59 protein-coding genes, 1 pseudogene and 1 riboswitch (2 of these 61 only partly in view) are annotated in these 54,860 nt (G+C 70.3%); of the genes and pseudogenes, 22 read left to right on the top strand and 38 right to left on the bottom strand.

What is annotated here, in order from left to right:
- The 5 genes from hemC to ACRYCC_RS00540 form a co-directional block, all read right to left on the bottom strand.
- Positions 1-51: the start of a hydroxymethylbilane synthase gene (gene hemC / locus ACRYCC_RS00560; protein ID WP_433807495.1), read on the bottom strand. Its footprint begins 882 nt before the window's first position; 51 of the gene's 933 nt are visible here — the first part of the coding sequence; it begins with the start codon at positions 49-51; its stop codon lies off the left edge, out of view.
- A 31-nt stretch (positions 52-82) separates the two neighbouring features.
- Positions 83-1,435 carry a glutamyl-tRNA reductase gene (locus ACRYCC_RS00555; RefSeq protein ID WP_433807493.1) on the bottom strand — a complete coding sequence of 451 codons (1,353 nt, stop codon included), beginning with the start codon at positions 1,433-1,435 and terminating at the stop codon, positions 83-85.
- A gap of 19 nt (positions 1,436-1,454) precedes the next feature.
- Positions 1,455-2,156, bottom strand: a complete 702-nt coding sequence (locus ACRYCC_RS00550) for a redox-sensing transcriptional repressor Rex (protein WP_433807491.1) — start codon at positions 2,154-2,156, stop codon at positions 1,455-1,457.
- A gap of 274 nt (positions 2,157-2,430) precedes the next feature.
- Positions 2,431-2,664: a glutaredoxin family protein gene (locus tag ACRYCC_RS00545; protein ID WP_433807490.1), complete on the bottom strand. Its 234-nt coding sequence runs from the start codon at positions 2,662-2,664 to the stop codon at positions 2,431-2,433.
- A complete protein-coding gene (locus ACRYCC_RS00540; RefSeq protein WP_433807488.1) occupies positions 2,664-3,869 on the bottom strand; it encodes a putative quinol monooxygenase in 1,206 nt (401 codons plus the stop codon). The genes ACRYCC_RS00545 and ACRYCC_RS00540 overlap by 1 nt, the downstream gene beginning before the upstream one ends.
- Before the next feature lie 229 nt (positions 3,870-4,098).
- Here ACRYCC_RS00540 and ACRYCC_RS00535 point away from each other — a divergent pair, with 229 nt between their 5' ends.
- Both ACRYCC_RS00535 and ACRYCC_RS00530 read left to right on the top strand, forming a co-directional pair.
- A complete protein-coding gene (locus tag ACRYCC_RS00535; RefSeq protein ID WP_433807486.1) occupies positions 4,099-4,758 on the top strand; it encodes a sigma-70 family RNA polymerase sigma factor in 660 nt (219 codons plus the stop codon).
- Positions 4,759-5,122: 364 nt separating this feature from the next.
- On the top strand, positions 5,123-5,998 hold the full coding sequence (locus ACRYCC_RS00530) for an HAD family hydrolase (protein WP_433807484.1): 876 nt from the start codon (positions 5,123-5,125) through the stop codon (positions 5,996-5,998).
- A gap of 48 nt (positions 5,999-6,046) precedes the next feature.
- Here ACRYCC_RS00530 and ACRYCC_RS00525 read toward each other — a convergent pair whose 3' ends face one another.
- The 6 genes from ACRYCC_RS00525 to ACRYCC_RS00500 all read right to left on the bottom strand — a co-directional run bounded on the left by ACRYCC_RS00525 (position 6,047) and on the right by ACRYCC_RS00500 (position 10,730).
- Positions 6,047-6,976, bottom strand: coding sequence for a lysophospholipid acyltransferase family protein (locus ACRYCC_RS00525; RefSeq protein ID WP_433807482.1), 930 nt, complete (start codon positions 6,974-6,976; stop codon positions 6,047-6,049).
- The gene (locus ACRYCC_RS00520; protein WP_433807480.1) at positions 6,973-8,004 is read right to left on the bottom strand and encodes an NAD-dependent epimerase/dehydratase family protein; all 1,032 of its coding nucleotides are present in this window, start codon (positions 8,002-8,004) and stop codon (positions 6,973-6,975) included. The genes ACRYCC_RS00525 and ACRYCC_RS00520 overlap by 4 nt, the downstream gene beginning before the upstream one ends.
- Before the next feature lie 47 nt (positions 8,005-8,051).
- Positions 8,052-8,150 carry a 30S ribosomal protein bS22 gene (locus ACRYCC_RS00515; RefSeq protein ID WP_012854759.1) on the bottom strand — a complete coding sequence of 33 codons (99 nt, stop codon included), beginning with the start codon at positions 8,148-8,150 and terminating at the stop codon, positions 8,052-8,054.
- A 206-nt stretch (positions 8,151-8,356) separates the two neighbouring features.
- A complete protein-coding gene (locus tag ACRYCC_RS00510) occupies positions 8,357-8,560 on the bottom strand; it encodes a helix-turn-helix domain-containing protein (protein WP_433807477.1) in 204 nt (67 codons plus the stop codon).
- Positions 8,561-8,670: 110 nt separating this feature from the next.
- Positions 8,671-9,480, bottom strand: coding sequence for a phosphatase (locus ACRYCC_RS00505; protein WP_433807475.1), 810 nt, complete (start codon positions 9,478-9,480; stop codon positions 8,671-8,673).
- Positions 9,477-10,730 (bottom strand): acetoin utilization protein AcuC, encoded by a 1,254-nt coding sequence (locus tag ACRYCC_RS00500; RefSeq protein ID WP_433807473.1) that lies wholly within the window; start codon positions 10,728-10,730, stop codon positions 9,477-9,479. Before ACRYCC_RS00500 ends, ACRYCC_RS00505 begins: the two co-directional genes overlap by 4 nt.
- Before the next feature lie 166 nt (positions 10,731-10,896).
- Here ACRYCC_RS00500 and ACRYCC_RS00495 point away from each other — a divergent pair, with 166 nt between their 5' ends.
- Positions 10,897-11,985 (top strand): alpha/beta hydrolase, encoded by a 1,089-nt coding sequence (locus ACRYCC_RS00495; protein WP_433807471.1) that lies wholly within the window; start codon positions 10,897-10,899, stop codon positions 11,983-11,985.
- 168 nt (positions 11,986-12,153) lie between these two features.
- Here the strand turns inward: ACRYCC_RS00495 and ACRYCC_RS00490 are convergent, their stop codons facing one another.
- The 10 genes from ACRYCC_RS00490 to ACRYCC_RS00445 all read right to left on the bottom strand — a co-directional run bounded on the left by ACRYCC_RS00490 (position 12,154) and on the right by ACRYCC_RS00445 (position 21,213).
- Positions 12,154-13,341 (bottom strand): ABC transporter permease, encoded by a 1,188-nt coding sequence (locus ACRYCC_RS00490; protein ID WP_433807470.1) that lies wholly within the window; start codon positions 13,339-13,341, stop codon positions 12,154-12,156.
- Positions 13,338-14,039 (bottom strand): ABC transporter ATP-binding protein, encoded by a 702-nt coding sequence (locus tag ACRYCC_RS00485; protein WP_433807468.1) that lies wholly within the window; start codon positions 14,037-14,039, stop codon positions 13,338-13,340. Before ACRYCC_RS00485 ends, ACRYCC_RS00490 begins: the two co-directional genes overlap by 4 nt.
- Positions 14,040-14,100: 61 nt before the next feature.
- On the bottom strand, positions 14,101-15,444 hold the full coding sequence (locus ACRYCC_RS00480) for an efflux RND transporter periplasmic adaptor subunit (protein WP_433809881.1): 1,344 nt from the start codon (positions 15,442-15,444) through the stop codon (positions 14,101-14,103).
- 65 nt (positions 15,445-15,509) lie between these two features.
- Positions 15,510-15,941: a hypothetical protein gene (locus ACRYCC_RS00475; RefSeq protein ID WP_433807466.1), complete on the bottom strand. Its 432-nt coding sequence runs from the start codon at positions 15,939-15,941 to the stop codon at positions 15,510-15,512.
- An 82-nt stretch (positions 15,942-16,023) separates the two neighbouring features.
- On the bottom strand, positions 16,024-16,818 hold the full coding sequence (gene proC / locus ACRYCC_RS00470) for a pyrroline-5-carboxylate reductase (protein WP_433807464.1): 795 nt from the start codon (positions 16,816-16,818) through the stop codon (positions 16,024-16,026).
- Between the two features lie 97 nt (positions 16,819-16,915).
- Positions 16,916-17,836, bottom strand: a complete 921-nt coding sequence (locus ACRYCC_RS00465; RefSeq protein ID WP_433807462.1) for a proline dehydrogenase family protein — start codon at positions 17,834-17,836, stop codon at positions 16,916-16,918.
- A 221-nt stretch (positions 17,837-18,057) separates the two neighbouring features.
- Complete coding sequence (locus tag ACRYCC_RS00460) at positions 18,058-18,792, bottom strand: ABC transporter permease (protein ID WP_433807460.1); 735 nt, start codon at positions 18,790-18,792, stop codon at positions 18,058-18,060.
- Positions 18,789-19,517, bottom strand: a complete 729-nt coding sequence (locus ACRYCC_RS00455) for an ABC transporter ATP-binding protein (protein ID WP_433807458.1) — start codon at positions 19,515-19,517, stop codon at positions 18,789-18,791. Before ACRYCC_RS00455 ends, ACRYCC_RS00460 begins: the two co-directional genes overlap by 4 nt.
- A 191-nt stretch (positions 19,518-19,708) precedes the next feature.
- A complete protein-coding gene (locus ACRYCC_RS00450) occupies positions 19,709-20,299 on the bottom strand; it encodes a TetR/AcrR family transcriptional regulator (RefSeq protein WP_433807456.1) in 591 nt (196 codons plus the stop codon).
- Positions 20,299-21,213, bottom strand: coding sequence for a sugar phosphate isomerase/epimerase family protein (locus ACRYCC_RS00445; protein WP_433807454.1), 915 nt, complete (start codon positions 21,211-21,213; stop codon positions 20,299-20,301). Before ACRYCC_RS00445 ends, ACRYCC_RS00450 begins: the two co-directional genes overlap by 1 nt.
- A 171-nt stretch (positions 21,214-21,384) precedes the next feature.
- Between ACRYCC_RS00445 and ACRYCC_RS00440 the strand changes: the two genes are divergently transcribed.
- Both ACRYCC_RS00440 and ACRYCC_RS00435 read left to right on the top strand, forming a co-directional pair.
- Positions 21,385-22,083, top strand: coding sequence for a class I SAM-dependent methyltransferase (locus ACRYCC_RS00440; protein WP_433807452.1), 699 nt, complete (start codon positions 21,385-21,387; stop codon positions 22,081-22,083).
- Between the two features lie 200 nt (positions 22,084-22,283).
- Positions 22,284-23,324 (top strand): alpha/beta fold hydrolase, encoded by a 1,041-nt coding sequence (locus ACRYCC_RS00435; protein ID WP_433807450.1) that lies wholly within the window; start codon positions 22,284-22,286, stop codon positions 23,322-23,324.
- Between the two features lie 57 nt (positions 23,325-23,381).
- On the opposite strand, the gene ACRYCC_RS00430 is transcribed toward ACRYCC_RS00435, so the two are convergent.
- A complete protein-coding gene (locus ACRYCC_RS00430; RefSeq protein WP_433807448.1) occupies positions 23,382-24,695 on the bottom strand; it encodes an SGNH/GDSL hydrolase family protein in 1,314 nt (437 codons plus the stop codon).
- 195 nt (positions 24,696-24,890) lie between these two features.
- Between ACRYCC_RS00430 and radA the strand changes: the two genes are divergently transcribed.
- Positions 24,891-26,327: a DNA repair protein RadA gene (gene radA, locus ACRYCC_RS00425; RefSeq protein ID WP_433807446.1), complete on the top strand. Its 1,437-nt coding sequence runs from the start codon at positions 24,891-24,893 to the stop codon at positions 26,325-26,327.
- Positions 26,328-26,420: 93 nt separating this feature from the next.
- The gene (gene disA, locus ACRYCC_RS00420) at positions 26,421-27,503 is read left to right on the top strand and encodes a DNA integrity scanning diadenylate cyclase DisA (RefSeq protein WP_433807444.1); all 1,083 of its coding nucleotides are present in this window, start codon (positions 26,421-26,423) and stop codon (positions 27,501-27,503) included.
- 113 nt (positions 27,504-27,616) lie between these two features.
- On the opposite strand, the gene ACRYCC_RS00415 is transcribed toward disA, so the two are convergent.
- On the bottom strand, positions 27,617-28,300 hold the full coding sequence (locus ACRYCC_RS00415; protein WP_433807442.1) for a hypothetical protein: 684 nt from the start codon (positions 28,298-28,300) through the stop codon (positions 27,617-27,619).
- 66 nt (positions 28,301-28,366) lie between these two features.
- Between ACRYCC_RS00415 and ACRYCC_RS00410 the strand changes: the two genes are divergently transcribed.
- The 5 genes and pseudogenes from ACRYCC_RS00410 to ACRYCC_RS43980 all read left to right on the top strand — a co-directional run.
- Entirely contained in the window at positions 28,367-29,242 is an 876-nt protein-coding gene (locus ACRYCC_RS00410; RefSeq protein WP_433807440.1) for an HhH-GPD family protein, read from the top strand.
- A 124-nt stretch (positions 29,243-29,366) separates the two neighbouring features.
- Complete coding sequence (locus ACRYCC_RS00405) at positions 29,367-29,909, top strand: MOSC domain-containing protein (RefSeq protein WP_433807439.1); 543 nt, start codon at positions 29,367-29,369, stop codon at positions 29,907-29,909.
- 81 nt (positions 29,910-29,990) lie between these two features.
- The gene (locus ACRYCC_RS00400; RefSeq protein ID WP_433807437.1) at positions 29,991-30,851 is read left to right on the top strand and encodes an alpha/beta fold hydrolase; all 861 of its coding nucleotides are present in this window, start codon (positions 29,991-29,993) and stop codon (positions 30,849-30,851) included.
- A gap of 184 nt (positions 30,852-31,035) precedes the next feature.
- Positions 31,036-31,269, top strand: a complete 234-nt coding sequence (locus ACRYCC_RS00395) for an RNA polymerase subunit sigma-70 (protein ID WP_433807435.1) — start codon at positions 31,036-31,038, stop codon at positions 31,267-31,269.
- A gap of 3 nt (positions 31,270-31,272) precedes the next feature.
- Positions 31,273-31,800: pseudogene (locus ACRYCC_RS43980) on the top strand (Clp protease N-terminal domain-containing protein); the annotation flags it as partial.
- Between the two features lie 106 nt (positions 31,801-31,906).
- Here the strand turns inward: ACRYCC_RS43980 and ACRYCC_RS00380 are convergent.
- The 3 genes from ACRYCC_RS00380 to ACRYCC_RS00370 all read right to left on the bottom strand — a co-directional run bounded on the left by ACRYCC_RS00380 (position 31,907) and on the right by ACRYCC_RS00370 (position 35,607).
- Complete coding sequence (locus ACRYCC_RS00380; protein ID WP_433807433.1) at positions 31,907-32,932, bottom strand: NUDIX domain-containing protein; 1,026 nt, start codon at positions 32,930-32,932, stop codon at positions 31,907-31,909.
- Positions 32,933-33,386: 454 nt separating this feature from the next.
- Positions 33,387-35,183, bottom strand: coding sequence for a DUF222 domain-containing protein (locus ACRYCC_RS00375; RefSeq protein ID WP_433807431.1), 1,797 nt, complete (start codon positions 35,181-35,183; stop codon positions 33,387-33,389).
- 211 nt (positions 35,184-35,394) lie between these two features.
- On the bottom strand, positions 35,395-35,607 hold the full coding sequence (locus ACRYCC_RS00370) for a hypothetical protein (RefSeq protein ID WP_433807429.1): 213 nt from the start codon (positions 35,605-35,607) through the stop codon (positions 35,395-35,397).
- Positions 35,608-35,830: 223 nt separating this feature from the next.
- Between ACRYCC_RS00370 and ACRYCC_RS00365 the strand changes: the two genes are divergently transcribed.
- Complete coding sequence (locus tag ACRYCC_RS00365) at positions 35,831-36,232, top strand: NUDIX hydrolase (protein WP_433807427.1); 402 nt, start codon at positions 35,831-35,833, stop codon at positions 36,230-36,232.
- On the opposite strand, the gene ACRYCC_RS00360 is transcribed toward ACRYCC_RS00365, so the two are convergent.
- Positions 36,207-36,662 carry an ATP-binding protein gene (locus tag ACRYCC_RS00360; protein WP_433807425.1) on the bottom strand — a complete coding sequence of 152 codons (456 nt, stop codon included), beginning with the start codon at positions 36,660-36,662 and terminating at the stop codon, positions 36,207-36,209. The two genes, ACRYCC_RS00365 and ACRYCC_RS00360, sit on opposite strands and share 26 nt — an antisense overlap.
- A gap of 204 nt (positions 36,663-36,866) precedes the next feature.
- Here ACRYCC_RS00360 and ACRYCC_RS00355 point away from each other — a divergent pair, with 204 nt between their 5' ends.
- Positions 36,867-37,709, top strand: coding sequence for a helix-turn-helix domain-containing protein (locus ACRYCC_RS00355; RefSeq protein ID WP_433807423.1), 843 nt, complete (start codon positions 36,867-36,869; stop codon positions 37,707-37,709).
- The gene (locus ACRYCC_RS00350; protein ID WP_433807421.1) at positions 37,679-37,957 is read left to right on the top strand and encodes a DUF397 domain-containing protein; all 279 of its coding nucleotides are present in this window, start codon (positions 37,679-37,681) and stop codon (positions 37,955-37,957) included. The genes ACRYCC_RS00355 and ACRYCC_RS00350 overlap by 31 nt, the downstream gene beginning before the upstream one ends.
- Positions 37,958-38,035: 78 nt before the next feature.
- On the opposite strand, the gene ACRYCC_RS00345 is transcribed toward ACRYCC_RS00350, so the two are convergent.
- Both ACRYCC_RS00345 and ACRYCC_RS00340 read right to left on the bottom strand, forming a co-directional pair.
- Entirely contained in the window at positions 38,036-38,320 is a 285-nt protein-coding gene (locus tag ACRYCC_RS00345; RefSeq protein WP_433807419.1) for a hypothetical protein, read from the bottom strand.
- Between the two features lie 76 nt (positions 38,321-38,396).
- Positions 38,397-38,990: a TetR family transcriptional regulator gene (locus tag ACRYCC_RS00340; protein ID WP_433807417.1), complete on the bottom strand. Its 594-nt coding sequence runs from the start codon at positions 38,988-38,990 to the stop codon at positions 38,397-38,399.
- 121 nt (positions 38,991-39,111) lie between these two features.
- On the opposite strand from ACRYCC_RS00340, the gene ACRYCC_RS00335 reads away from it, so the two are divergent.
- The gene (locus ACRYCC_RS00335) at positions 39,112-40,263 is read left to right on the top strand and encodes an FAD-dependent oxidoreductase (RefSeq protein WP_433807415.1); all 1,152 of its coding nucleotides are present in this window, start codon (positions 39,112-39,114) and stop codon (positions 40,261-40,263) included.
- A gap of 55 nt (positions 40,264-40,318) precedes the next feature.
- Here the strand turns inward: ACRYCC_RS00335 and ACRYCC_RS00330 are convergent, their stop codons facing one another.
- Positions 40,319-40,780, bottom strand: coding sequence for an Lrp/AsnC family transcriptional regulator (locus tag ACRYCC_RS00330; RefSeq protein WP_433807413.1), 462 nt, complete (start codon positions 40,778-40,780; stop codon positions 40,319-40,321).
- 121 nt (positions 40,781-40,901) lie between these two features.
- Here ACRYCC_RS00330 and ACRYCC_RS00325 point away from each other — a divergent pair, with 121 nt between their 5' ends.
- Positions 40,902-41,549 (top strand): LysE family translocator, encoded by a 648-nt coding sequence (locus ACRYCC_RS00325; RefSeq protein WP_433807411.1) that lies wholly within the window; start codon positions 40,902-40,904, stop codon positions 41,547-41,549.
- A 171-nt stretch (positions 41,550-41,720) separates the two neighbouring features.
- The gene (locus tag ACRYCC_RS00320) at positions 41,721-42,221 is read left to right on the top strand and encodes a GNAT family N-acetyltransferase (protein WP_433807409.1); all 501 of its coding nucleotides are present in this window, start codon (positions 41,721-41,723) and stop codon (positions 42,219-42,221) included.
- Here the strand turns inward: ACRYCC_RS00320 and ACRYCC_RS00315 are convergent.
- From ACRYCC_RS00315 to ACRYCC_RS00290, 6 genes are all read right to left on the bottom strand, one after another.
- Entirely contained in the window at positions 42,211-43,092 is an 882-nt protein-coding gene (locus ACRYCC_RS00315) for an N-acetylmuramoyl-L-alanine amidase (protein ID WP_433807407.1), read from the bottom strand. The two genes, ACRYCC_RS00320 and ACRYCC_RS00315, sit on opposite strands and share 11 nt — an antisense overlap.
- Before the next feature lie 174 nt (positions 43,093-43,266).
- Positions 43,267-45,783, bottom strand: a complete 2,517-nt coding sequence (locus ACRYCC_RS00310) for an ATP-dependent Clp protease ATP-binding subunit (RefSeq protein WP_433807405.1) — start codon at positions 45,781-45,783, stop codon at positions 43,267-43,269.
- A 412-nt stretch (positions 45,784-46,195) separates the two neighbouring features.
- Positions 46,196-46,525 (bottom strand): histone-like nucleoid-structuring protein Lsr2, encoded by a 330-nt coding sequence (locus tag ACRYCC_RS00305; RefSeq protein WP_433807403.1) that lies wholly within the window; start codon positions 46,523-46,525, stop codon positions 46,196-46,198.
- A 497-nt stretch (positions 46,526-47,022) separates the two neighbouring features.
- On the bottom strand, positions 47,023-47,496 hold the full coding sequence (locus ACRYCC_RS00300) for an RDD family protein (protein ID WP_433807401.1): 474 nt from the start codon (positions 47,494-47,496) through the stop codon (positions 47,023-47,025).
- A gap of 6 nt (positions 47,497-47,502) precedes the next feature.
- Entirely contained in the window at positions 47,503-48,189 is a 687-nt protein-coding gene (locus ACRYCC_RS00295) for an RDD family protein (protein WP_433807399.1), read from the bottom strand.
- Positions 48,186-48,704: an amino-acid N-acetyltransferase gene (locus ACRYCC_RS00290; protein WP_433807397.1), complete on the bottom strand. Its 519-nt coding sequence runs from the start codon at positions 48,702-48,704 to the stop codon at positions 48,186-48,188. The genes ACRYCC_RS00295 and ACRYCC_RS00290 overlap by 4 nt, the downstream gene beginning before the upstream one ends.
- Positions 48,705-48,923: 219 nt before the next feature.
- Positions 48,924-49,103: riboswitch (cyclic di-AMP (ydaO/yuaA leader) on the top strand.
- A gap of 105 nt (positions 49,104-49,208) precedes the next feature.
- Between ACRYCC_RS00290 and ACRYCC_RS00285 the strand changes: the two genes are divergently transcribed.
- A complete protein-coding gene (locus tag ACRYCC_RS00285) occupies positions 49,209-50,123 on the top strand; it encodes an NlpC/P60 family protein (protein ID WP_433807395.1) in 915 nt (304 codons plus the stop codon).
- Positions 50,124-50,192: 69 nt separating this feature from the next.
- Here ACRYCC_RS00285 and ACRYCC_RS00280 read toward each other — a convergent pair whose 3' ends face one another.
- A complete protein-coding gene (locus ACRYCC_RS00280; RefSeq protein ID WP_433809880.1) occupies positions 50,193-50,405 on the bottom strand; it encodes a LuxR family transcriptional regulator in 213 nt (70 codons plus the stop codon).
- Positions 50,406-50,867: 462 nt separating this feature from the next.
- On the opposite strand from ACRYCC_RS00280, the gene ACRYCC_RS00275 reads away from it, so the two are divergent.
- Both ACRYCC_RS00275 and ACRYCC_RS00270 read left to right on the top strand, forming a co-directional pair.
- Complete coding sequence (locus tag ACRYCC_RS00275; protein ID WP_433807393.1) at positions 50,868-52,004, top strand: LacI family DNA-binding transcriptional regulator; 1,137 nt, start codon at positions 50,868-50,870, stop codon at positions 52,002-52,004.
- 136 nt (positions 52,005-52,140) lie between these two features.
- The gene (locus tag ACRYCC_RS00270; protein ID WP_433807391.1) at positions 52,141-53,334 is read left to right on the top strand and encodes a cytochrome P450; all 1,194 of its coding nucleotides are present in this window, start codon (positions 52,141-52,143) and stop codon (positions 53,332-53,334) included.
- 331 nt (positions 53,335-53,665) lie between these two features.
- On the opposite strand, the gene ACRYCC_RS00265 is transcribed toward ACRYCC_RS00270, so the two are convergent.
- Entirely contained in the window at positions 53,666-54,358 is a 693-nt protein-coding gene (locus tag ACRYCC_RS00265) for a TetR/AcrR family transcriptional regulator (RefSeq protein WP_433807389.1), read from the bottom strand.
- Positions 54,359-54,420: 62 nt separating this feature from the next.
- Here ACRYCC_RS00265 and ACRYCC_RS00260 point away from each other — a divergent pair, with 62 nt between their 5' ends.
- On the top strand, positions 54,421-54,860 hold the 5' portion of the coding sequence (locus ACRYCC_RS00260) for a class I SAM-dependent methyltransferase (RefSeq protein WP_433807387.1). 205 nt of this gene lie beyond the right edge of the window; the window shows 440 of its 645 coding nt (coding positions 1-440); the start codon lies at positions 54,421-54,423; its stop codon lies off the right edge, out of view.

The following is a 54,860-nucleotide window of genomic DNA, read 5'->3' as shown; positions in this document are numbered from 1 at the left end:
TTGGCTGGTCGCCATCAGGCTCTTACGGGTCCCGAGCCGCAGTGCGCTCATCGGTCACTCGCCTTCGGCTCGCCCAGTGGAATCACGATTCGGTTCCTTTGAGGTCGGCTTCGAGGTCGGCTTCGAGGTCGGCGCGGGCCACGGCCTCGGGCCCCTTCGGATCGAGGTCGAACAGTTCGCGCAGGGCGGTGGCGTAGGTGTCACCGCCCGGGGCGGCGGCCAGTTCCTTGACCCGCACGGTCGGCGCGTGCAGGAGCTTGTCCACGACCCGGCGTACGGTCTGGGCGACCTCCCCGCGGACCTTGTCCTCGAGTTCCTGATCGCCGAGCCCGGGCAGCCGGCCGGTCAGCCGGGCCAGCTCCGCCTCGACGACCTCGGCGGCCTTGCTGCGCAACGCCACCACGGTCGGCGCTACGGCGGCGGCACGGGCGGCACCCAGGAACCCGGCGACCTCCTCGGCCACGATCCGGCGGACCGCCTCGACCGCGTCGGTACCGACCGCCCGGGTGGCCTGCTGGGCGACACGAAGATCATCAAGCCCGGCCAGCGCCACTCCGGGCAGCACCCGGACGGCCCGGTCGACGTCGTGCGGCAGGGCGAGGTCCAGCAGGAAGACCGGGGCGTCGGCCGACGCCCGGTCGGCCAGCATGTCCGCGGTGATCACCACTCCGGCCGCGCCGATGCAGGAGATCACCAGGTCGGTCTCGCAGAGCGCGTCGCCGAGCTCGGCCAGGTCGATCGCGCGGGCCGGCATCTGGAGGCTCTTGGCCAGCCGGGACCCGCGGGCGAAGGTGCGGTTGGCGATGACGATCTCGGCCACGCCCGCCCGGTCGAGGGTGGCGGCGGCCAGCCCGCTCATGGAGCCCGCGCCGACCACCAGCGCGCGCTTGCCGGTCAGCGGCCCGAGATGCCCGGCGGCGATCTCGAGCCCGACGCTGACCAGCGAGGCACCGGCCTGGTCGATGCCGGTGTCGGTGTGCGCCCGCTTGCCCACCCGCAGGGCCCGCTGGACGACCTCGTTGACGTCACGCCCGACGCTGCCCTGCTCCTGGGCCAGCCGCAGCGCCTGCCGCACCTGCCCGAGGATCTGCCCCTCGCCGACGACCATCGACTCGAGCCCGCACGTGACGGCGAAGATGTGCTGGACCGCGCGGTCCTCGTAGTGGACGTACAGGTGCTCGCAGAGTTCGTCGAGGGGGACTCCGGAGTGGCGGGCCAGCAGCTCCGACACCGAGGAGACGCCGCCGTGGAACTTGTCGACCGCGGCGTAGATCTCGACCCGGTTGCAGGTCGACACGATCATCGCCTCCGCGATGTGCGCCGACTCGTGCACCTCGTGCAGCAGCTTGACCAGGTCGTCCCCGGCCACCACGGCGCGCTCCAGCATCGCGACCGGGGCACTCCGGTGACTCAGCCCCACGACCAGCAGGCTCATGTGGTGCCACCCCACTCGCTCACAGCTCGACCGCCTCGATGTAATCGCGTTCTGTGGGCCCCCCGGCCTTGCGCTGCTCATGGAACGCGAGGATCTGCAGCTCGATGGAGAGATCGACCTTACGCACGTCCACACCCTCTGGTACGGATAGTACGACCGGGGCGAAATTGAGCACACTCGTCACACCCGCCGCCACCACCCGGTCGCACAGCTCCTGAGCCGCCCCCGCCGGTGTCGCGATCACGGCGATGGAGACCCCGCGCTCCTCGATGATGGATTCCAGCTTGTCGACGTGCTCCACGAGCATGCCGCCCAGGTGCTGGCCGACCGTCGCCTCGTCCGCGTCCAGCAGCCCTGCCACCCGGAAGCCACGGGAGGCGAATCCCCCGTAGCCGGCCAGGGCGCGGCCCAGGTTGCCGACCCCGATGATGGCCACCACCCAGTCCTGGGTGAGGCCCAGCTCCCGGGAGATCTGGTAGAGGAGGTACTCCACCTCGTAGCCCACGCCGCGGGTGCCGTACGACCCGAGGTGGGACAGGTCCTTGCGCAGCTTGGCGGAGTTGACCCCGGCCGCGGCGGCGAGCTCCTCCGACGACACCGTGTCGATGCCCCGCTCCGCAAGGCTGTTGAGCGCCCGCAGGTAGACCGGCAGCCGGGCCACAGTGGCCTCGGGAATGCCGCGGTCGGCGCGGTCACGGGGGCGCATCTCTCGTCGGGTCACGGGCCTGCTCTTCGGGGGCTCTGGTGTGGGCCGAGGGCTGAACTTTCCATGCTGAACAACCAGGTTATGCCTTTGTGAATGTATGCACAAAGTGACCTCACGAGCACGGACCGGGGCCGTCAGGAGCCCTGCACCCGCGTATCCCCAGGTCAGAGGGGTTATAACGTCCTTAAGCGACACCAGGTGTCAGCGCAACCCGAACGACTGGGATGTGACTTAGGAGACATTCACCATTTTACCTGTGGTTCACGAAAGCCAGGTACGGGGGCCGCTCTCAGCGGGCCGCCAGCGCGGCCCGCAGCCGCTTCTCGTCCACCCGCCAGAAGTCGTGCTGCACCCCGTCGACGAGGGTCACCGGGATCTGCTCCCAGTAGAGCCGGGTGTCCTCCTCGGAACGGGTGATGTCGCGTTCTTCCCACGGCTCGCCCACCTCCGCCGCGACCCGTGCGATCACCTCCCGCGCGTCGTCGCACAGATGGCAGCCCGGCTTGCTCAGCAATGTGATCATCAGCGGCCCATCAGCGAGGGCAGCGGCAGCACCTTGGCGTCCTTGAGCTTGATCTCGATGACGTTGGTGGCCAGCACGTGGGCGCGGCTGTCGCCGAGGAAGCGCAGGACGTACGACTGCCGCTGGTGGTCCTGGAAGGCGGCCTGGTCGCGGAAGAGCTGATAGAAGATCCGTTGCGTCGAGCCGCCGACCACCTCGTGGCAGGTGTAGATGATCAGGTCGGGCTCGGTGTCCCGGGCCGCGCGCACGGCCTCGCGCGCCAGCCGGTCGAAGGCGCTCTCCCGCCCCTCCAGCAAGGTGAACACGGTGATCTGGCCGTACATCTCCGGCGCGGTGGACGCCGGGCCCGGCGGGGCCGGCATCGACATGGAGGCCGCCGGCGGGGCCGCGGGCGGCGCGGACAGCGGGACCGCGGCCGGGACGGGTGCCGGAGGATAGGCGGCGGGCGGCTGAGCCGGCCGGGGGCTCGGGCCGGGCTGCGCCGTGAGGCCCTGGTCGTAACCGGTGTGCGGCTCCTCGTAGAGATCGTCGTCCGCGGCGTCGGCGGCGTAGGGCGCGGTCCGGATGCCGCCGAAGGCGACCAGGCCCGCGGCGGCGCCCAGCACCAGGGGCGTCAGGGGCCCCGGCAGGTAGCCGCCGGCCCCGGTGACGATGAGCACCCCGGCCAGCGCGACCAGCGCGATCGGCATCAGGTTGTCGTAGGCCTCGCGTTGGTTGTTGCGGACCTGGAGCGCGCACACCGCGGCACAGACCACCAGCACGATCACCACGACCACATGGGCGGTGTTGAGCAGCGAGGAGGGCAGCACGTTGTAGTGGTCCTTGGCCTTCGGCAGGCTCTTGCCGAAGGTGCCCTTCACCGGATCCAGCAGCAGGACGACCACGGCGACGATCGAGTACGAGATCGCCCCCAGCCACGCCGCGAAGCGGACCTGGACGAACTGCGCGATCAGCACGATGACGCCGACGGCCAGCCAGACCGGCGCCAGCAGCGCTCCGCCGATCTCCACCGCCCGGAACAGCGTCGCCCCGAAGCCGGACACGAAACCGGCCGCCATGGCGGCCAGCGCGACGGTCAGCGCGAACGCGGTCACGGACCAGGCGACCAGATGCGGGCGCCGCTCGTTGTAGGTGCGCAGGGCCAGCAACCCGGTGGACACCAGTCCGCCCAGGGTCGCCAGCAGCGCTATCAGGAATCCGGCCATCGGCCACCATGGTGCCCGATGGACGGCGTACATGCGTAACCGGCCATCCCACACCCTCCCCCAGGCAATGCGCACCCCACCCCTTGTTCCCCAAATCAGGCATCGCCGGAAGTACCAGGGCAACACCATTGCCACCGTACTCACCGGTATCTACCATGGCCTTCCGAGTCGGAGGTCGCGCCCATCCCCCCTGTGGGCGCCCCCGAGGATGTCGCCCCGAGGAGACTGCATGCGCAGCGTGACCCTCGACACCCCCCGTCAACAGCCCGTCTCGCCCGAGACGGGCTCGTACGAGACGGGCTCGCTCAAGACGGGCTCGCTCGAGACGGGGCGCAGCGGCGACACGATCAAGAACCTGGTCCTGTGCGCGACGGCGGGCGACGCCGAGGCCTTCGGCCTGCTGTACGACCACTACGTCGAGCTGGTGTACCGGTACGTCTACTATCGGGTCGGCTCACATGCGCTGGCCGAGGATCTGGCCAGCGACACGTTCCTGCGCGCGCTGCGGCGCATCGGCGACTACAGCTGGCAGGGCAAGGACTTCGGCGCGTGGCTCATCACGATCGCCCGCAACCTGATCGCCGACCACTTCAAGTCCAGCCGCTACCGGTTGGAGATCTCCACTCCCGAGCTGCTCGACGGCGACCGGCAGCAGGAGAGCCCGGAGCGTACGGTGCTGGACTCGATGACCAATCGGATGCTGTTCACGGCGATCCGGAGGCTCGGCTCTGAACAGCAGGAATGTGTGGTTCTGCGCTTTCTGCACGGTCTTTCCGTCGCGGAAACGGCACTGGTGATGGGCAAGAAATCCGGCGCCATCAAGGCATTGCAGTATCGCGCCGTGCGGTCACTCGCGCGAATGCTGCCCAGTGACCTGGCCACCACCTGAGCCGTAACCACCTGCCACCTTCAATCGTTTTCAACTCGGGGTGGGATGGGCACATGAGAACAGGTCAGAGCAAGTCAGCGGCACGAGCCAGGCTGCTGGCGGCGCTACGCGCGGAGTCACGACGGCCACCGCGGCCCGACCCGGTCTTCCGCGCCGCGTTGCGGCAACGGCTCACCAGCACCGCAAGGTCCGCCCCATCGGCCCGATGATCTCGGAGCCCGGTGCCGCCTGCGCGCGGCACGGCGACCGTACGGTGCGACCGGACGACTCTGGTCAGGGCACATCAAGGTGAGTACGGTCGCAATTCGGGGCGTGTCCCCGAGGCAGGGACGGAGCGGGGACCTGAGATGAATAGGGTCGATGTATGCGGCGACTGTGGCAAAGGCGTGACGAGGGTGACCCGGTGAGCGCCGGAGAGGCCGCAGCGGCGGCGGCGGAGCGAGATTCGATACTTCCCACACCCGATCCGTCCGCGGCCGCGTTCTTCGATGTCGACAACACCATGATGCGCGGCGCATCGATCTATTACTTCGCCCGCGGACTGGCCTCCCGCAAGCTGTTCACCATGCGTGACCTGGCCATGTTCGCCTGGGGGCAGGCGGCCTTCCGCATCCGGGGCACCGAGAACGCCGACCACATCGGCACCGCCAAGGAGGCCGCGCTGGCCTTCGTGGCCGGCCAGAAGGTCACCGACCTCGTCAAGCTCTGCGAGGAGATCTACGACGACGTGCTGGCGGACCGGATCTGGACCGGCACCCGCGCGCTCGCCCTGCAGCACCTGGACGCCGGCCAGCAGGTCTGGCTGGTGACCGCGACCCCGGTGGAGCTGGCCAGGGTCATCGCCCACCGGCTGGGCCTCACCGGCGCGCTCGGCACGGTGGCCGAGACCGTCGACGGCGTCTACACCGGCCGGCTGGTCGGCAACCTGCTGCACGGCCCGGCGAAGTCCGAGGCCGTACGCGCGCTCGCGGCCCGGGAGGGGCTCGACCTGGCGCGCTGCTTCGCCTACAGCGACTCCTCCAACGACCTGCCGATGCTGACGACCGTGGGCAACCCGCACGCGGTCAACCCCGACGCCGATCTGCGCGACCACGCCAGGGAGCACGCCTGGCCCGTCCACGACTTCCGTACCGGCCGTAAGGTCACCATGATCGCGCTGCCCGCCGCGGCGGGCGCGGGTGCCCTGGCGGGCGGCGTCGCCGCCGGAGTGGCCCTGCGCAGGCACTACCGGAGCCAGTAGGGCATCCGTACGACCCGGTCGGGGTGCGGCCGGGGGTCGGCGGACCCGTCAGAAGAAGGCCGGGCCCCGCCGCAGCAGCGTGTCGTAGAGCATCTGCTGGATGGTCTCGCGCACCTGGTCGGTCAGGTTGAAGACCGTCATCGGATCGTCCGCGGCGCCCTCGTCGACGTCCGCCATCACGACCGGCTCACCGAACTGGATGATCCACTTCGACGGCAGCGGGATCAGCCCCAGCAGGCCGAACAGCGGGAACGTGGGCGTCACCGGGAAGTACGGGACCCCGAACAGCCGGGCCAGCGGAGCCAGATCGGCGATCTTGGGATAGATCTCCTCGGCCCCGACGATGGCGCACGGGATGATGGGCACGTCGGCCCGCAGCGCCGTGGCCACGAAACCGCCCCGGCCGAACCGCTGCAGCTTGTAGCGCTCGCTGAAGGGCTTGCCGACGCCCTTGAAGCCCTCGGGGAAGACCCCCACCAGCTCGCCCTTGCCCAGCAGCCGGGCCGCGTCGGCCTGGCAGGCCAGGGTGTGGCCGCTCTTGCGGGACAGATGGCCGAGCATCGGCACCTGGTAGACGAGATCGGCACCGAGCAGCCGCAGGTTGCGGTGGACGTGGTCGTGCACGCCGACCTGCAGCATCACGCCGTCGATCGGCACCGTCCCGGAGTGGTTGGCGACGATCAGGGCTCCGCCCTCGGCCGGGATGTGCTCCAGGCCCCGCACCTCCACCCGGAACCAGCGCTCGTAGACGGCCCGGGCCAGCGGCATGAGCAGGGTCTCGTTGAACTCGGGGTCGAAGCCGAACTCGTCGACCTCGTACTCGCCGGCCAGCCGGCGGCGCAGGAATCTCAGCCCGGACGCGATCTTGCGTTCGATCATCGGGCGCTCGGGCCGGGTGTCGTGCTGGCCCGCGTTCAGCGGGATGACCTGTGCGTCCTCGCCGTGAACGCCACTGTGCAGATCACGCACGTTGATCACCGGTGGCCTCCAGAGGGACCGCTCAAGGGTCCGGTCAGTCGATCGAACAGGTCCAGCGGCAGGTTGTGGCCCAGCCCCTGCGAGTGCAGGAAGTCGGTGAACGCCGCCTCCGAGGAGTACTTCGGCCGCCAGCTCAGCTCGGTCGCCAGCCGGGCCGGGTCGATGACCCGGCCATAGGTCAGCCAGCGCAGCAGCTCGGGCGAGAACCCCGAGAGCCCGACCACGCGCTTGCCGAAGTCGCCCAGCGCGCTCATGGCGGGCGCGGGCAGCGGGAGGCTGGGCCGGCCGGCCCGCCGGATGGCCTGGGACAGCAGCAGCACCCCGTCCCCGGCCACGTTGAACGTGCCGGGGTGGTCCTCGAGCGTCATCCGCCGGAGCACCTCGACGCCGTCGTCCTCGTGCACGAACTGCAACCGCGGATCGAAGCCCAGCACGGTCGGGATGACGAGCATGCGGAGATACCGGGTCAGCGGTGAGTCCACCCCCGGCCCGAGGAAGTTCGCGAACCGCAGCAACGACACCTGGAGATCCGACCGGCGCCGCCGCAGGCCCCGCACATAGCCCTCGACCTCGACCGCGTCCTTGGCGTACCCCGAGGACGGCGCCTCGACCGGCTCCTCGTCCTCGGTGAAGACCGCGGGATCGCGCGGCGAGGAGCCGTAGACGGCAGCCGACGACCGCACCACGAGCTTGCGCATGTCCGGCGACCGCTGGCACGCGGCCAGCAGTTGCATGGTGCCGATGACGTTGAGCTCCTTCATCGACGACCGCGGACCGGCCGGAGCCGTCACCAGGTTGAGGTGGACGACCGTGTCCACCCCGGCCGAGGCGATGACCTTGGCGATGCTCGGGGTGCGTATGTCGACCCGCACGAACTCCGTGCGGCCGAGTGACGTCGTAGGTGGGACCGTGTCCACGCCGATGACCCGCTCAATGCCCGGCTCGGCCTGGAGACTGTTGGCGACCCGCGCCCCCAGGAAGCGGGAGACTCCGGTGACCAGGACGACACGGGCCGCAGCGGAGGGCATAGAGGACACTGTGCGCCCCATCCCTTACGGCTAGTTGAGCTGGGCGTTTACTTCTTGTTACGACGCTGAACGCGCGTCTTCTTGAGCAGCTTGCGGTGCTTCTTCTTCGCCATCCGCTTACGGCGCTTCTTGATAACGGAGCCCACGAAGCCTCACTCGACCAATCGATTTGCGTGCAGGAGACGGGCATTCGTGCCTCACCAGGAGGGTGCGCGCACAGCCCGGAGCCCAAGACTACCGCTGGACCGGCGGCCCTCAGGCCGCCGGCCTGCCTCATCCCCGTGTTGCCACAGCGGAGTTCCCCGCACGACCGGGTCGGATCAGGGCTCGAAATCACGCACGAGCCCTGCCCTCACCCCGCTTCGATGTACGCGTCGCGCAGGTAGTCATGGACGGCCTGCTCCGGCACCCGGAACGAACGGCCGACCCGGATCGCCGGCAGTTCCCCGGAATGAACGAGGCGGTAGACCGTCATCTTGGACACCCGCATCACCGCCGCCACTTCGGACACTGTCAGGAATCTGACCTCGCTCAGAGGTCGCTCGCCTGAGCCCATCGGACGCCCTCTTCCACACGCGCATGTCACCAGACCTTTAGGTGACTTTGCTCACGCACGTGTACTTTCCCCCAGCGTAAATCGTGTATCCCTCGTCGCAAGAGGAGAGTTCAGGCAATCAGGCGCGCGCGTGACAACAGGTAGGCGGTCATCGGCGTGTAGTGGTGTGGCAGTACGTTGTCGTCCAGCGGCACAACGGCGGCGATTTTACCTTCGACTTCCCCTGCGAACAGGGCAGGGTCGTTGCAGTCCGCGAATCCGACAGTGGCGATTCCGGCCTCGCCGGCCGCTCCGGCCCACCCGTGGTCGGCTATGGCCAGATCCGGCCAATCACTCGATTCGGCTGCGAGATCGGCGAGCATCGCCTCCATCGGGGCCGGGTCGTGCGTGTGATGGAGCGAACCCCCATCGGCGAGCATGGCCACCCCGTCGACGTACCGGATGTGCCGCCTACGCGGGCCCTGTCCCGTCTCGATCTCGTACGACCAGCCCTCGGCCGGGGTCAGCACCCGGCAGCCGCGGGCGTGCAGTGCCCGCGCGATCGCCAGATGGACCGGGAGGAGCCCGGTCGGGTGCCCGGTGGCGATCACGACGCTCGCCCGGTCGTCGGCGGCCTCCGCCAGCCGCAGCGCCATCGCGTCGAGCGCGTCCAGGGTCAGGTCGGGGTCGATCGTGTCGTCGCCGTAGAAGTGCGCCGGGTCGGGATCGACCCCGCAGCGCTCGGCCATCGTGGCCAGGATCTCCTCGAACGTCCAGGAACGCTTCAGGTTCAGCCCGAAGAGGTAGTGCGGGTTCCCTGCGGCCATCCGCCGGTAGTGCAGCAGGTTGTTCTGCCGTGGAGTCGCCACCTCCCCCGCGATGAACGTGCGGACCAGATGCTCGCGCAGTTCCTCCCTGCTCGGTGGAGGGCCGAGGCTCACGGCTCCGTCAGCGGGTCCAGACCATGTTCCGGAAACACCGCGCGCCGCGTCGCCAGCACCGCCTGGTCCAGCGGATTCGCCGGGTCGTAGCCCGTCCCCCACGTCCGTACCTCCGTCGTGATGTCGGTCGTATCCCCGCCGCCCCGCCCCGGGACATCGGTCATCCGTCTCGGCGCGATCTCCCCGGTCCGCTCGCGCACGTACTCGCGCCAGCTCTCCGGGATCGCGGTGTCCACCGGGATCGCGTGGCCCGCCGCCTCGGCGATCAGGTGCGTCCAGGCCCGTGGCACCACCTGCACGAGCTCGTACCCGCCGCCCCCGGTCAGGAGCCAGCGGCCGCCGGCGGTCTCGTGCGCCAGCCGGTGCAGCGCCCGGTACGCCGCCCGCTGGCCGTCGACGGTCAGCGACAGGTGCGCCAACGGGTCGAGCGCGTGCGCGTCGCAGCCCTGCTGGGTCACCAGCATCTGGGGGCCGAAGGCCTGGAGCAGCGGCGGCACGACGGCGTCGAAGGCCCTTAGCCATGCCGCGTCACCGGTGCCGGGAGGCAGCGCCACGTTGACGGCCGTGCCCTCGGCGCCGGGACCGCCGCTCTCCTGCGGATAGCCGGTGCCTGGGAAGAGCGTGCGGGGGGTCTCGTGCAGGCTGATGGTGAGCACCCGCGGATCGTCGTAGAAGGCCGCCTGGACCCCGTCACCGTGGTGCACGTCGATGTCGACGTAGGCCACCCGCTCGGCGCCGTGGTCGAGCAGCCACGCGATCGCTATCGCCGGGTCGTTGTAGACGCAGAAGCCCGAGGCCGCGCCGGGCATGGCGTGGTGCAGCCCGCCGGCGACGTTGGCGGCGTGGTCGGCCGCGCCCTCCCAGACCGCCCGCGCGGCGGCGGCCGACGCTCCCGCGATCAGCGCGGAGGCCTGGTGCATACCGAGGAAGACGGGGTTGTCGGCCGTGCCCAGCCCTCGCTCCAGCGCGGGCAACCCGGTGTCACCGCACTGCTTGACCGCCTCGAGGTAGGCGAGCTCGTGGACCTTCAGCAGCAGGTCGTCGTCGGCCGGCTCGAAGCCCTCGACCTTCACGTTGGGGTGGGCGAGCACTCCGAAATCACGGGCCAGTTCCATGGTGAGCTCGACGCGCACGGGATTGAGCGGGTGACTGGGACCGAAATCGTACGAGATGAGCCTGTCGTCCCACAGGACCTTCAGCGAGCAGGCGCCGGAGGAACATTCCTCCTCGGATGACAACGAACGGCTCATGCAGGTCACGCTACCGCTCCCACCGCCGCAACCCTGAGTGGCCCAGCTCACAAGGCACCCGAATGACAACCAATACTTTAAAAACTCTACAAAATTGCCATGTGAACTACCGCACTCGCCGGGGCATCTTAGTAACACACAGGAAATAAATGTCAGGTGGGTGCACATGGCTGCAGACATCCCGTCGGAGCCCGCGGTAACGGCACTTCCGGTCGCGCCGCTCCCCGTGGCCGCCTACGAGCCCGACTCCGGCTGGATCCTGACGCCGTACGGACGGTCACCGAGCCGGCAGAGCCGCGCGCTGTCGCGCATGCTGCGGCTCGGCGTGCGCCCCCTGGTCAACCGGATGCGCGGCACCCCGGCCTCCATCCGGACGCTGCGGACCGCGATCGACGCCGCCGCCCGGCTCGTGCGGGTGGACCCCCGGGTGCGCGTCGAGACCCTGCTGGACCCGCAGGTGGAGGCGGCCGGACCGGCCCGCCCGATCTCCGGCGAATGGGTCTTCCCCACCGACCGTACGGCCAGCGGCCCGGCACCGGACGGCGCGATCCTCTACCTCCACGGCGGCGGCTACGTGCTCTGCTCGCCGCAGACGCACCGGCCGATCACGGCCCGGCTGGCGATCGACACCGGGCTGCCCGTGCTGGTCCCGCACTACCGGCTGGCCCCCGAGCATCCGTTCCCGGCCGCGCTCGAGGACGCCCTCGACGCGTACCGGTGGCTGCTGGCCCGGGGCATCCCCGCCTCCCGCATCGTGATCGCGGGCGACTCGGCCGGCGGCCACCTGTCGGCCTCCCTCGCCGGTGAGATCTGCCGTACGGGCCTGCCCTCCCCCGCGGGCGTGGTGCTGTACTCGCCCTGGGTGGACCTGACCTGCGAGCTGTCCATCGAGTGGGACGGGCGGGTGGCCGACCCGTACATCAGCCCGGCCGCGGCCCGCCACCTCGGCCGTCTCGTGGTGGGCACGGGCGACTTCGACGACCCCCGGCTGGCCCTGCTGACCTGCTCATGGGCCGACACCCCGCCGTTCCTCATCCAGGTCGGCGGCGCCGAGGTGCTGCGGCCCGAGGCCGAGCGGCTGGCCGAGATCCTGACCGAGGCGGGCGCCGCCTGCGAGCTCCAGGTCTGGCCCGGCCAGATGCACGTCTTCCAGATGCTCAACAGGTTCCTCCCGGAGTCCCGCGCCGCCATGCGGGAGACCGCCCGTTTCATCTCCTCCGTCATCACCACCACCCCCATGGAAGCCGTCGCCTGAGAAGTGTTCAATTGCCTCGCTGCGCTCGGCGGCTCGGGGCAACTCAACACCGCGAGGGGCGCGGCGGCGTCTGGACTGAGGAGCGCGCGCAGCGAGGAACGAGCGAGCACGCGACGAGGGAAGACGCCGCCTCGAAGCGCCCCGAGCCGCCGAGCGGAGCGAGGCCATTTACTCCGTACGGAGGGCTATGACGGGGTCGAGCTTGCCGGCGCGGCGGGCGGGGACGACCCCGAAGAAGACCCCCACAGCGACCGACACGGCGAACGCCAGCACGGGTGACCACCAGGTGATGGCGGCGGGGACCGGTGAGACCGAGGAGATGCCCAGCGCCGCCCCGATGCCGAGCGCGATGCCCAGCGTGCCGCCCAGCGTGGTGAGCAGGACGGCCTCCACCAGGAACTGCGACAGCACGTCGCGCTGCCGGGCGCCCAGGGCCTTGCGCAGGCCGATCTCCCGGGTTCGCTCCCGGACGCTCACCAGCATGATGTTGGAGACCCCCACCCCGCCGACCAGCAGGGAGATCGCCGCGATGGCGGCGAGCACCCCGGTCAGCGCTCCCAGCACCGTGCCGATGGTGCCCAGCAACTGGGTCTGAGTGATCGCGGAGAACTGCTCGCCCTGGTACTTGCGCTGGAGGGCGTCGACCAGCTGGGTCTGCAGGACGGGGATGGCCTCCGCCGTGGGCGCCTTCACGGCGATGAAGTCGATCCGGTCCACCCCGAACAGGCGCTGGGCCGTGGTCACCGGGATGTGCATCTCGGCGTCCCTGGCCTGCCCGAAGGTCTGGCCGACCTCGTCGAAGACCCCCACCACGCGGAACCGGGTGCCCGAGGCGATGGCCACCTGCCGTCCGATCGGGTCCACGTCGCCGAACAGCTTCCGGGCGACGTCGGAGCCCAGCACGACCACCCTTCGGCGGGTCTCGATGTCGATCCGGGTGAGGTAGCGGCCACGGCGCAGCGGCCGGTTGAAGACGTTGGGGAAGTTCTCGTTGGAGCCGACCACGGTGGTGAACGTCTGCACCCGCCCGGCCCGTACGCTCTCGCCCGAGTTGACCGCGACGGCGATGCCCCGCTCGTCCCCGATCACCCGGCCCAGGTAGCCTACGTCGGCGAGCTGCATCCGGCTGACCGAGGGCGCCGATCCCAGCGAGAACTGCCCCGGCGCCACGAAGATGATGTTGGAGCCCAGTCCCTCGATCTCGTCCTGCACCAGGTTCTTCGCACCGCTGCCGATGGCGACCAGCACCACGACCGCGGACACCCCCACCACCACGCCGAACATCGTCAGGGCGCTGCGCAGCCGGTTGACCCGCAGCGCCTCCAGTGCCACCCGGAACGACTCGGCCAGCTTCATTCGGGGGTCCCCGTGTCCTTCTCCACGAGGCCGTCCCGGATGTGGATCTGGCGGCGGGCGCGCTCGGCCACGTCGGGCTCGTGGGTGACGAGCACCACCGCGACGCCCTGCTCCTGGTTGAGCCGGGTGAGCAGGTCCATCACCTCGTGCCCGGTCTTGGTGTCGAGGTTGCCGGTGGGCTCGTCGGCCAGCACCACCTGGGGATCGCCCACCAGGGCACGGGCGATGGCGACCCGCTGCTGCTCGCCACCGGAGAGCTGGCTGGGCCGGTGGTCGAGCCGGTGCGCCAGCCCGACGGTCGCCAGCGCGGCGGTGGCCCGCCGGCGCCGCTCGGCCCGCGAGGTGCCGCGGTAGACCAGCGGCAGCCCGACGTTCTCCCGGGCGCTGGTGCGGGCCAGCAGGTGGAACGACTGGAACACAAAGCCGATCATGGTGTTGCGCAGCTCCGCCAGCTCGCCCTCGGTGAGCCGGGCCACCTCCCGGCCGCCGATGTTCAAAGTCCCCGCCGTGGGCCGGTCGAGGCATCCGAGCAGGTGCATGAGGGTCGACTTGCCCGAGCCGGACGGCCCCACGATCGCGACGAACTCGCCCTGGTCGATGCGGAGGCTGACCCCCCGCAGCGCCCGGACCTCGACGCCCTCCATCTGGTAGGTCCGCACGACGTCCCTGGCCTCGAACGCCGGAGTCACGTCGCCCACCACCCGTGATCATGCAATCGTTCGACGAACGATTGCATGATCACGGAAGGAGTGGGGGGTGTCATCGGGCGGGCAGCTCCTGGCCCGGCTTGACGCTGTCGGCGCCGCGGACCACGACCCGGTCCCCGTCCCTGAGACCGGACACGACCTGCACCATCGCGTCGCCCTGGGCGCCCAGCCGGACCACCCGGCGCTGGGCCTTCCCGCCGGCCAGCACCCAGACCGTGGAGTCCCGGCCGCTGGTGACGATGGCCGAGGACGGCACCGACAGCGCTCCGGGCACGTTGCGCACCCGCAGGTCGACCACCGCGCTCATGCCGGGCTTGGGCCACGGTGCCCGGCTCCCGTCCGCGTTGGTGCCGCGCTGCAGGGCGAGCGTCACCCGGTAGGTCACCCCGCCGCCGTTGGACTCCTTGGGCGTCACCCCGATGCCGGTGACCTCGGCGGTGTAGGCGCCGCCCGGAACCGCGTCGAACTCCACGGTGGCCTGCACCCCGCGCTTGATCTGGAGGACGTCGGTCTCGTCGACGTCCGCGGACAGCGTCAGCTTGGAGACGTCGGTGACGGTGACCACCGCGTCTCCGCCGGCCACCGGGGCGCCCTCGGCGACGGACGCGGCGTCCTTCGCGCCGCCTCCGCCGGACGATGATCCGCCGATGCCCGCCTGCGCGGCCTGGCCCTGCAGCTGAGGCGGCAGCTGACCGGCCAGCCCGGAGAGCCCCGGCAGGCCGCCGGAGGGGCCGCCCAGGCTCACCACGCCGGAGAAGGGCGCCTTGATGGTCAGGCCCCGTACGAGCCGCTCCGCGGAGCGTACGGCCGCGTGGGTCTGTACCCGCTGGGCACTGGCGATGGAGGCCATCGCGGTCGTCACGCTGCCCAGACCCGCGTTGAGCCGGGAGACGGCGCTCTGCGCGGCCGCGGCCGCCGCCGCGTACTCCGCCTGGGCCTTGGCGATCTCCGCCAGCACCGAGGCCCGCTGCTTGAGGTCGGGGATCTTGGCCGCGACCTTCTTCGCGGCGTCGAACCCGCTCTTGGCCGTCCGGTCCGACTGCTTCCGGAAGGCGGACAGGTTCACGCCCGCCGGGACCGCGCCGGTGCCGCCGCCGGTGTCGGCCTGGCGGGCCTGCTCGAGCTGCTCACGGGCGGAGGGCGAGTCGATGCGCGCGAGGACCTCGCCCGCGCGGACGGTGTCCCCGTCGGAGACGTACAGCGTCTCGATGGTGCCCTCGGCCGGCGACCGCAGGGTCGCCGTCGCCCGGGCGGCCACGGTCGCGGGGGCCTCGACCACCTCTGCGACGTCCGAGCGGCCGACCGCGCTCACCTGGATCTTGGTGGACGTGCCACCGCCACCCGAGCAGGCGCTCACCAAGGTGGGAATCAGCAGCAGGGGGAGAAATCGCCGCATTGCCACCGCGCCATAGTAGGCGCACACTTACTGCGCCGATAGGCGAATGGCACCGAAGCAGTTGTTCAGCCGGCCTGCCGGCCCGCCGGTTCGGGTACCCGTGCGGGCGCCGACGGCGATCCGACCAGCCATCCGAGCAGGGCGGCCACCGCGGCGACGGCCTCGCCGATGAGACTGATCACTTTTTCGGTGGTCCAGATCGGCTCGTACATTCCCGGCATGATCCCGAGGATCGCGCCGGGGTCCACGTACCGGTAGAACACCACGGCGGCGACTCCGGCCGCCGCCACCACGAACGCGACGAGGTAGCTGGCCCGGCCGGGGCGCACGAGCACCAGCAGCGCGGCGATCGCCGCGGCCGCGGCCTCCAGCCAGAACAGCTGCTCGCCGGTGACGAGACCGTCGTTGTTGTAATGGAAGTCCTTGGCCAGATGGACGTGAACGTAGACGTCGATGGCGAGACCCACGACGACGAGCAATCGGATCAGAACCCTCATACCTACTACTCGTCCTCACGACCGTTTTGGTTCAATTTTTAGTTAAAACGTAAATCACACGGGTGCCCGGCCCGCCGCCGGCTCAGCCGGAGGCGAGCTCCCGGCCCCGGTTGCGGGCGGCCTCGATCGCCTCGATGACCGCCGACCGCACCCCGTGCCGCTCCAGCTCACGGATGGCCGCGATGGTCGTGCCCCCCGGCGAGGTGACCGCCTCGCGCAGCAGCACCGGGTGCTCCCCGGAGTCGCGCAGCATGACGGCCGCGCCCACGGCCGACTGGACGACCATCTCCAGCGCGGCGGCGCGGGGCATGCCGAGCAGGATCCCGGCGTCGACCATGGCCTCGACCAGGTAGTAGAAGTAGGCCGGCCCGCTGCCGGACAGTGCGGTGGCGCCGTCCTGGAGCGACTCGGGAATGCGCAGCACCTTGCCGACCGGGGAGAGCAGCTCCTCGGTCAGCGCGAGATGCTCCTCCCCGGCGTGCGACCCGGCGGAGATGACGCTCATCGCCTCGTCGACGTGGACGGGGGTGTTGGACATGACCCGCACCACCGGGACGGAGCCCGACAGCCGGGCCTCGATGAAGCCGGTGGTGATGCCCGCCGCCATGGAGATCACCAGGGTGCCCGCCGGCACCAGCTGGCCGATCTCCTCCAGCAGCTTGGCCATGTCCTGCGGCTTGACCGCGAGCACCAGCGTGCCGGCCGACTTGGCCGCCTCGGCGTTGCTGCCGCTCTCGACGCCGTACCGCTCCCGGAGCAGCGCCGCGCGCTCCTCCCGCCGGGCGGTCACCATCAGCTCGGCCGGACGGCGGCCGGCCCGGAGCACGCCGGACAGCAGCGCCTCGCCCATCTTGCCGGCCCCGAGAATCGCGATCATTTGACGCACCCTGCAGTCGCTGGTCACTGGAGTGTGCCCAGCCTACCGACCCCGCGCGGCCCGGCGGTGAGTACGGACCCGGCGGCGGACCAGCCGCCTAGGACCTGCTCGCCAGCGAGCGCATGAAGAACATCAGGTTGGCGGGGCGCTCGGCCAGTCGCCGCATCATGTAGCCGTACCACTGCTCGCCGTACGGCACGTAGACGCGCACCTGCGAGCCCTGCTCGGCCAGCCTCCGCTGCTCCTGCGGCCGGATGCCGTACAGCATCTGGTACTCGAAGCCGTCCGCCGCGCGGTCGTTGATCAACGCCAGCGACGCGGCGATGTCGATGAGCCGGGGGTCGTGGGTGGCCAGCATCGGGTAGCCCCGGCCGGCCAGCAGGACCTTCATGCAGCGGACGTACGACCGGTCGATCTCGTCCCTGCCGCTGAAGGCCACCGACTCCGGCGCCGCGTACGCGCCCTTGCACAGCCGCACCCGGGAGCCCTCACCGGCGAGGTCGGCGCAGTACTCCTCGGCCCGCCGCAGGTAGGACTGGATCACCGCGCCGGTGTCCGGGTGGTCGGTGCGCAGCTCGCCGAGGATCCGCAGCGTCGAGGCGACCGTGGTGTGGTCCTCCATGTCGAGGGTGACCGTGGTGCCGGCCGCCTCCGCCGCCGCGCAGATGCGCCGGGCGTTGCCCAGGGCCAGGTCCTCGTCGAACGCCTGGCCGAGCGCGGTCAGCTTCACCGAGACCTCGGCCCGCGAGGCCAGCCCGGCCTCGGCCAGCCGCTCGAGCAGGGTCACGTAGGCCCGTACGGTCGCCGTCGCCTGCCCGGCGTCGAGGGTGTCCTCGCCGAGGTGGTCCAGGGTGACCGAGAGCCCCTGCCCGACCAGCCGCGCGGTGACCTCGAGCGCGTCACCGGTGGCCTCACCGGCGATGAACCGGCGCACCACGTCCCGGCTGTACGGCGCGGTCTCGACGAGCTTGCGCGTCCGCCCACTGCGGGAGGTCGCCAAGAGGACCTGACGGAGCACTGTTCCCCCTTTCCCTGCGGGACGACGTTGTCCCGCTTGCATAGGTTATGCCGGGGGACGCTCACCTCGATCCACACCGCCCACCTGCGCGATCATCCGCCTGTCCACCTGCCCGCCCACCCGCCCGGCGGGACGCCGGCGAGCGGTGGGGACGCCTGGCGACCGGCGGGACGGGGCCGGGCGGCCGGCGGGACGGGTGGTACGGGATCGGGCGGGCGTGGTCAGCCGGTGCGGCGCGGCAGGGTGGCGGCTCCCAGGACCAGGGCCAGCAGCGTGCAGGCCGCGATCACGGCGGTGTCCCGGACCAGGGTGCCGGTCAGATCGGTGTTGCGGCTGAGCTCCTGCATCGCCTCCACCGCGTACGAGAGCGGCAGCGCGTTCGAGATCCATTGCAGCACCGTGGTCATCTGGTCGCGGGCCACCAGCAGCCCGCACAGCAGCGCCTGGGGCAGCACGAACGCGGGCATGAACTGCACCGCCTGGAACTCGGTCCGGGCGAACGCGCTGGCGAACAGGCCCAGTGCCATGCCGAGCAGCGCGTCCAGCACCGACAGCAGCACCAGGGCCCACAGCGGGCCCCGCACGTTCAGCCCCAGCCAGGTCAGCGAGATGGTCAGCACCACTCCGATCTGGACCAGGGCGACCAGGCCGAAGGCGAGCGCGTACCCGAACAGCAGGTCGAGCTTGCCGAGCGGGGTGGTCATCAGCCGTTCGAGAGTGCCGGTGGTGCGCTCCCGCAGGGTGGCGACGGAGGTCACGATGAACATGACCACGAAGGGGAAGATGCACAGCAGCAGCGGCCCGATCCGGTCGAACGCGGCCGGCTGGTCGAAGACGTAGCGCAGCAGGATCATCAGCAGGGCCGGCACCCCGATGAGCAGGCCTACGGTGCGGTGGTCGTGCCTGAGCTGGGCCAGAATGCGCCGGGTCGTGGCGAGCGTGATCGCGAGATTCATGCCGAGGCCTCCTGCTTCTTCTCGCCGATGAGACGCAGGAACGCCGCGTCGAGGTCGTCGGTGGCGGTCCGGGCGCGCAGCCCGTCCGGGGTGTCGTCGGCCAGGAGGTGGCCGTCGCGCAGGAGCAGCAGCCGCTCGCAGCGGGCGGCCTCGTCCATGACGTGGCTGGAGACCAGCAGGGTGGCGTCGTTGCGGGCCAGTTCGTGGAACATCTCCCACAGCTCCTCGCGCAGCACCGGATCGAGCCCCACCGTGGGCTCGTCCAGCACCAGCAGCTCGGGGGCGCCCAGGAGCGCGACCGCCAGGCTGGCCCGGCTGCGCTGACCGCCCGACAGCGACCCGACCAGCTGGTCGCGGGACTCTCCCAGGCCGACCTCGTCGATGACCCGGTCGGCGTCGCCACGGGGGGCGCCCAGCACGGAGGCGAAGTAGCGCAGGTTCTCCAGCACGGTCAGATCGACGTAGACCGCGGGGTTCTGGGTGGCGTACCCGACCTTTCGCCGCAGCTCCTTGCTGCCCGCCGGATGGCCCAGCACGGTGACGTCGCCCGCCTGGACGATCTGTACGCCGACGAGGGCCCGCATGAGGGTGGTCTTGCCGCAGCCGCTCGGCCCGAGCAGGCCGACGACGGAGCCGCGTGGCACCTCGAAATCGAGGCCGTGCAACACTTCGCGGCCGCCTCGCTCCACGCGCAGGCCCGCGACGCTCACCGCTGAACTCATCATGCGGTGAATTTAAGCCGACAGGCCATCCCCGTCAAGGCATCCAGCACCCCCAACCCAACGTGATCATGCAATCGTTCGTCGATTGATCGCATGATCACGGCGTATGGGGGGTGGAACGGGGGTCGGGCGGTGAGGGAGTGGGAGATCAGGGGGCTTTAGGCGGGGGGTGAAGGGTCAAGCGGTGAAGGGGGTCAGGGGGTGAAGTAGCGCTGGAGGGTCGGGGCGAGGAGCTCGACGAGCTCCTCCTCGCCGGCCGAGGCCATCGGCTCGACGGCCAGTACGTAGCGCATGATCATCACGCCGATCATCTGGCCGGCCGCGGCGTTGATCTGCAGCCGGGGCACGCCCGCGCCCTCGGCGACCCTGCCGAGCAGCGCGGAGCTGGCGAACTCGCGCAGCATGGTGGCGCCCTGCTCGCTGGTGGCGGCGGACCGCAGGATGGCCAGTGCCCGGGCCCGCAGCTGCGGGTCCCCCCAGACGGTGAGGAAGACCCGGACGATCCGCTCGCCGATCTCCTCCCGGGGGCCGACCACGACCAGCGGCACCAACCGGGCGGGATCGAAGGGGAACTCCATCGCCGCGACGAAGAGCCCTTCCTTGCTGCCGAAGAAATGATGGATCAGAGCCGGGTCGACGCCGGCCGAACGGGCGATCGCGCGGGCGGAGGCGCCGTCGTACCCCTTCTCGGCGAACAGCTCACGAGCCGCCGCGAGGATGGCGTCGCGGGTCTCGGTCGGTCCGGGTCGGCGACCCGGCCGGCGTCCGGACGGTGCCGCCACCATCAGCGACCGCTCCGGGGAGACACCTCACCGGTCGCCGATACCTCCCACACCGGGCTGCCGTTGGCCCTCGCCCCCGCCGCGGGGTTGGCGGTCGCCAGGTGGAGCCGGGTGAAGGCGAGCGCCTCGGCCAGGTCCTCGGTGCGCTCGGCGCGGTTGGCGGCCCGGCGGGTGTTGACCTCCAGCACGATGTGACCGCGGTAGCCGTCGACCGCGAGGTTCTCCAGCATCTCCTCGCACGGCTGGCCGCCGCGGCCGGGCACCAGGTGCTCGTCGCGGTTGGAGATGCCCACCCCGTCGGCCAGGTGCACGTGCCGGAGCCGGTCACCGAGCTGCGCGGCCATGTCGAGCGGGTCCGACCCGGACAGGGCCGTGTGGGAGAGGTCGAGGGTGACGTACGGGAAGTCCTGGTCGATCGGGTTCCAGTCGGGCGCGTACATGCCCATCTCGGCGCCGCGCGCCCGTACCGGGAACATGTTCTCGACCGCGAAGAGGACGTCGGTCTCCTCCTGCATGCGCGCCAGGCCGGTCTCGAACTCCCGGGCGTACTCGCGCTGCCAGCGGAACGGCGGATGCACCACCACGACGGAGGCGCCGAGCTCCTCGGCCACCTCCTTGGAGCGCACCAGCTTGCCCCAGGGCTCGCGGCCCCAGACCCGCTGGGTCAGCAGCAGGCAGGGCGCGTGCACCGACATGATGGGGATCTCGTGGTAGTCCGACAGCCGTCGCAGCACGCTGAGGTCCTGCGACGAGGCGTCCAGGGAGACCATGACCTCGATGCCGTCATAGCCCAGCGTGGCGGCGATCTCGAACGCCACAGGCACTTTCTCCGGATAGACCGACGCCGTCGAGAGCGTGATCGGGGCATCCGGCACCCGGATCTCCCGTGCGATGGCGTCGTTGTAGTCCGGTGTCAAAGCTCCCTCGCCTGTTGCTCGCTCGGCAAGTGTCAACGTGTGCTCCGCGGGCCTCGGACCCGTGCTTCGCTACACGCAAGTAGAAAGCCTATGCGTTACCAGCAAGGAACCGATCCCCTCGGCCACGGTGTTTCGCGCGATCGGTCCCCGCCGCTGACTACGCTCGGTCAGGTGGTCGAGATAGCCCCCGGGGCCGTGCCCAGCCCCAATATCTGGAATTCCCCCCGGCTCTACGAGGTGGAGAACCGCGCCGTCGATCCCGACGGCCGCATCGAGGAGGCCATGCGCGCCCTGCGCTCCTGGGACGGCGCCACCGTGCTCGACGTCGGCTGCGGCACCGGTTTCCACCTGCCGCTCTTCGCCCGTACGGCGGCGCGCGTGATCGGCGTGGAGCCGCACGCCGGACTGGCCGCCGCGGCCCGCGAGCGGGTCCGGGCGCTGGGCAACGTGGCCGTCCGCACCGGCGCCGCCCAGGCGCTCCCGCTGCCGGCCGCCTCGGTGGACGTCGTTCACGCACGGTGGGCATATTTCTTCGGACCGGGCTGCGAACCGGGGCTGGCGGAGCTGCGCCGGGTGCTGCGCCGGGGCGGTGTGGCGTTCGTCATAGACAACGACGCGACCGCGTCCACCTTCGGCGGCTGGTTCCGGCGGTGGCTGCCTGCGTACGATCCCGGCGCGGTCGAGCGGTTCTGGGCCCGGCAGGGCTTCACCCGCCGGCCCCTCACGATCCGCTGGTCGTTCCAGAGCCGGGCCGATCTCGCGGCGGTGCTGCGGATCGAGTTCCCCGCCGAGCTCGCGGAGGCCTTCGAAGCCGAGCACGAGGGCACCGAGGTGGACTACGCGGTCAACCTCTGGTGGCGGCGGTACTGACCCGTACCGACTGACCCGTACCGACTGACCCGTACCGACTGACCCGTACCGACTGACCCGTACCGACTGGCCCGGCCCGGCGGATCGGCGCTGACTGGTCGGTCACACCCCCTGGCCGCTATTGGACGGTATGCAGAACAATGGCGGACACCGGCCCTGCCCTGCGCGGGCCGCCCCCCGGCCCCCCTGGAGGCACACAGATGAGACGACGCAGCACGATCGCCGCCGCCACCGCGCTCGCCGCGGGCGCCGTCCTCGCCGGCCGGACCGCCGGGCGCCGGGCGGTGCGCAGGCTCGAACTGCGTCCCGACCCGCATGTCACCGAGCCGTTCGGCTCGCTGCGCGGGACGGTCGTCCCGGTGCGGGCCGATGACGGCACCCGGCTCTACGCCGAGGTCGACGGTACGGACCGTACGGACCTCGCGATCGTCTTCTCGCACGGCTGGACGCTCACCCAGGACTCCTGGCACTTCCAGCGCAAGGCACTGCGGGGGCTCGGCCGGCTGGTCTTCTGGGACCAGCGCGGGCACGGCCGCTCGGGCGGCGCGGACCGGCCCACCTACGGCATCCCCCAGCTTGCCCACGACCTGGCCGCCGTCATCGAGCAGACCGTGCCCGAGGGCACGCCGGTCGTGCTGATCGGCCACTCCATGGGCGGCATGACGATCATGCGGTACGCCGACGAGCATCCCGGGGCGTTCGGCCACAAGGTCATGGCCGTGGGGCTGCTGAACACCTCCTCGGGAGGGCTCGGCCAGGTGTCCCTGGGCCTGCCGGCCACGCTGGCCCGGCTCACCCAGCGGGTGATCCCGCACGGCCTGCGCGCGGCGGGCCTGGGCGCACCGGTGATCGAGCGGCTGCGGCATCTCGGCCGGGACGGGGCCATGCTGATCGAGGACTACATCGCGTTCGGCCCGGACGCCAGCCCCGCCGCCGTCCGCTTCTGCGAGCAGATGATGGCCGACACCCGGCTGGAGGCGATGGTCGACTTCTTCGGCTCGATGATCTCCCACGAAACGATCGGCAGCTGTACGGCGCTCGCGCACACCGACACGCTGGTGATCGGCTCGGAGAACGACGTCCTCACCCCGCTGGGGCACAGCCTCGAGATAGTGACCAAGTGCCCGACGGCCCGGCTGGAGATCGTCCCGGTGGCCGGGCACATGGCCATGCTGGAGCGGCCGAGCACCGTCTCCGACCACCTCGGCGACCTGATCGGCCGGGCGCACAAGGCCATCTGAGGGCCGCCCGCACTCCTCACCTGCCCTGGAGGACCGAGGGCCGCCCGCACCGACCCCTCATCTGCCCGGCGTGGGGAGGACACGGACCTTGCCGGGGGGCGGCACGACGCGGACCTTGCCGGGGGGCGGCACGACGCGGACCTTGCCGGGGGCCTGTATGACGCGGACCCTCCCGGGAAGCGCGACCGCCGGACCCTTGCCGAGAGCCGCGGGCGCCGGGCCCTTGGCGGAGTGCGCGACCGCCGGGCCCCTGCCGCCGACGGGCTCCCTGACCAACGGCGGCGCCTTGACCGGAGCCGTCATCTGGACCGGAGCCGTCACCTTTGCCGCCGGCATGGGCCTGACCGGAGCCGGGAGGATGCGGATCTTCGGCTGCGCGGGGCGGCCGGGAACGCCGGTGCCGGTGGCCGGGAGGGGGCCCTTCCCCGCGACCGGCACGGCCTTGTTCGGCGCCTGGACCAACGGGGCGGGGGCCGGAGCGGAGAGCACGGGAGCGCTCAGCGGGACCTGCTGGGGGCGGGGCCGGCTGAGCACGGCCAGCACCCGGGCGGCGACGACCCGCATGCCCCGGGCGTTGGAGTGCAGCGGCGCGGCCGGAGACGTGGGCACGACGCCCTCGACCCAGCGCTGCCGGGAGTCCGCGCACATGTCGTGGCCGCCGCTCCCGGCATAGGCGTCGACGAACTCGGCGCCGCCGGCCAGCGCCCGCGCTCGCAGCATCGCGTTGAGGCTGCGCTCGACCCCGTCCAGGTAAATCGTGTCGGCCGGTCCGAGCGGGACGCTGGGCCAGCAGCCGGCCCCGGTGGGAAGCAGCCTCGGGTAGCCGACCACCAGCACCCGCGCCCTGGGCGCCCGCTGGTGGATCGCCTGCAGCACCGCGGTCACCCTGGGCCCGGTGGCGGCGATCCGCTGGTCGAGTTCACGGCTGTATCGCTTCGCGCACGGCGCGCCGGACGGGTTGAGCAGGCCCATCGTGCCGCAGCTGATCGCGATGTCGATGTAGCCGATGTCGTTGCCGCCGATGCCCAGCGTGACCAGGGCGGTGGCGGGGGTGAGCGCGTCGAGCTGCGGCGGGTTCCGCCAGCCGAACGGCACCCGCTGGGAGGCCGTCATGTCGGCGGTCTTGGCACCGCTGCAGCTCACGTCCACCAGCGCGACGGCCTTCAGCCCGTCGGCGACCAGCGAGGGATAGTTGTGGTCCGAGCGCAGGCAGCCGCGCGGATCGCCGTGCTGGTGAGGGATGAACGGTCCCGCCACGAAGGAGTCCCCGAGCGCCACGTAGCGACCGGCGACCTCGGCCCGCGCCGGGGTGGGGGTCGCTCCGGCCACCAGCGGAAGCAGCGCCGCCGCAATCGTCAAGGAAACTCGCATGCCCCTGTCCTCCCGGTGCACTCGGCTCAGCACGGGCGCCCCGATGACGCCGCGTCAACAGTGCCGTCCGGAGCGGATCGTCACCACCTCATCACCCGGCGTCACGAAAGACTTTGCGAGCTTCTGGGCTGAGAGCGGTCTCGCGCGCCGACGCCGGCACCGGAAACGTCGGCGCCGGGCCGTACGCTGCGCAGCATGGCGAAGACGACGAAGGCCGCGGCTTTCCGCTGCTCAGAGTGCGGCTGGCAGACCTCCAAGTGGGTGGGGCGCTGCGGCGAGTGCCAGACCTGGGGCACCGTCGGCGAGGCCGGCGCCCCGGCCGCTCCGCCCCGCGTGGTGAGCGCCACGGCCGTGGCCACCCCGGCACGGCCGATCGGTGAGGTGGACGTGCGGACCGCCCAGTCCCAGCCGACCGGGCTGGACGAGCTCGACCGGGTCCTCGGCGGCGGCGTGGTGCCCGGCGCGGTCATCCTGCTGGCCGGCGAGCCCGGCATCGGCAAGTCCACGCTGCTGCTCGAGGCCGCGGCGCTGTGCGCCGACACCGGGCCGGTGCTCTACATCACCGGTGAGGAGTCGGCCGAGCAGGTGCGGCTGCGCGCCGACCGGGTCGGGGCAGTGGCCCCGAAGCTCTACCTCGCCGCGGAGACCGAGCTGGGCGCCGTGCTGGGCCAGGTCGACGCGGTGGGGCCCAAGATGCTCATCGTCGACTCGATCCAGACGATCGGCGCGGCCGACGTCGACGGGGCACCGGGCGGGGTCACCCAGATCCGGGAGGTCACGGCCAACCTCATCCGCGTGTCCAAGGAGCGCGGCATCACCACCGTGCTGGTCGGCCACGTCACCAAGGACGGGGCGATCGCCGGGCCGCGGCTGCTGGAGCACCTGGTGGACGTCGTGCTGTACTTCGAGGGCGACCGGCACAGCCGGCTCCGCATGATCCGGGCGGTGAAGAACCGCTACGGCCCCACCGACGAGCTGGGCTGCTTCGACCTCTCGGAGATGGGCATCGTGGGGCTGCCCGACCCGAGCGGGCTGTTCCTGACCCGCCGGGAGGAGCCGGTGCCGGGCACCTGCGTCACCGTCACCCTGGAGGGGCGGCGGCCGCTGGTGACCGAGGTGCAGGCCCTGGTCGCCAAGTCGTTCCTGCCCCAGCCCCGGCGGGCCACCTCGGGCCTGGACTCCTCGCGGGTGCCCATGGTGCTGGCCGTGCTGGCCAGGCACTCCGGCTTCAAGGCCCATGAGCAGGACATCTACGTCTCCACGGTCGGCGGCGTACGCCTCAGCGAGACCTCGGTCGACCTCGCGATCGCGCTGGCCGTCGCGGGGTCCGCCACCGAGCAGACCCTCTCCAGCACCCTGATCGCGCTCGGCGAGGTGGGCCTGGCCGGGGAGGTCAGAGCCGTTCCCGGAGTACGCCGCCGGCTTGCCGAGGCAGGTAGGCTCGGCTTTAGGTCGGCTGTCGTGCCGCGCGGCGCGCTGGAGCTGGGCGAGGCGACGCCGCTCAAGAAGGCCCAGAAGTCGCAGGCGGTGAATCTCGGCGGGCTCGCCCCGGCGGTCAAGTACGAAGGCATGACCGTCATCGAGGTCGACAGCCTCTCCCAGGCACTTCAGGTGGCGTTCACCGCGCCCTGATCGCACCCACATGCAAATTGCGACTCTCGGAGGAGCCCTGCCGCGGGCCCTCCTCGGTAAACTAAGCGCCGTCCAGCGACCTCCGGGGGTCACGTGCCAGCACATGAAAAGGGTCAAGACGAGCGACGCCGCGCCACTCTCGCCGCGGTCGCTCCAGGCACAGCCATCCGTGATGGCCTGGAGCGGATCTTGCGAGGCCACACGGGTGGCCTGATCGTGCTCGGTTACGACAAGACCGTCGAGGAGCTCTGCACCGGCGGTTTCGAGCTCGACGTCGAGTTCTCCGCCACGCGGCTGCGGGAGCTGGCGAAGATGGACGGGGCCATCGTCCTCGACAGCGACCACTCGCACATCGTCCGGGCCGCCGTGCACCTGGTGCCCGACTCCACCATCCGCACCGAGGAGTCCGGCACCCGGCACCGCACAGCCGAGCGGGTCGCCAAGCAGACCGGCTGCCCCGTCATCTCGGTCAGCCAGTCCATGCGCATGATCGCGCTCTACCTCGACGGCACCCGTTACGTCCTCGAGGACTCCGCGACGATCCTGTCCAAGGCCAACCAGGCCCTGGCGACCCTCGAGCGTTACAAGCTCCGTCTCGACGAGGTCTCCGGCACGCTGTCCGCGCTGGAGATCGAGGATCTGGTGACGGTCCGCGACGTCACGGCGGTGGTGCAGCGGCTGGAGATGGTGCGCCGCATCGCCGACGAGATCGAGGGTTACGTCGTCGAGCTCGGCACCGACGGCCGGCTGCTGTCCCTGCAGCTCGACGAGCTGGTGTCCGGGGTCGACGCCGACCGTGAGCTGAGCGTCCGCGACTACCAGCCGGGGGACGTACGGATCCGCACCGTCGAGGCGGTGCTGGGCGCGCTCGACGCCCTCTCCGCGACCGAGCTGCTCGACCTCTCCACGGTCGCCGACGTGCTCGGCTTCCCCGGCAACGACGCCCTCGACCTGCCGGTCAGCCCCAAGGGCTTCCGGCTGCTGGCCAAGGTGCCCCGGTTGCCCGCCCTGGTCGTCGACCGGCTGGTGGAGCACTTCGGTGGCCTGCAGAAGCTCCTCGCCGCCAGCATCGACGACCTGCAGGCCGTCGGCGGTGTCGGTGAGTCCCGGGCCCGCAGCGTCCGTGAGGGCCTGTCCCGCCTCGCCGAGTCCTCGATCCTGGAGCGCTACGTCTGACCGGGTCTCGAGACCGCGTCCCCCAGACGGCCGGTCTCCAGACGGCCGCTCCCCAGACGGCCGGTCCCCAGAACGCCGGTCTCCAGACGGCCGCAGCGGGCGGGCGGGCGGGATCAGCGCAGGTGGAACACCTGGCGCTTGCTCTTGATCTTCCCTTCCCGGGCGACGACCCGGTAGGTGCCGGGCACGGCCTTGTCCCGGTGCCCGGTGCAGGCCCCCGCCGGGGAACGCGTCCGGTCCCACTCGACGTCGGTGACATACGGGATGCCCCGGGGCAGCAACTGGATCGAGGATCCCGAGCCGTCCGCGCAGCGCGCCGAGGACCACACCCGCCCCGCCGGGGAGCCGATCAGGATTTCCAGCTCCTTCGGGCCGACCCCGAGCGTGCAGGCCCGCTCGCCGGTGTTGACCACGCTCATCCTGAACTGCGGATGTTCCTTCCGGGCGTAGATGTCCTTGCTCTCCACCAGGTTCACCACCACGTCGCGGGGGTCGCAGGCGTCCCCGGCCTTCCTGGGCGCGGCGGGGACCACGGTGACCCTCGCCGTGACGGTGATCGTCGGCAGCGCCGCTCCCGGCGAGCCGTTCGCACCGGGCGTGCCGGCGACCGCTCCGCCGGCCGTGGCGCTGGGGCTGGTGATCGCGGCGGCGTTGCGGACCGGGTGGCTCTTCTTGCCATCAGAGCCCGAGCACGCCCAGGCCAGCAGGCCGACCGAGGCGAGCACGCCACCGAGCGCGATGGCGCGCCGGCGCCAGTACGCATCGACCTCGCCGCTACCTTCAGTGTCCGGTTCCATGCGGACAGTATGCTTTTTGGATCATGGCAGGCCTCGCCGACCCGCCGTGAAAGGATCGCACTCGTTATGCGTCCGTCCCTTTACACCGACCCGATCCTGGGCTGGTACGCCGAAAACGCCCGTGACCTGCCCTGGCGCCGGCCCGACGCGACCCCCTGGGGCGTCCTGGTCAGCGAGTTCATGCTCCAGCAGACCCCGGTCGGCCGGGTCCTCCCGATCTGGCAGGAATGGCTGGCGCGCTGGCCCGACCCGGCGGCGCTGGCCGCCGTCCCGTCCGGCGAGGCGGTACGGGCGTGGGGCCGCCTCGGGTATCCCCGCCGGGCCCTGCGGCTGCACGCCAGCGCCGTCGCCATCGTCGACCGGCATGACGGCCGGGTACCGGAGTCGTACGAATCGCTGCTCGCCCTTCCCGGTGTGGGCGCCTACACGGCGGCCGCGGTGGCCAGCTTCGCCTTCCGGCAGCGGCATGCGGTGCTCGACACCAACGTGCGCCGCGTGCTCGCCCGGATGATCGGCGGGGTGGAGTTCCCGCCCAACGCCCAGACGGCCGCCGAGCTGCGGGTGGCGGAGTCGCTGCTGCCGCTGGAGCCCTCGGTCGCGGCGCGCTGGGCGGTCGCGGTCATGGAGCTGGGCGCTCTGGTCTGCACGGCCCGGACACCGCGCTGCGCCGACTGCCCGGTGCTTGAGTCGTGCGCCTGGCGGCTCGCCGGCAAGCCCGGATACGACGGCCCGCCGCGCCGGGGCCAGACGTACGCGGGCACCGACCGGCAGTGCCGCGGCCGGCTGCTGGCGGTGCTGCGGCACGCCACCGGCCCGGTGGGCAAACCGGAGCTGGACATCGTCTGGGCCGATCCGATCCAGCGCGAGCGCGCCCTCGACGGCCTGGTCTCCGACGGCCTCGTCGAACCGCTCGACGACGGCCGTTACGCCCTGCCCGGCTGACCCCGGCCGTTCCCCCGTACCCGCTCTCCCGGCCCGGCCGATCCCCCGGGTCCCCGCGCGGGAGGGGCCGGAGCCGTACGGCAGAATTCGGGATGTCGTCGTGCGGGGGCGGAGGGGCCGGGCAGTGAGCGGATCAGTGATCGCGGTGAGCCGCAGCGGGACGCACACCTTCAGCAAGCCCAATGCGGAGGGCATCCGGCTGCTGGCCGGCCTTGGGGTGGAGGGCGACGCACACCTGGGCGAGACGGTGAAGCACCGGTCCCGGGTCGCCCGCGATCCCAGCCGGCCGAACCTGCGCCAGGTGCACCTGATCCACGCCGAACTGCACGACGAGCTGCGGGCTCAGGGCTTCACCGTGTCGCCCGGCGACATGGGAGAGAACCTCACCACCCGCGGAGTCGACCTGCTCGGCCTGCCCACCGGCACCCTGCTGCATCTCGGCGACACCGCGGTGGTCGAGGTGACCGGCCTGCGCAACCCGTGCCTCCAGCTCGACCGCTTTCAGCAAGGCCTCATGGCGGCGACCCTGGACCGCGACGAGAACGGCACCCTCGTCCGCAAGGCCGGGATCATGGCCATCGTGCTGACCGGCGGCGAGATCCGCCCCGAGGATCCCGTCCGGATCGAGCTGCCCCGGGGACCACACCGCCCGCTCGCACCCGTCTGAGACCACCACCCCCCGACGTCACCATTCCGGCGACGGCACCCGCTACTTTTATCCCGCTTCCGCCCATGGCACGCTGACGGGATGCGCGTGGCCGTCGGTGACATCCGCCTGTACTTCGACGTCGACGGCTGCGGGCTGGTCCCCGACGGCGCGGCGATGGCCGAACGGCCGACCATCATCGCGCTTCACGGCGGGCCGGGCGCCGACCATACGCTGTTCAAGCCGGCCCTCTCGCCTGCGGCCGAGTTCGCGCAGGTCGTCTATCTCGATCAGCGAGGAAGCGGCCGCTCGGACCGGAGCACCTCCGAGCTGTGGACCTGGGAACGCTGGGCCGACGACGTCGTCGACTTCTGCGACGCCCTCGACATCACCGACCCCGTCCTGGTCGGCACCTCCAGCGGCGGCTGGGTCGCCCTGATCACCGCCATCCGCCACCCGGACCGTCTCGGCGGGCTGGTGCTGGACAGCGTCATGCCCGGCGAGCCCGAGGAGAGACTGGCCATCTTCGAACGGCTCGGCGGAGTGCGCGCGCGCGAGATCGCCCGCCGCTACTGGAACGGCGAGGCCACCGAGGAGATCCGGCAGGACTGGGCCCGGGTCTGCCTCCCGTTGTACTCCCAGCGACCCGGGGGTGATCCGGAAGCCGAGCACAGAATGCGGCGCATCTCCTGGAATCCCGACGTCATCGAGCACTTCCGGCAGGTCATCGCCGCCCTGTTCGACCCCTGGGACCGGCTGGACCAGGTGATTTGCCCGACGCTCATCCTGGCCGGCGAACACGATCCCGTGGCCACCGCCGCGCAGGCCCGGCGCCTCGCGGGGGCGCTCACCAACGCCGACGTGCGGCTGCATGTCCTCCCCGAGACCGGCCACGGGGTCTTCCGCGAGACACCCGAGGGCTCCCTCGCGCTGCTCCGCGACTTCGTGACGCAAGCCTCCTGAGTTCCGCCGTCCTGAATTCCGCCGTCCTGAGTTCCGCGAGGACCAGGACCGCCCGCCCGTCTCCTACGGGCGCGCAGATGTGATTCACGAACGGAGCCCCTGGACCCACTGGTTCACGCACGCCGCGGGCGGGCGTCGTCAACCAGGGTTGACAAATATGCCCGAGTCAACCTACGTTGACGGCATGAGCGATGGAGTACAGCTCGCCCAGGAGGCGAGCAGCCGTGACCCGGCGGTGGGGCTGCGGGCCGTGCGCGCACTGCGCGAGCTGGCCGAGCGGCTCGAGACGCTGCAGGTCGGCAACGCGCGCGACGAAGGCTGGTCCTGGCAGGAGATCGCGATCTGCCTGGGGGTCAGCAAACAGGCGGTTCACAAGAAGTACGGCGGCGGCCGGCGGATTCTCGGAAGGGAGAAGTAAACGATGTTCGAACGGTTCACCCAGGAAGCGCGCCAGGCCGTGACCGGTGCCCAGGAGGAGGCCAGGCGACTGCACCACACCCATATCGGCACCGAGCACCTCCTGCTGTCGCTGCTGGCCACCGGTGACGGATCGGCCAACGAGGCGCTGCGTGCCTGCGGCCTGGAGCTCGCCGACCTGCGTGCCCGCGTCCTGCGCTACGTCGGCTCAGGCGAGGAGGGTCTCGATCCGGAGGCGCTCGCCGCCATCGGCATCGACCTGGACCAGGTCAGGCGGGCGACGGAGGCCAGCTTCGGGGAGGGCGCGCTCGCCCCCAAGTCGCGGCGCCGCCCGAGCGGTCACATTCCCTTCAGCCCCCGGGCCAAGAAGGTGCTCGAACTGTCACTGCGCGAGGCGGTCCGCCTCAAGCACAACCACATCGGCTCCGGGCACGTCCTGCTCGGGCTCATCCGCGAGGGAGAGGGCCTGGCCTGCAAGGTGCTCGTGGACGCCGGAGCGGATCTGGAGGCCCTGCGCACCGACGTCATCCGCCGCATCAGCGCCGAGGCCGCCTGAGGTCCAGGGCTCCCGTCCTGTGATCCTCCTTGATCATTCACCCGTACGCCGGGAGACGGCTGAAACTGGACCCGGCCCAGTTTCAGCCGGCGGCCTTGTATCGGTTCAGCAGGTCGATCACCTCGCGCTTGAGGTCACCGACGAACTCTTCGGCCGGGAGCTCCCCGAACTCCTCTTCGGTGACCCAGAGGAGGGCGGAGTGGTTGGCCGAAGTGGGTTTCGCGGATCCCACATTCCTGCAGAGGAAGCGGATTCCGGGAATGAGAGACTCCTCGGGCTCATTGATCGCGTAAAAGGAGTGCAGGTCCTCCAGCACCTCGACATCGAGCCCTAGTTCCTGGGTGAAATGCCGCCGGACACCACTTGCAAAGGTCTCGGATCTTCTTAGCTGACCGCCGCAGCCTTCGTACAGGTTCGGAAAGAGCTTGCGCTGCGCCGAGCGCCTGGCGATGAGAAGCCGGATCCGGCCCGCAGAGTCCTCTGCGAAGCACGTTCCGGCGACATGGACCTCCGGGGTCTCCCGCAGATGCTCTCGCGGAACGAACTGCGAAGCGATCTCCGGCGTGACCCAGACTCGGACCTCACCGACATTGCGCAGAATCCGCACTTGATTGATCAGGCGTGGCGCTTCTTTGGGCAGGTCGGGGAAGTCATCCCGATCGATGATGATGCCGTACGGCCTGGCCTCCGAACAGAGGCGTGCACTTTTGTTGATGTTGTGTCCGGCCAGGTCACCGTCGACGGGTATGGCCCGCCCCCGTACGACGCCCCACCCGAGATGCAGGTCGGCGGCGTGCCCCACACGGCGTCCGAATTCGGAGCAGTGCCGCGCGAAGTCACCCTCCACCTGCTGGATCGCCTTGAGCGTCCTGGCCAGCAGACGGGTGACGTCGCGCCGGGAGAGGTCAGCCTCCACGGATGCATAGATCAACGCACCGTCCCCGCGTGACCTGATCTCGAACTCAGGTGCCTTGAAGCGGGCACGAAGAATCTTCATGAAACCGTCGACGAAGTCGCGCAGGTTGACGAACACCTCGTTCGCCTCAGACCACTTGGTGAACCCGCGTACGTCGGTGAAGAGTACGAGCACGGTGACGTCCTCCGCCATCAGTCCTCCCTGACCCTGTTGTCGGTCGGATCTGTTCCCGGGCTTGGCCGGCTTCAATGATCCGAGGCACTTCACGGTCGCACGCATCGGCACGTCCCCGGCCAACTGGCACGATCCGGCCGCACCGCCGAGCCCATTGCCCAGCCGCAGGCGGCCCGGCAGAAGAGCACCCCGCGGCCGGTCCGTCAGGGGATCCACGGCTCTCGTCCGCGGCGGTACGGTACGCCGCCAAGGTGATCGGGCTCCTCGACTCCCAGCGGAGACGGTCCCGGCACCGATTCCTTAGTGCCTGCCTGGTGTTCGGTACCGGCTGTCGTAGCTCTGGCCATCCGGGTGGGAGGCCGGTACCGACGATCCCCGGTGTCACCGGACTCGCTCTGCTGACCGGACCCGCCCGTGGGCGGCAGGCGATCAGCGGATCATCCGGCGGCTCTGAACGGTGACAGTACGGCGGTCAGGATCCGGTGGCTTGGCGGTCACCGGTTGTGGGCTGTTGGTGGTCGCCGGTGGTGGGTTGTTGAGGGGGGCGTGGGGTGTGGTGGGTGTTGCGGGGGGTTTTCCATAGGGGTTGGATTTTGAGGATTGTGCGGCCGTGGGTGTCGGTGGTGTGGGTGATGTGGTCGGGGTGGTGGTCGATCCATCTGTTGTGCCAGCCGCAGGCGGGGGCGAGTTGGTCGATGTCGGTGGGGGTGCCGAGTTTCCAGCCGCCGCTCAGGTGGTGGATTTCGCAGAGGTGGGCGGGGATTTGGCAGCCGTGCACGATGCAGGTTTCGTAGAGGGCGAGTAGGACTTTGCGTTGTGCGGGGGTGGCGAAGCGGACGGTGCGGCCGAGGTAGAGCGGTGCTCCGGTGGGGCCGAGGATGAGGGTGCTGATGCCGGCGTTGAGTGCGATCCGGCGGGCGTCTTGTGGGGAGATCGGGGTGCCGTTGAGCAGCCGTGCGGGCACCCGCCTGGCCCGGTCGCCCGTTGCGGGGCTGCTTCGTTTCGGTGTCGGAGTTGGACTTGGCGGCACCTTCGGTGCGGTGTCGTACTGCCCGCCGCCGGGGTCGGGTCCGCTCTCTGCCTCGCGGAAGGCGCCTGCCTCAGGGTCTGCCTCAGGGGAGGTGTCCTGGGGCACGGCGTGGTCATGGCCGGTGTCCTGGGCTGTGGGCTCACAGCCGGCCTCTTGCGCCGTGCTGCGCTCAGCGCCGGTGTCCGCCGTGGTGCGTTCAGAGCCGGTCTGCTGGGCTGTGAAGTGCTCGGAATCGGCGTGCTCGGATTCCGGGTGCTCGGAGGCCGCGTGCTCGGAGGCCGCGTGCTCAGCGTCGGCGTCAGGCTTCGTGGGCGCTGTGGCGTGCCCTGGACCGGTGTCGGTCGTGTCCGCTGCGGCGTCGGGAGCCCCAGAGCCGGCGGCCCCAGCGGGGGGTGTGGAGTCGGCGGGTGGGTGGGGCCGGGGGACGGTGTCGCCGGTGGCCTGGAGGTAGGCGGCCAGGTCCACGATCAGGGTGAGACCGGCGCCCTTGTTGCCTTCGGAGATGACCGAGAACAAGGCATCGGCGGTGCGCTGGGCCAGGTCCCGGTCATCACCCTGAGCTCTGGGTTTGGCCAGCGGGCCGATGATCTGATCGAACATCGCGGTGTGCTCGGCATTGAGCCAGCCCTTGAACCACGTGCCCTCATCCAGCGACCGGGACCGCGCAAACCACGACCGGCAAAACCCACGCCGCGCCTCGGCCGGCTCGGCCTCGGTGCCCTGATGCTCGGCGATCAGATCGGTGATCCGGTCACCGGCCTTGATGACCTGCTGGACCGTCAGACCCTCCTCGGCCATGCCCAGCAGAATCTCCTCCGCCACCGGCGTCTGCTCCTGGTCCAGACGCGGCACCGCCTGGCAGATCGCCGCGGCATACCCCCACGACAACCCCCCACCGGCCAGCAGCTTGCCGACCCGGGGCAGCCGCGGTAACTGCCGGGCCACCGTGACGCGCTCGGCCGCCCGCCCATGACGCATCCCCAGCGCGCCCCGCAACCACGCCGCCGGAGAGGAGAACCCGCCCTCCCGGCAGACGCCCGTTTCATCCACCCGGGCCACCAGCACGGCCAGCGCCGCCTCCGCCACATCCAGACACCGGCCCAGCGATTCGGCCAGCTCCATCGCCGCAGCCCCCGACCGCGGAGCCGCACGCACCGCCAGCTCACCCACGATCGCCTCCACAGCACCGACCAGCTCCGCGCTGGAGGCACCCGCGAGCTCTGCAACGACCGACCGCATACAACCGAAACTACGCTCCGTACCCACTTGGTCACCATGACCGTGTAGTGACAACAATCGAACTGACGAACGAACGACTGTCACCCCCAACACCGACCCAGCCCTCACACGACCCCAGCAACCCGACCCACCCTCACACGACCCGGCAAGCACACGACGGCCGCGAAGCGGCGACGACCGACAATCCGCCGCGCGAGCGCAGTCCTCCCACTCACCGAGCCGTCAGGAAACCCCGGTCCCCGCCAGCCCGGCAGCCCAGGCCACCGCCACAGCCCGGCCACGGCCACCCCCACAGCCACAGCCACAGCCACAGCCACAGCCACAGCCACAGCCATGCCACCACCACCACCACCGCCACCACCACCGCCACCACCACCACCGCCACCACCACCACCGCCACCACCACCGCCACCGCCACAGCCACCGACAGCAACCGCCCCGCCGGGGCGACCGTGGTCCCGGATCGAGGAGACCGAAGACGCCACCGTTACCCGCATGGTCCGATGTACGCCCCGGCTCGGACCACGCACCAGGGACGGCGAGCTCAGGTCCAGCGTCAACGACCTGTCCCCGCCGCGATCATGACCGGATCACACCTCGTACCGGTAATGTCCGTCCAGGCCGGAGAGCGCGAGGGAGTGCAGGCGGTGGCGGTGTTGATCGACAAGGTGGCGTGGGTGCGGCTGGAGGACGGCCTGATCCTCAGTACGCGCTCGCGGGGCAAGGACGTCTACTACCTCCCGGGCGGTAAGCGGGAAGCCGGGGAGAGCGACGCTGAAACCCTGCTCCGCGAGATCGAGGAGGAGTTGACCGTGGCGGTCCTGCCCGAGACCGTCGCCCCGATGGGCATCTACGAGGCCCAGGCGCACGGCCATCCGGACGGGGTGGTGGTCCGTATGACCTGCTACACCGGCGACTACCGGGGCACGCTCGCTCCCAGCAGTGAGATCGAGGAGGTCGTCTGGCTTTCGTACGCCGACCGCGACCGGGTGGCCCCCGTAGACCAACTGATCTTCGACGACCTCAAGGCCGCCGGCCGCCTGACCTGAGCGGCCCCTCCGCCCGGTCACCGCGCCAGGCGACGAACTCGAACCACACGGCCTTGCCCGTCGGTCTCGGGTAGGCCCCGTGCGCGTCGGACAACGTGGTGACCAGGAGATAACCGCGCCCCGACTCGTCATCGGCACCGGCCTGTCGTAACCGGGGCAGCTCCCGGCCGGAGTCGTGCACCTCCACGCGGTACCTGTCGTCGAGCCGGACGATGATCAACCGCAGCGTACGGCCCGGCAGATCCGGAACGTGCACGACCGCGTTGGTGACGGTCTCGCTGGTGCACAGCTCGGCGTTCTCCACGATCCCCGCGGGAACGCCCCAGGCCCGGGCACTCAGGCTCACCTCGCGGCGGGCGATGGCGGCCGACTCGGGCTCGTTGCGCAGCCGTACCTCCTTGAGCAGCACCCCACGGGCACCACCGGTCATGCGCTCCCGGTACCGATCGGCAGACCCCTCTACAGGTCTCTCAGCAGGCACTGTCATGGGCCCTCCCGCCTGGGCTCTTGGATTTCCCGTTGCGGACCCAGCCTTCTCTCCCCAGCGTTACGGTGAGTATGCAAGTAACTGTCCGTACACGCGTGGTACGGATTCCGGCGTCCGCGTGAAACCCGTGACGAACGGGAGGCCCCCGTGCCCGCAGCCAAGAACCTCGACCCCAGCAGCCCCCTCGCCGTCTGGGGAGCCGAGCTGCGCTTCTACCGCGATCGGGCGAGCCTCAGCCAGGACCAGCTCGCCAGGCAGATCGGCTTCAGCCTGGCGCAGGTCAGCTCGCTGGAGACCGCCCGCCGCAGACCCACCCAGCAGGTCGCCACCCTCTGCGACAGTGTCCTGGACACCGGCGGCGCGTTACTACGGCTGCTGGACCACCTCAAGCGACTGCTCATCCGGGCCGGACATCCGACTTGGTTCGGCGAATGGCTGGAGATCGAACGCGCAGCGATGTTGCTCCGGGCGTTCGAGCCGTCGATGGTGCCCGGATTGCTCCAGACCCCGGCGTACGCACGGGCCGTCCTCCGCGCCGACCGACCTGCGGACAGTGAGGAGGACATCGAGGCGCTCGTCTCGGCCAGAACTGAGCGACAAGCCGTTCTTGACGCGGAAGATGCGCCCAGACTGGTCGTAATGCTGGACGAAATGGCTTTGCACCGGCCAGTAGGCGGCCCGATCGTGATGGCTGAACAACTCGACAAGCTAGCCGAGGCGACAGATCGCCGACTGATCACCGTGCAGGTCGTCCCACTCGATGTCGGAGCGCATCCTGGGTTGGGCGGAGCCTTCGTCATCGCTTCTCTTCCCGACGCGCCGGACATCGTTTACCGAGATAGCATCGGCGCAGGGGAGGTCATCGACAGCCCCGACTTCGTCACCACTCTCACTGGTTTGTGGGAGTCCATACGTGCCGACGCGCTTCCCCAGCGCACCTCCAGAGAGCTCGTGAGGTCATGGGCAGAGAAATGGAAGGCCAGCAACTGACCCCCTGGCGTAAGAGCATCCGCAGCGGCAACGGCGGCAACACCTGCGTCGAAGTCGCGCTGTGGCGAAAGGGCACCCGCAGTGCTAACGGCGGTGACACCTGTGTGGAAGTGGCCCCGATGGGCCGGGTGATCGCCGTACGCGACAGCAAGGATCCCGACGGGCCTCGGCTGCGCTTCTCCCCCGCCGTCTGGGGCACCTTCACCGACCGCGTCAAGCACGGCGGGCCGTCCACGCCCCGGAGCTGAGCTCACGGCGCGCGGCCTGGCTCCGCGCGGCCCGACTCCGGGCGGCCTGCCGGTACAGGTGAGGGAACCGCGTGCCGCTCAGGCCCGCCGGCCGAAGGCACCGATCGAGGCGTGGAAGAGGGCCATCAGCAGGACGCCGAGAGCACCGGAGGCCGCCACCGCGCCGGGGTCGCGGTCGGCGTGCGCCCAGTAGAGCAGCGACCCCGCCAGCAGGAACATCGCCCACCCCCCGATCACGTTCACGACGGGCGAGGGCCCGAACGGCGTCGGAAAGGGCTCCTTGGTGATGCCCTTCACGAAATGCGGAACGGCGTTCGCACCGAACACCCCGGCGAGGAAACCGAACATCACCGACTGCCACATGGCTGCTCCTAGGTCGTTCCCAGTACTTCCCGATCACCCCGGCGGCGGCACCGGTTCGAGCCCGTACCGGACCGGGTCACCCTCCGGCCGGGCTGTGCGCGGTCAGGCTGCGGACGGTCAGGTCCACCATCTGGCGCAGGCGGTGCCGCAGGACCTCCGGGGACTCCCCGGCCTGCGAGATCCCGGTGAGCGCGTCGACCAGCAGCAGCGCCGCGTCGCGGGCCGACAGCACCACGTCGAGGAGTTCGAGCTCCCCGGCGGCGGATTCGAGCAACGCCTCGACGAGGGCGAGGTGCCCCTCCTTGAAGGACTTCACCAGGTCGTCGGCGACGGCACCCGCCTCCGCGAGCAACTCGGCGCGGAACTCCGCGTCCACCGAGGCGACGAGGAAGTCCAGCTTGACCGCCAGCACGCCGTACAACCGATCCCGGACGGTCCCGTCGGCGTCCCGCGCGGTCTGGGCGGCGGCGAGCACCTCGTCCAGCAACCGCCTGCCCATGGCCCGGAAGACGTCTTCCTTCCCGTGGAAGTGCAGGTAGAGAGCCGGGCGGGAGACGCCGGCGGACTGGGCGAGCAACTCCATCGAGGTGCGCCGGTAGCCGTAGCGCCCGAAGACGCCGAGGGCCGCGTCGAGGATCTGATCCCGCTTGGCGGCCGCAGTATCTGACATGCTGACAATTTAGACATCATTTGTCAGACCGTCAATCCCTACGGGCATGTCGGAACTCTGCACGGAAACCGCGAAATTTCTCTACTTTACGTAGTACTACTTAACGTAGAGGGGTCTCCGGATGCGGGTTCTGATCGTCGGGGCGGGCGTCGGCGGGCTGGCCGCGGCCCAGGGGCTGGTGGCCGATGGACACGACGTCACGGTCTTCGAGCGGGCACCCGCCCTCCCGCGCGGCGGTGCGGCCGTCACCATCTGGCCGGGCGGCGGGACGGCGCTCGCCGGCCTCGGGCTGACGCTGGTGGGCGCGGGCCGCCGGATCCACACACTGGAGGTCCGCAGCAGCACCGGCCGTCCAGCGGCCACCGTCGGCCTGGCCGAGCTCACCGGGCGACCTGGCGCACCGGTGGTGGCCCTTCCCCTGCGGCTGCTGCTGGACCGGCTGAGCGCCGATCTGCCCGCTGAAGTCGTACGGTTCCGGACGCGCTTCGTCGGGCTCTCCGTGACCGGAGAACGGGTGGTGGCCCGGTTCGAGGACGGCAGCACGACCGAGGGGGACCTCCTGATCGGGGCCGACGGACGCCACTCGGCGGTCCGCGCGGCCCTCGGCGCGGGAGAACCGGCCGTTCCGACCGGCAGGGCGACCTGGCAGGGTCTGAGCCCGGTCCCCATCGATCTCACCGACGGGCGCCTCGCGGTCACCATCACCGGGCCGGAGGGCGACTGCGGGCTCATGCCCGCCGGGGAGGGCCTGCTGCACTGGTGGTTCGACGTGCCCTGGACGCCCGGCGAGGCACCGCCCGCCGCCCCCGTGGCCGAGCTGCGGCGGCGTTTCGGCGGCTGGGCGGATCCACTGCCGCAGGTGCTGGCCGCCCTGCGCGACGAGGACGCCGAACTCTTCCCGCACCACCCGCACCGGGCACCGGGCGGCCGGGCACAGGACGTTCAGGGACAGCCCGGACAGAGACTCTGCACCCTCGTGGGTGATTCCGTAGCCACCACGCCTCCGGTGCCGGCGCAGGGCGCGAGCGAGGCCCTGGAGGACGCATGGCAGCTCGTACGCTCGCTCCGTACCGCTCCCGCCGACGTACCGCGGGCGTTGCGAGGCTACGAACAGGCCCGCCGATCCCGGCCGGCGCGCATCTCCTGGCCGCCCACCCGGGCGACGGCCCGGCGAGAGGACTCATTGAAGATCTTCGGCCGGATCCCCGAGTCGTTCGCCGCCTGGGGACATGGTGCCTTCTTCAAGGCCGTCGGCGACCACCCGGCCACCTGACGGCCGTGAGCCCGCCGACCTACCAGGTGGGGCCGGAGGTAGGGCGATGGCCGGTTCACCGGCCGGGGTCGGGCAGGGCACGGTGGTCGACGATCTGTTTCATGACGAGAGTGGACGTCAGCCGCTGGATGCCGGGAAGAGCGGCGAGGTGGTCGTCCTCGAGGCGCTGGTAGGCGCCCAGGTCCGCGGTGACGACGCGCAGAAGGTAGTCGGGGTCGCCGAACAGGCGTTGCGCCTGGACGACCTGGGGGATCGCGGCGACGGCCTTCTCGAACCCCAGGAGGGTGTCGCGGTCCTCCTGCCGCATGGTCACGAAGACGAGCGCCTGGAAGGTCAGTCCCACGGCCTCGGCGTCGATGATCGCCCGGTAGCCGCGGATCGTCCTGGTGCGCTCCAGTTCGCGGAGCCTGCGGTGGCAGGGCGACACGCTCAGCCCGACGCGGGCGGCGAGTTCGGTGATGGTGAGACGGCCGTCCTCCTGGAGCACAGCAAGAATCTTCCGGTCGATGGCGTCCATGAGGTGGATCCTTCTCTTCCAGTGCCCGTACGAGCAAGAAGTCGGAACCATCTCCCGGCCGTTCGCAGGTAGTTTCCCGCACAGAGCCCGATTCTCTGAGGAGATCCGAGAGGAGACGCCGATGCCCGCCGGTTCCCTCGTCGCCTTCTGGGGTGTCGCCCTGCTCCTCATCGTCGTACCGGGCGCGGACTGGGCGTTCACCCTCAGCGCGGGACTGGGCGGCCGGTCCGTGGTCCCCGCCGTGGCCGGGCTCGTGCTCGGCTACGCGGGCATGACCGTCGTCGTCGCGGCCGGCGTCGGCGCCATGGTCGCGGAGAACCCCCAGGCGCTCACGACGCTCACGGTCCTCGGCGGCGGATACCTGATGTGGCACGGCGCACGGACCCTCGTCACACCTGCCATCCCGGCCAGCGCCGCGATCATGGAGGGCTCAGCCGGGGCGGCGCCCAGGACGGGCTGGGCGACGCTCGCGCGAGGTGTCGGGGTCAGCGGACTCAACCCCAAGGGCCTGCTGATCTTCCTCGCCCTGCTGCCGCAGTTCACCAGCCCCGGCCGTACCTGGCCGCTCGCCGTCCAGATGAGCGCACTCGGCCTGGTCTTCGTGTCCACCTGCGCCGTGTTCTACCTCGCCCTCGGCTCGGTGGCGCGATCCATCCTGCACTCCCGGCCGGCCGCCGCACGCGCCGTCAGCCGCCTGTCCGGCGCCGGAATGATCATCGTCGGCGCCTTCTTGATCATCGACTGGTCGGCGCTGCCGAGCACTATCTAGAGTTCTGGGCATGTCCGCCGTACGACCTGCCACCACCGACGACATTCCCGAGCTCGTACGCCATCGCGCGCTGCTGTTCTCGGCCCTGGGGCGGGAGGCGGCCGGGCCGGCCGAGTGGCGAGAGGCGGCCGCTCGCACCCTCGAGGAACTGATCGGCGGCGACTCCATGGCGTGTTCGTCGTGGACGGCCACATCTGCGGTGACGGCCAGGTCGGGGACGGCCAGGTCGGGGACGGCCACATCTGCGGTGACGGCCAGGTCGGGGATGACCAGGTCGGGGACGGCCAAGTCGGGGACGGCCGGGCGGGCCTGGCCGCCTCCGGCGTCGGAGTGATCGACCAGCGGCTTCCCGGACCGCGTACGCCCAACGGCCGGTGGGGCCACATCTCCGGCATGGTCACCGATCCGGGGCATCGGCGCCAGGGCCACGCGCGGGCGATCATGACCGAGCTGCTCGCCTGGTTCCACGCTCACGAGGTCCGCCGGATCGACCTGCACGCCAGCCCGGACGGCGAGGCGCTCTACCGCGCGCTGGGCTTCACCGAGCACCACGGCACCGCGCTCACCTGGACGGCGTCGCAGGTCCCGGTCGGCGAGCCCGTCCTGGCGAATGAGCCGGTGCCGCCCGGCGAGTCGATGCCGGTCAGCGAATCGGTCCGGGTCAGCGAGTGAGGTAGGCGGTCAGCCCGGCGGCCAGGGCCTGGGCCGCCCGCTGCCGCCAGGCGGGGTCCGACAGCCGGGCGGCGTCCGCGCGGTTGTGCATGTTGCCGCACTCGATGAACACCGCGGGCACCCTGGCCAGGTTGAGACCGCCGAGGTCGTCGCGGACGTCGAGGCCCCGGCGGCCGACATAGTTCGAGTACGGCTGGCCGGTGCCGGAGTGGAAGGCGTCCCGGACGGCGTCGCCGAGCCGCCGCGACGGCCCGACGATCGGCCCGGTGTAGCCCGGGATCGGGGCCGGCACGATGACGTGGAAGCCATGATCGCGCGCGGGCGCGCCGTCCGCGTGGATGGACAGCGCCGCGTCGGAGTGCGCCTTGTTGGCGATGGCCGCGCGCTGGTCGACGCAGGGGCCCACACCATGGTCGTTCGGGCGGGTCAGCACCACGGTGGCCCCCCGCGCCCGGAGGATCGCGGCCAGCCGGGTGCCCACATCGAAGGTGTAGGCGTGCTCGGAGTAGCCCGCGTCGGTGGCGGTCCCGGTGGTGTTGCACGGCTTCCGGGAGGGGCCGGCCGGCACGAGCCGGTTGATGATCTCCGGGTGGGCGCCGTTGGCGCCGTTGTGCCCGGGATCCACCGTGATCACCTTGCCGGCGAGAGGGCCGGTGCGGGGCTTGCCTCGAGGCGGCGTGGCGCCGGGGCTCGCCCCGTCCGCCGGGGCGGAGGCGGTGCCCGCCGGGGCGGCGCTCCCCGTGGAAGAGGCGACCGGCGGCGGCACGGCGGTGGACCGCCCCGCGCTCGGAGCGGCTCCCGCCTGCCCGCACGCGACGAGCAGCGCCGCCCACGGCAGCAGCGCCGCGGCCGTACGGAGCCTGCGTCGCACGTCCTCGCACCTTCCCTCAGCCGACCGGCTCACCACCCTTCCACGCCCCGCCTCCGGGCCGAGCCGCGCCCCCAGGACACGACCGTGCCCCCGGACCCGGAAAGGGCGGGGAACACGCGAGGGGCCCGCACCGGATGGTGCGGGCCCCTCGTCACGTTGAACCGCCGGGACCGGTCAGTCCTTCTTGAAGTTGACCGGCTCGCCCTCGACCGGCAGCGGGGTGTCCGGCACGGTCGACGGCTTCGGCACACCCTGGAAGGTGAACTTGGCCGTCTCGCCCTGACCCTCGACGCCGACGATGATGATCTGACCCGACTTGAGCTCGCCGTACAGGATCTTCTCGGACAGGCTGTCCTCGATCTCCCGCTGGATCGTGCGGCGCAGCGGCCGGGCGCCCAGCACCGGGTCGTAGCCGCGCTCGGCCAGCAGGTCCTTGGCCTCCTGACGCAGCTCCAGGCCCATGTCCCGGTCCTTCAGCCGCTCGTCCAGCTTGGCGATCATCAGATCCACGATCTGGATGATCTCCTTCGGGGTGAGCTGGTGGAAGACCACGGTGTCGTCGACACGGTTGAGGAACTCCGGCCGGAAGTGCTGCTTGAGCTCCTCCTTGACCTTCGCCTTCATCCGGTCGTAGTCGCCCTGCTCGTTGTTCTGGGCGGCGAAACCGATCGACAGGCCCTTGGAGATGTCCCTGGTGCCGAGGTTCGTCGTCATGATGATGACGGTGTTCTTGAAGTCCACGACCCGGCCCTGGGCGTCGGTCAGCCGACCGTCCTCCAGGATCTGCAGCAGCGAGTTGAAGATATCCGGGTGTGCCTTCTCGATCTCGTCGAACAGCACGACGGAGAACGGCTTACGGCGCACCTTCTCGGTGAGCTGGCCGCCTTCCTCGTAACCGACGTAGCCGGGGGGAGAACCGAACAGCCGGCTGACGGTGTGCTTCTCCATGTACTCGCTCATGTCGAGCTGGATCAGCGCGTCCTCGTCGCCGAACAGGAATTCGGCGAGCGTCTTGGACAGCTCGGTCTTTCCGACGCCGGACGGGCCGGCGAAGATGAACGAACCACCGGGCCGCTTGGGGTCCTTCAGACCGGCGCGGGTACGCCGGATGGACTGGGAGAGCGCCTTGATGGCGTCCTCCTGCCCGATGACCCGCCGGTGCAGCTCGCCCTCCATGCGGAGCAGCCGGGTGGTCTCCTCCTCGGTGAGCTTGAAGACCGGAATGCCGGTGGCGGTGGCGAGGACTTCGGCGATCAGTTCCTCGGTCACCTCGGCGACGACGTCCATGTCGCCGGCCTTCCATTCCTTCTCGCGCTGTGCCTTCTGGCCGAGAAGCTGCTTTTCCTTGTCCCGCAGCGCCGCGGCCTTCTCGAAGTCCTGCGCGTCGATCGCGGATTCCTTCTCCCGACGCACATCGGCGATCTTCTCGTCGAACTCGCGGAGGTCCGGCGGCGCCGTCATGCGGCGGATGCGCATGCGCGAACCGGCCTCGTCGATGAGGTCGATGGCCTTGTCGGGCAGGAACCGGTCGCTGATGTAGCGGTCCGCCAGCTGGGCGGCCGCGACCAGGGCGCCATCGGTGATGGAGACCCGGTGGTGCGCCTCGTAGCGGTCGCGGAGACCCTTGAGGATCTCGATGGTGTGGCTGAGCGACGGCTCGGCGACCTGGATCGGCTGGAACCGGCGCTCGAGCGCGGCGTCCTTCTCCAGGTGCTTGCGGTACTCGTCGAGAGTGGTGGCACCGATGGTCTGCAGCTCACCGCGGGCCAGCATGGGCTTGAGGATCGATGCGGCGTCGATGGCGCCCTCGGCGGCGCCCGCCCCGACCAGGGTGTGCAGCTCGTCGATGAACAGGATGATGTCGCCGCGGGTGCGGATCTCCTTGAGGACCTTCTTCAGCCGTTCCTCGAAGTCACCGCGGTAGCGGCTGCCCGCCACCAGGGCGCCCAGGTCCAGGGTGTAGAGCTGCTTGTCCTTGAGCGTCTCGGGCACCTCGCCCTTGACGATCTTCTGGGCAAGGCCCTCGACCACGGCCGTCTTACCGACGCCGGGCTCACCGACCAGGACGGGGTTGTTCTTGGTGCGCCGGGACAGCACCTGCATTACCCGCTCGATCTCCTTGTCCCGGCCGATCACCGGGTCGAGCTTGCCCTCGCGGGCGGCCTGGGTCAGGTTGCGGCCGAACTGGTCGAGCACGAGCGACGTGGAGGGAGCGGACTCCGACGTCCCGCCGGAGGCGGCCGGCTCCTTGCCCTGGTAGCCGTGCAGCAACTGGATGACCTGCTGGCGCACTCTGTTGAGATCAGCACCCAGCTTGACCAGCACCTGGGCGGCCACGCCCTCACCCTCGCGGATAAGACCCAGAAGGATGTGCTCGGTGCCGATGTAGTTGTGGCCGAGCTGCAGAGCCTCCCGAAGTGAAAGCTCAAGTACCTTCTTGGCCCGCGGAGTGAACGGGATATGACCGGACGGCGCCTGCTGCCCCTGACCAATGATCTCTTCGACCTGCTGGCGTACGGCCTCGAGGCTGATGCCCAGACTCTCCAGAGCCTTGGCCGCAACACCTTCACCCTCGTGTATCAAGCCCAGGAGGATGTGCTCGGTGCCGATGTAGTTGTGGTTGAGCATCCGGGCCTCTTCTTGAGCCAGGACGACAACCCGCCGCGCGCGGTCGGTAAACCTCTCGAACATCTCGTCGCTCCTCACAGAGCGGTCGGTCAAGATCCGGGATGTCCGGCCCTGTCCTTCCGCATGCTAGCCCGCCACGAGGAGGCCGCCCCGGTGCACTCCCACCGAGAGACGTTCCCCGCCTAGGGCTGTTCATCCTCATCCAACTACCGCATCGGGCCGTAGTGTTCCCGCTACGCCCCAAGCGAACGGCGCTTTTACCGTACGCCCCGGTGACGGGAACTCACTCGAGCACACCAACGAGCGAGGTGAGGCCTTGCCATGGGGGCGAAACCCCGTCCCTGGAAACGACCGGCCGGGCGCTCTACGCCACAAGCGAACGGCCCGCCACCCTTTCCCGGACGACGGGCCGATCATCAACTCTCAACGACGAGTCAAACGGGAAGACCACTCCCTGAACCTCGCACTCCGCCAGTTAGTGCGCAGCCTCATACTGCTCGACCACGGAGGCGGGGATGCGGCCGCGCTCGTTGACCTTGATGCCGCGCTGCTTGGCCCAGGCGCGGATGTCCGCGCTGCGCTCCCGGCTGGACGCGCCGCGGGTGCGGGTCGCGCCACGGCGCCGGCCGGCGCTCGCCTTCTGCGCGTGGTCTACGAACGGCTGCAGTGAATCGCGCAGCTTCTTTGCGTTGGCGCTGCTGAGATCGATCTCATAGGTGGCGCCATCGAGGGAGAACGACACGGTCTCGTCCGCCTCGCCACCGTCGAGGTCGTCGACGAGAAGCACTTGAACCTTGCGTGCCATGGGGACAGACCTTTCGCCGGAGCAAACTACATTCGGTTGACAAAGATATACCCCGTCTCTTGCTGATGACAATTCAACACCCACCAAGAGTTACTCCCGAAGTACCCGTTACGCAGCGTAATCACCGGTCGAAGGGCGCTCTGCAAGTGCAATCCGGCCTGTGTTGGAGCGCGGGTCCAACAGTCCCCTATTCGGCACCACCCCTCAGGAGGCGCTCCACGTACCGGATTCACGGCATCGGACGTCGAAATACCGGGCCCGCCCGGGCGGCTTAGGGGCGGCCAACGGTCACCACCCGATCCCCGATTAACCCTGACGTAACGGCGCTAAGCGGTTACCTGCCACGGAATGCGTATGGGGCGAAGAGCCATGTGGCTCATGGACGGATGGCATGTCAAGGGTTGACGTCTTGGTCTGCGGCAACGAAATCCGTTGCCCCCGCTAGGCAAAAAAGGCCCAAAAGTTCCACCAAGGGGAACCCATACCGTCCGGGATGGTCAATTGCGGATGGACACCACGGCGGTACCGGCGATCCGGTCGTGCAAGGCCTGCCGGCGCGGCCGTTCCAGAAGCAGGCCGGCATTCGTCACCCAGAAGATGCCGGCGATCGCGCCCAGGACGGGCACGGACCGCGCGGCGATCGGCACGGCGTACACCGCGGCGCGCAGCAGCGCCTGGGCCGGGCGCGGGCGGCCGGGCGCACCGCCGGTCCCCTCCGCCGGCACCGAGACCACCCGGATCCCGGTGAGCCGCTTGCCCACGGTCTGCCCCCAGCGGGCGTGCTGGACTGAGTCGTAGACGACCAGCAGGAACGCCAGCCCGACCGAGGCCACGATCTCCGCGGTCACGCGGGGCAGCGTGGCCCGCGTGACCAGCACCACCGGCAGGGCGACCAGCAGGGTGTCGATGATCCGCGCGACCAGCCGTTGCGCGGGCTCCGCCGGTGCCCCGTCCCGCGGGCCGGCGGCCATCGCCGCCTACTCCTCTTCGTACTCGACCCGGTCGTCGATGACGACCGTGCCGGCGAACCTGTCGTGCAGCGCCTGGTGCAGCGGCTGGTCCCAGATCGCCCAGAGGTAGGACACCAGCACGCCGATGGCGGCGAAGAAGATGCCCAGCAGGGCGTAGACGAAGGGCGTGGCCACACCGATCAGCAGGAAGAAGAAAATGCCGAGCTGATAAACGACATTGTTGATCGCGGATCGCCAGACGGCCTTGGTCATGCCGATCGGCTCACCCGCCGGATCGACGTCCACCACGCTCAGTCCGAGCAGCCGCTTGCCGAGCGTCTGCCCGGACATGGTCAGCAGGACCGCTTCATAGATGAACGGAAGAACGGACATGACGATGAAGGTCGTCACCAGAATCGGGGTCGACCAGGGATCGCCCTCCTTCTGAACCCCGATGGCGCCGAGCGTGATGGGAAACACGACTGCGAAACCGGCGGCCCAGGTCAGTCCGGCATCGGCGAGCCGGGCCCCGGCACGGCGCCAGATCGACGCCAGCGGGAGATCTGCCGCCTCCGAAGGCACGTGTACATAGCCGCCGTCGTAGGAGTCGTACGAGGGCTGCCCGTAGGGCTGATTTCCATAGGGCTGCTGCCCATAAGAAGACGGACCCGACCGCTCTGGGGGGTACGGCCCGCCATAGGGGGTTTGGCTCACAGTTGTGTCTCCTCCAGACGGAGCAGCATTCGGGTGTTGCCAAGCGTGTTCGGCTTGACCCGGTCGAGGTCCAGAAACTCCGCGACGCCTTCGTCATAAGAGCGGAGAAGCTCTTCATACACCTCGGGGGAAACCGGAGTCCCCAAGATCGGCTGGAAGCCGTGCCGCGCGAAGAACTCCACCTCGAAGGTCAGACAGAACACGCGGCGCACACCCAGTTCTCGTGCGGTCTCCAGAAGCCGGCCGACGATATGGTGCCCCACCCCGTGTCCCCTGGAGGCGGGATCGACCGTGACGGTACGGACTTCCGCCAAATCCTCCCACATGATGTGCAAGGCCCCACAGCCCACGAGGCGGTCTTCGGCGTCCACCGCCACCCAGAACTCCTGGACGTCCTCGTACAGCGTCACCGTGCTCTTGGCGAGCAGCCGGCGGCCCTGTCCGGACTGCATACCGACCAGCCGCCGTATCGAGCGAACATCTGCGGTCCGGGCCCGCCTGATGGTGAAGTCCACAATCACCCGAGGGTATTGGGTCCGGTGACCGGCCTTCGCCCCGGAGCCCGGATGAGCCCGGATGAGCCCGAGGGGGCGGCCGATCCCATCACAGGACGGTTTCGTTATCAGCACCCCTTGATCACTGAACTGCTTCCACCTGCGAGTTCGCATGTTCCGGTTGGCATCCACGCCAGACTCCGTTAATGTCCGACGCTGATGTCCGCAGTCGCTCTCGAGATTGCGGACCCGCCGAGTCCAGGGGGCGCACCCAGCGTCCTGGGAGCCGGGGACCCACCTTCCCTGGGGTGAATCCGTGACAGCGCCTCCGGTGTTCCCCGCACCGGTCGCGTCCAGCGGTAGGGCTAACTCCGGCCCGAACCCGACAGCTAACCCGGTAGGCGGACGAGGAGAGGAGCTTTTGTGGAGCCTGCACGCCCAGCTACGGAATCGGGTGGCCATCACCGGCCCCCGCGTTTCCGCACCCGGGTCGGTGCCGTCGTCGGTGCCTTCTGTGCGATCTCGTTGGTCCTTCCCGTCACGGCCGGCCACGCCAAGCCGAAGCCGCCACCGGAGAGCATCAAGGACCTGAAGGGTCAGGCTTCCAAGCTGCACGACCAGATGGAGCAGCTCACCGAGCAGTACAACGGCCTCAAGGTGCGCTACCAGCAGGCCACCCGGGCCGCCAAAGTCGCCCAGGACAACGCCAAGCGGCAGGACGCCGCGCTGCAGACCGTGCAGCAGCGGGTCGGCCAGCTCGCCGCCACGAGCTACATGAACGGCGGGGTGGACCCCTCGGTGGCGTTCGCCACCGCCAAGGACCCGCAGGCGATGCTCGACCAGGCCTCCACGCTGAACTACTTCGCCGCCCAGGACGGGACCAAGGTCCAGACGCTCGCCCAGGCGATGCAGGGCGCCGTCCGGGCGCACAAGGCCGCACAGGACCGTGCCAACCAGGTCAAGACCCTGCAGAGCCAGCTGGACCAGCGCAAGAAGAAGCTCTCGGACCTGTACGGCGGCATCCGCGACAAGATCGCGAAGAAGGACCCGACCCAGCTCGCCGACCTGCCGCCGATCGTCGGTGGATCGAGCAAGGCCCAGCGGGCCCTGGCGCTGGCCCTCGCGCAGCGGGGCAAGCCCTACGTCTGGGGGGCCGCGGGGCCGAGCACCTTCGACTGCTCCGGGCTGACCATGTGGGCCTACGGGAAGGTGGGCATCAACCTGCCGCACTACACCGGCAGCCAGTGGAACTCGGGGACGCACATCTCGTCGATCTCGCAGTTGCAGCCCGGGGACCTGGTGTTCTTCTACGCCGACCTGCACCACATGGGGATGTACGTCGGTAACGGCATGATGGTGCACGCACCGCACACGGGAGACGTCGTCAGGATGGCCCCGCTGGCCGGCCGGCCGTTCGCCGGTGGGGTACGGGTCGCCTGAGCCCGCTCCGCACGAGCGTCACCGCCGAGGCCGTCTCCCCGCCGGATGGGAGACGAGCCTGTCGGAGGCTCAGATGAGCTGTCTCCGCGCGGCCCAGACCACGGCCTCGATGGGGGTGTTCACCTCGAGACGATCGCAGATGGCCCGCAATCGCCGTCTCAGTGTTCGTGCACTCAGTTCCAGTTTGCGCGCCGCGACGTCCGCGGTCACACCGCTCGCGATCTGGGCGAGCAGTTTCAGATCCTCCTCACATAGTCGAGGTTCGTCAGTGCCACGGCGCATGAGCGTGGCCTGTTCCACTCCGTCCTCCCTCGTCCGTGGTGATGACCGCGGGGATGTGGCTGGCGGCTGCGTCAGGCCGGGAGCCCCGGTGGTCCGGGGTGGGGCTACCGCCATGTGCTCTTGGCCGATGTCGGCCGGTGTGTCGTTTGCCGGGCGCGATGGGGGAACTCCCAGTAACGATTCACTCGTTGACGCGATCGGAGGCGAGGCTCTAAAGGCACTGGGGTCCGCCAGGGGGGAAGGGCCCCCCGGGTAGGTCCCCGACACGCGAAATGCCCCGGCGGCACCGGGGATGGTGGTCTCGTGCCCGGGATGGGTCATGATGCTGCCCCCTTTCACCCATCCCTTCACGTCTTCGCGTGCTTGGTCCGCGAATGGGACGTGAATCGTTTCAAGCTACGCTTCGGTCCGGAACGCTAGGCGGCCGGATCCGGACCGTCAAGCGCACAAAGATAACGATGCGTGCACCTAACATGGCGATCAGTTACATACCGCATCCCAGGTCTCCGGCCACACGTCGGCGACCTGCGGAAACCCTATGGAGTGCGGGTGGGAAGCGAGTTGGCGCGGACCAGTATCCGCGAGGTTGCAAAACGCGCGGGAGTCTCAGTTGGGACAGTTTCGAATGTCCTAAACCGGCCAGATCTGGTGGCCGAAGCAACCCGTACCCGGGTGCGCTCGGTGATCGACGAACTGGGATTCATCCGCAACGAGTCGGCCCGGCGGCTCCGCCAGGGGCCGGCGGACGCGGGCGGGCGGCCCGTGCGCGGCCGCACGCTCGGGGTGGTGGTCGGCGACATCGGCGACCCCCGCCACAGTGAGCTGGCCCGCGGCGCCGAGGCCGCGATGCACGCCGACGGGTTCGACGCGCTCTGGTGCGCCGGCGGGGGCTCGGCCGACAGGGAGAGCCGCTGCCTGGACCTGCTGGAGGAGCAGCGGGCCTCCGGAGTGCTGATCACCCCGACCGGCCTGCCCGCCGGGCGGATTGCCCGCCTCCAGCGGCGCGGCATGGCCGTCGTCCTGATCGACCGGACGCTGGCCGGGCTCTGCTCGGTCCGCGTCGATCACATCGCGGGGGGTGAGCTGGCGGTCTCGCACCTGCTCTCCCGTGGCCACCACCGCATCGCCCTGGTGACCGGCGCACCCGAGCTGGAGTCCTGCCGCCAGCGCCGGCTGGGAGCCGAGCGCACCCTGCACCGCGCCACCGTCCAGGAACGCCGTGGAAGGCCGGGAGAGCTCCTCCACGTGCCCCGACCCGCCATGACCGCCACCGAGGGGAAGCTGGCGGCACGCAGGCTGCTGGAGCGGGCCACCCCGCCCTCGGCCGTCTTCTGCGCCAACGACCTCCTGGCCATCGGGATGGTGAACGAGCTGCTGCGGCTCGGGGTCAAGATCCCCGGAGAGATCGCGGTCGTCGGCTACGACGACCTCGAGCTGGCCTCCACCGCCGCGGTCCCGCTCACCACGGTGCGGCTGCCCCTGCACGAGCTGGGCTGGACCGCCGCCGAGCTGGCGCTCAACGAGATCGCCCAGCGCGAGGAGCACCGGCACCGTCATCTGACGCTCGCCCCCGAGCTGGTGGTCCGCGAATCCACCTGAGCCTCCAGTGCGATCCAGGCCTGTGAGGTCCAGGCCGGCGAGATCCAGACCGGTGAGGTGCAGGCGGGTGAGGTGCACGCCGGTGAGCTCCAGGCCATTGACATCACGCGGGCTATTTGACTGACTGTCAACTGAGATGAGTGCAGACGTACAGCCGGATGCGCTGGCGATCCTGGGGTTCGACCCCTTTCACCGGGCCTTCCACGCCGACCCCTACGCGCAGTACCGCAGGCTGAGCGCCGCCGGCCCCCTGCAGCACACGCCCTACGGCCTGTGGGTGACGACGTCGTACGAGCTGTGCCAGCGGGTCCTGCGCGACCCGCGGTTCGGTCACCAGCCGGACGACGGCGACAGCTGGCGGGGCCGGCAGGCCGCCAGGCGGTCGTTCCTGACCCTGGACCCGCCCGACCACACCCGGCTGCGGCGGCTGGTCAGCAAGGCCTTCACGGCCCGCCTGATCGAGCGGCTGCGGCCCCGGATCGAGCAGCTGGTGGACGAGTTGCTGGCCGGTGCCTCCGGCGAGGTCGATCTGATCGCCACGCTGGCCTACCCGCTGCCGGTGATCCTCATCAGTGAGCTGCTCGGCGTGCCGCCGGAGGACCGGGACCGGTTCAGGCGCTGGTCGCAGGCACTGGCCCGCGGGCTCGATCCCGGCTTCCTGCTGCCCGCGACCGACATCGCCGAGCGCGACCAGGCCCGGCTGGAGTTCGCGGCCTACTTCCGGGAGCTGAGCGCGCTGCGGCGGGCCGACCCGCGTGACGACCTGCTGAGCGCCCTGGTCGCCGTGTCCGACGGCGGGGACGCGCTGACCGAGGAGGAACTCCTCGCCACCTGCGTCCTGCTGCTCGTCGCGGGCCATGAGACGACCGTCAACCTGATCGGCAACGGGGCGCTGGCCCTGCTGCGCCACCCCGCCCAGCTGGCCTGGATGCGGGCGCACCCGGAGGCGGCCTCCGAGGCCGTCGAGGAACTGCTGCGGTACGACCCGCCGGTGCAGCTGACCCTGCGGGCGGCCCTCGAGGACATCGAGCTGGCCGGGGCCACCGTCAAGCGCGGCGAGCTGGTGCTGCTGCTCACCGGGGCCGCCAACCGCGATCCCGCGGTCTTCCCCGATCCCGACCGGCTCGACCTGCGCCGGCCGCCGTCCGGGCACCTGTCCTTCGGGCTGGGCATCCATTTCTGCCTGGGCGCCCCGCTGGCCCGCCTGGAGGGCGAGATCGCGCTCACCCGGCTCTTCCGCCGCGAGGTGACCCTGACCGGCCGGGCCCTCGCCTACCGCGACAACCTCGTCCTGCGCGGCCTGGCCGCCCTGCCCGTCCACATCCCCTGACCATCCCCTGCCCCCGTCCGTGATCACGCCACCCCTCCGTGATCACGCATACCCTTCGTGATCATGCAATCAACCGACTGGTTGCGGCCGTGAGATGCAGCAACGTTTGTGCGTTGGTTTGAGCGACGGTTGCGGGTTCGCGTGGACGGCGATGTCGATGAGGTTCAGCGACGGTGAAGTGTCGATGGATAGGTGAAGGCCCTCTTCTCCCGAACGTGACCCCGGTCGCAGGGTAGGCCTGCGATCCCAGGGGCCCGTCCTGCGCCGCATCCTCTGACGTGGATGGGGCACTGGGTCGGCTGTCTTGGCTGTGGCAGCGCCGGGCGAGGAATCACGGTTCTGGAGCATGGTCGTCCTGGCCAAGGCTGTCCGGGCAGCCCGAGCCTTCCGCAGGGGCGGTGCAGAGTTGGGCGGTCAACGTGGCGTAGGCCCACTCTTCCCACCTGTTCGGCGACCAGCCGCGGTCCTGGACGAAGAGCAGGTACAGCTGTGGGCTGAGCAGCCCGAACAGCAGGTCGGCGGCCGTCGCGACGGAGACGTCGGGACGGACGCCGGGCTTGCCGGCCAGTGTCTGGGCCGCGGCGTGCTGCACGGTGTAGCGCGGATCGGGACCGTCGGGCCACTGCGCGGCGATCTGCGGGTCGGTGGCCGCGGCGGCCGCGATCAGCGGCATGATCGGGGCCACCCGGCCCAGGATCTCGTGGGTGCCGCGGACGTGCGCGCGCAGCTGGTCGGCCGCGGTGGGCGCGGCGCATGCGGCGCGGAACCATTCGCGGTCCATGGTGGCCACCGGTTCGGTGTCACCGGCGATGGACGAGTCGACGACGTCCTTGAACAGCGTGCGCTTGTTGCCGAAGACGAAGTAGATCGTCTGCACGGCCACGCCCGCCCGGTCGGCGACCTCCTGCAGGCTCGTCGCCCCGTAGCCCTGCGCGAGGAACAACTCCCGCGCCGCCTGGATGACTTTCTCGCGGGTGCGGCGTGAGCGCTCGGCCCGCTTGTCCGGCCGTTTGACAGTGTCCATGCCACGAGTCTATATCTAGAGTTCAACACTAGAGAGCAACTCTAGTTTCTCTGGAGGAAACCATGGACCAGGCGAACACCGCTCAGCGACCGGACGCGGACCAGATCCGTACGGAGCACGACCAGGAACAGGCCGTCCGCCGCGAACTGGAGGGCTACTACCGCGCCGGCAAGCCGCCATGGGACACCGATGTGACGCCGCCCGAGCTGGTCGCCCTGGTCGAGGGGCACGGCGCGCTGCCACCCGGCCGCGCCCTCGAACTCGGCTGCGGCACCGGAACCAACGCCGTCTATCTGGCCCGGCATGGCTGGGACGTCGTGGCCGTCGATCTGATCGATCGGGCGGTCGATCAGGCCCGGGCCAAGGCCGCCGCGGCGGGAAAGGCGGTACGGCTGCTGTGCGGGGACGCCACCCGGCTCGATGACCTGGACGCCCCCGGCCCCTACGACCTGTTCTTCGACCTGAGCTGCTATTGCGGCATCCCGCCGCACCGCCGCGACGC

The sequence above is a fragment of the Actinomadura scrupuli genome (assembly GCF_050971785.1).
Classification (GTDB): domain Bacteria; phylum Actinomycetota; class Actinomycetes; order Streptosporangiales; family Streptosporangiaceae; genus Actinomadura_E; species Actinomadura_E scrupuli.
This window is presented reverse-complemented; position numbering and strand designations above follow the sequence as displayed.

Excerpts from the sequence above, each read along its gene's own strand:
- ACRYCC_RS00265 (WP_433807389.1), bottom strand. The coding sequence starts at position 54,358 with ATGGACACTGTCAAACGGCCGGACAAGCGGGCCGAGCGCTCACGCCGC.
- ACRYCC_RS00490 (WP_433807470.1), bottom strand. The coding sequence starts at position 13,341 with ATGAAGCTGGCCGAGTCGTTCCGGGTGGCACTGGAGGCGCTGCGGGTC.
- ACRYCC_RS00310 (WP_433807405.1), bottom strand. The coding sequence starts at position 45,783 with ATGTTCGAGAGGTTTACCGACCGCGCGCGGCGGGTTGTCGTCCTGGCT.
- ACRYCC_RS00415 (WP_433807442.1), bottom strand. The coding sequence starts at position 28,300 with ATGGAACCGGACACTGAAGGTAGCGGCGAGGTCGATGCGTACTGGCGC.
- ACRYCC_RS00545 (WP_433807490.1), bottom strand. The coding sequence starts at position 2,664 with ATGATCACATTGCTGAGCAAGCCGGGCTGCCATCTGTGCGACGACGCG.
- ACRYCC_RS00510 (WP_433807477.1), bottom strand. The coding sequence starts at position 8,560 with ATGGGCTCAGGCGAGCGACCTCTGAGCGAGGTCAGATTCCTGACAGTG.
- ACRYCC_RS00475 (WP_433807466.1), bottom strand. The coding sequence starts at position 15,941 with ATGAGGGTTCTGATCCGATTGCTCGTCGTCGTGGGTCTCGCCATCGAC.
- radA (WP_433807446.1), top strand. The coding sequence starts at position 24,891 with ATGGCGAAGACGACGAAGGCCGCGGCTTTCCGCTGCTCAGAGTGCGGC.
- ACRYCC_RS00450 (WP_433807456.1), bottom strand. The coding sequence starts at position 20,299 with ATGGTGGCGGCACCGTCCGGACGCCGGCCGGGTCGCCGACCCGGACCG.
- ACRYCC_RS00535 (WP_433807486.1), top strand. The coding sequence starts at position 4,099 with ATGCGCAGCGTGACCCTCGACACCCCCCGTCAACAGCCCGTCTCGCCC.
- ACRYCC_RS00500 (WP_433807473.1), bottom strand. The coding sequence starts at position 10,730 with ATGAGCCGTTCGTTGTCATCCGAGGAGGAATGTTCCTCCGGCGCCTGC.
- ACRYCC_RS00530 (WP_433807484.1), top strand. The coding sequence starts at position 5,123 with ATGCGGCGACTGTGGCAAAGGCGTGACGAGGGTGACCCGGTGAGCGCC.
- ACRYCC_RS00270 (WP_433807391.1), top strand. The coding sequence starts at position 52,141 with ATGAGTGCAGACGTACAGCCGGATGCGCTGGCGATCCTGGGGTTCGAC.
- ACRYCC_RS00360 (WP_433807425.1), bottom strand. The coding sequence starts at position 36,662 with ATGACCGGTGGTGCCCGTGGGGTGCTGCTCAAGGAGGTACGGCTGCGC.
- ACRYCC_RS00375 (WP_433807431.1), bottom strand. The coding sequence starts at position 35,183 with ATGCGGTCGGTCGTTGCAGAGCTCGCGGGTGCCTCCAGCGCGGAGCTG.
- ACRYCC_RS00455 (WP_433807458.1), bottom strand. The coding sequence starts at position 19,517 with ATGATGAGTTCAGCGGTGAGCGTCGCGGGCCTGCGCGTGGAGCGAGGC.
- ACRYCC_RS00340 (WP_433807417.1), bottom strand. The coding sequence starts at position 38,990 with ATGTCAGATACTGCGGCCGCCAAGCGGGATCAGATCCTCGACGCGGCC.
- ACRYCC_RS00540 (WP_433807488.1), bottom strand. The coding sequence starts at position 3,869 with ATGGCCGGATTCCTGATAGCGCTGCTGGCGACCCTGGGCGGACTGGTG.
- ACRYCC_RS00345 (WP_433807419.1), bottom strand. The coding sequence starts at position 38,320 with ATGTGGCAGTCGGTGATGTTCGGTTTCCTCGCCGGGGTGTTCGGTGCG.
- ACRYCC_RS00380 (WP_433807433.1), bottom strand. The coding sequence starts at position 32,932 with ATGGCGGAGGACGTCACCGTGCTCGTACTCTTCACCGACGTACGCGGG.
- ACRYCC_RS00430 (WP_433807448.1), bottom strand. The coding sequence starts at position 24,695 with ATGCGAGTTTCCTTGACGATTGCGGCGGCGCTGCTTCCGCTGGTGGCC.
- proC (WP_433807464.1), bottom strand. The coding sequence starts at position 16,818 with ATGATCGCGATTCTCGGGGCCGGCAAGATGGGCGAGGCGCTGCTGTCC.
- ACRYCC_RS00400 (WP_433807437.1), top strand. The coding sequence starts at position 29,991 with ATGCGCGTGGCCGTCGGTGACATCCGCCTGTACTTCGACGTCGACGGC.
- ACRYCC_RS00335 (WP_433807415.1), top strand. The coding sequence starts at position 39,112 with ATGCGGGTTCTGATCGTCGGGGCGGGCGTCGGCGGGCTGGCCGCGGCC.
- ACRYCC_RS00555 (WP_433807493.1), bottom strand. The coding sequence starts at position 1,435 with ATGAGCCTGCTGGTCGTGGGGCTGAGTCACCGGAGTGCCCCGGTCGCG.
- ACRYCC_RS00395 (WP_433807435.1), top strand. The coding sequence starts at position 31,036 with ATGAGCGATGGAGTACAGCTCGCCCAGGAGGCGAGCAGCCGTGACCCG.
- ACRYCC_RS00495 (WP_433807471.1), top strand. The coding sequence starts at position 10,897 with ATGGCTGCAGACATCCCGTCGGAGCCCGCGGTAACGGCACTTCCGGTC.
- ACRYCC_RS00280 (WP_433809880.1), bottom strand. The coding sequence starts at position 50,405 with ATGCGCCGTGGCACTGACGAACCTCGACTATGTGAGGAGGATCTGAAA.
- ACRYCC_RS00330 (WP_433807413.1), bottom strand. The coding sequence starts at position 40,780 with ATGGACGCCATCGACCGGAAGATTCTTGCTGTGCTCCAGGAGGACGGC.
- ACRYCC_RS00325 (WP_433807411.1), top strand. The coding sequence starts at position 40,902 with ATGCCCGCCGGTTCCCTCGTCGCCTTCTGGGGTGTCGCCCTGCTCCTC.
- ACRYCC_RS00300 (WP_433807401.1), bottom strand. The coding sequence starts at position 47,496 with ATGGCCGCCGGCCCGCGGGACGGGGCACCGGCGGAGCCCGCGCAACGG.
- ACRYCC_RS00520 (WP_433807480.1), bottom strand. The coding sequence starts at position 8,004 with ATGCCCTCCGCTGCGGCCCGTGTCGTCCTGGTCACCGGAGTCTCCCGC.
- ACRYCC_RS00350 (WP_433807421.1), top strand. The coding sequence starts at position 37,679 with ATGGGCAGAGAAATGGAAGGCCAGCAACTGACCCCCTGGCGTAAGAGC.
- ACRYCC_RS00435 (WP_433807450.1), top strand. The coding sequence starts at position 22,284 with ATGAGACGACGCAGCACGATCGCCGCCGCCACCGCGCTCGCCGCGGGC.
- ACRYCC_RS00410 (WP_433807440.1), top strand. The coding sequence starts at position 28,367 with ATGCGTCCGTCCCTTTACACCGACCCGATCCTGGGCTGGTACGCCGAA.
- ACRYCC_RS00460 (WP_433807460.1), bottom strand. The coding sequence starts at position 18,792 with ATGAATCTCGCGATCACGCTCGCCACGACCCGGCGCATTCTGGCCCAG.
- ACRYCC_RS00305 (WP_433807403.1), bottom strand. The coding sequence starts at position 46,525 with ATGGCACGCAAGGTTCAAGTGCTTCTCGTCGACGACCTCGACGGTGGC.
- ACRYCC_RS00480 (WP_433809881.1), bottom strand. The coding sequence starts at position 15,444 with ATGCGGCGATTTCTCCCCCTGCTGCTGATTCCCACCTTGGTGAGCGCC.